We start from the raw sequence: 48,422 nt of genomic DNA, 5'->3' as shown, positions 1-48,422 counted from the left end.
CGCGCCTTGGTTCATCGTCACACATCGAGCAGGTAGCCAACGCCTTGATGGCCAGCGAGACCCTGATGCCTGAGGAGATCGACGCCATGCTTCCGCCCGGCTTCATGGCCCGCCCGAACGTCTGGAATGAGTTCATGGCGATCGAGGCCGAGGCGTCAGACTTCCCGTAGTCTGAGCACCTAAGGAAGGAGTAGGGCAGCCCTGTCGGACCGCTCGTTGTGCACCCTAAAAAGACCCGTTTTTTTATTCGGAATAGGGGCGCCCCCAGGGCAATCGCCTGAGGACTCGCGGCCCCTAAAAGCCCCTTTTCCGCGCATCGGTCGAGCGATGCGGTTTCAACCAACCGTTGATATCGCCCCGCCGTCTGCCGGCTGACGATCATGCACGGCAGGCTTGATCCAGCGGGCGCCGAGCAGCATGAACGACAACGATCCGAAGCAAGCCGCACAGGGGGCGGGCGCACAGAAGGTCGGCCACCGGTCCGAGCGGGAAAAGCGGGCCGCCAGTCTGCTCGTGCAGATCGGGAAACTGATCGGGTTGAGGTACGGCGGCCCCTGCAACGACGACGACGCCGAGAGCTACTACAACGCGGCCCTGCCGTACCTCGTGGAGATCGCGGCCGAGCGGCGGCGCCTTGATCGGCTCGACACGACATGGTGGCTTCGGTGGTGCACGCCCGTCTTGGTCCCGATCGCTCTCCCGGACCCGGACTGGCTTCGGCAGATCCAACCCGAGGCGCTGCGCAAGGTGCGGGCGTCCGAGCAATCCGCCATCAGCGATTGGCGCCGGCACGCTGCATCGCGGTTCTCCGACGAGATGTTTGGCCATAGCTCGCGCGCACTGTCCAAACTTCTCTGCCTGCGGGCCGACGAGATGCGGGCGGCCGATATCCGGTTCTTATCGCCGATTGACCGCGCCGCCGACGAGCTTGCTGCCGAGCGCCGTGCGCGGGATGCCGCCTACCGCAAGGCAAAGCGAGACCAGGAGGGCGTTCGGCCCCGATCCTCGTCCATGGAGGCGCTGAAGCCCTGGACCGTAATCGGGATCGGCCGCAGGACGTTCTACAAGCTTCTGAAAGCTGGGGATCTGCCTGCGCTACCGGATGTCCCGCGGGGTGCAGATCCGGCGCCCCATCTCGCAGCCTTCGCGGCGGCGTTCCGATCTCGGCAGGAGGCGCCGCCGGACGTGCTCAAGATCGCAGCCTGAGCCCCGTGCACCGATCCGTCGTCACCGTAGAGAAGACAGAGAAGAGGGGCCGACGCATCAGTGCACGCCCGCCTTTGGCCGTTGGCGTCGTCGTCACGAGCGAAGCGAAGTCACCGTTCCGCTTGCTCGTGTTGCGTGGGCTGGGCTCAGGATGATGCCGGGGCCAGGCGGATGCCGGCCCGACTCGGCTCGCTCATTGACCCGTTGGTAACTGATCGCGGGTACGGAGCGCTTAAGCCGGGCTCGGGACCGGTTCGCTGGTGAGATGCACGACGCACCCGTCACCCCGTGATCAGATCGGGGGACGGGCCTGCCTCTCTCAGGGTTCAGCCGCGTTCCATCTGATCCGTCAGCGCCCGCGCGGCGATCTTCGCAACCGCGACGCCATCCTCAGGGGACAGGCGGTTCGTGTTCCTCCGCCGCTCGGGCTCGGCGCAGGTGTAGACGTAGAACGCCCTGACGCCAGCAGCATCAACGACGGACACCGACTCCTCGGCGACCTCAATGCGCAGCGGCAGCACTAGCCCGAAGTTGCTCACAGCGTCGTCGCCCTCGCCTCCAAGTTCACACGCTCACGCATCTCCTTGCCGGCCTTAAAGACCAGCGCGCCCTTGGCCGAGACCGACACCGGCGCTCCGGTTTTTGGGTTGCGTCCGGCTCGCGCCTGGCGCTCCTTCACCGAGAACGAGCCGAACCCGCGGATCTCCACCCGATCGCCCGCCACCAGCGCGTCTGCGATGCGGTCGAGGATGGCATCGACCACCGCCTGGCAGTCCTTCTCGTAGAGATGCGGGTTCTGGGCAGCGAGGCGCAGGACGAGGTCGGACCGGATCATGGTGCCGGAATGCGGATGCCAGCGCCTCGTGGCAAGCCTCGGCTTGCCCCTTACCGTTGACTTAGCCGTGCCCGCTGGCCGACATGCCAAGTCCGGTTTCTGCGCGCCCTATGGCGAGTCGTGAGCCGGCATCAGGAGAGATCGCCGCGAGATAGACCCTGAAACGACAACGGCCCCCCAGGCGGGAACCTGAGAGGCCGTCAAAATCGAGTGGCTGTGAAAGCCGAGTGACTTCCTTTCACAAGCCATAAGCTCCCCTCGGGAGTCAAGCGGGAACACCAGTTCTCGCATCGAGAAGTCGTGCCTGGACCCTGGACCGCGGCCCGTGAGGGACCGTGAACGATGGATTACGCCTACGAGATCCGCCGGCAGGCGGAGGCGGCTCCGCGCGCCGCGTTGCCGGCCGTCGCATCCGCGCTGTGGAAAGCGTTCGGAGAGGGGCACTTGTCGGAAGCCGAGGCTGAGGCGCTGTCCGGGCTGATCGAGGCCCGGCAGGCCGAGGCCGGAACACACGCCCCAAAGCCCCTAGGAGCCCTTAGGAGCCGTGCCGGCTCCCGACCGCGCACGGATGCCTCGATGGCCCGCCGTCGCCGCTGGGCGGCCTCTGGTAGAATTCCACCGGCCATCGCGGCACGGTTCACGCTGGCGGAGCAGGCGGTGCTATCCCTCGTCGCGGCCGAGATCGTGCGGCGGAAGGATTGTCGTCTAGCGGTTGGACACTTGGCGGCGATCGTCGGCGTCGCTGAGACTACCGTGCGCAACGCCATCCGGGAGGCCCGCAAGCTCGGGATGGTCACGGTCGAGGAGCGGCGCGTGACGGGCTTCCGCAACGACACAAACGTGGTCCGCATCGTCTCGGCCGAGTGGACAGCTTGGCTGCGGCTGGCACGGAAGGATGGCCCATCTAGATTTGGATCGGCCGCGCCCATCCTCCCGCTTCGAGGGGGAGGGTGCAAATCCGCGAAGCGCACGCCTACTGATGTTCCATACCCTGTGAATTTGAGGCTTCAGAACCGTCAAAAGGGCTGCCGACAAGCAGCGGGCGACCCCACCGACATAGCCTCGTCTAGAATTCACGCGTCGGGTCGAAGCGTCCGAGTTATGCGGTAGCCGCAGGCAGGCGTTCGGCATGGCGGACGCAAGCCGGTTGGATCGTGGCGCAGAAGCCTGTCGGATGTCCGACTACGCCCTCACTTTGCCCGTGCTCATCATCTCGGTGAGCACACCGCTCAAGTATCTGCCCAAGCGGTTCAAGGCGCATCGATCCGGCGCATCAATCCAGAAGCCGATCAAAACGGGCTTGCCCCCGAAACGGCGCAGGACGGTCTCGCCCATCAAAGCCGCTTCCCGCTCGGTTCCGCGAACGTCGACGCACGGGCGCCAGGAGCCTCCCGAACGAGGTGAGAGTGATCGACCGGGAATGGCTGGCGTGGATGAAGCGGAGGGCCAAGGGTGGGGAAGTTCCCCACCGTGGCATAGGGGTCAGAAATCCGACCATCACGGATAAAAAGCTCATTCGAGAAGAGCGAACGGTCAGCTTCAGGGTCAATCCCAGCGTGTCATCATCGCATCACGGAATGCATATTCGCCATCGTGGAGTTCGCCGCCTGAACATTGCGGGAGGTGAGACCGTCACGTGGGCTTGAGCTAGGACGTTGTTTTACTGAGCGTTTCGGGCGGCTCATTAACTGACGCGCGGTCACCCTCCCAAGCCAGATGGGCAACTTGAGCGTGAGATGCCTGTTGTAGACGACAACGTTTTAACTCTAAATTGCCAACTATGACGGTCATCGTCTGATCGAGAAACCCAACATCATGGCGATACGCTTCTACCTCACGACGAACGCCGACACGGTGCTGCCAACCGACGACGATCTGACCGTATACGGCACCCAGCCGACACTGAACCTCAACGACTCGTTGGCAGGCGGGGGAGGCTTCGACACCCTCGCCCTCGGCGGGAGCGGCACGTTTGACCTGACCAGCCTTCCACGATTCGATGGCTTTGAGGCAGTGACGCTGACCAACGAGACGACCACTGCCGCTACCCTAAAGTTGAGGGACGGGACCAGTTCTGTTGTTACCCTTGACCGGGGCCAATCCACCGCGACGACTGACGCCAACGGTAGCGCGTTAATTAACGTCTATCTCGGCACAGGCACCAACACTATTATCGGGGGGGCCGAGAACGATGCATTCTATGTGCAATCTCCCTCAGACATCCATCCAGGAGATACGATCTCTGGGGGCGGTGGCGTAAATACGTTATATATCGGATCTAATGGTCCTTATAATTTTAGTGATGTATTCGATATATCTCAAGTTCAATTTTCTAATATATCGAGTCTCATTATAAATAGTCTAAATCCAACTAATTTTCGTATCAGCTCAAGTACCCTTGTAGACATTCCTACCATTTATAAAGGCGATCTAGCTCAGACAAGTTTCATCACTTCAGACTCTACACTATATCTTAATAATATAGTAATCCCTTATTCTCCCTCTTATTACGTTGGTCACGGCATTTACACTACCCCTTTTCCTCTTGTAGGGTTCACCAGCGATAATGCAGCCGGAACGACGTTCTACCTGAATGGCACCTCTCAGGCTTCCGTCGTAGCAGGCGGTCCTGGTTCGGACACCGTCGTTAGCCAAACTGTGATTTCCTTTAACGATCGAGAGAAGGTGCTGTCGCGCTCGATCGAAACGGTCACCGACCCAAGTGGCAGTTACCACCGCCTCGTGAGCATCACGACGCCAAACGAGACTGTGAACACTAGCCATCAGGTGATCTCCGGAACGGTAGACGCCAGCGCTACGGGCACGGTCAGCGTCTACAGTGGATCAAACCTCGTTGGTACAGCGGCGATCCAAGCCGACCATACTTGGGTCACCACCGTCAGCCTCGGCCCGGACGCATCCTACTCACTTCAGGCTCAGGTCGGCGATGCGGCCGGCGACGTCGGCCGCAGCAACTCTGTCGTAGTGACCGTCGACACATCGCCGCCCGTGGTGTCGATCAACAATTCGGGTGGTGACGTGACCGACCGCTACGTCAATCTCTCAGGCTCGGCCGTGACGCAGACGGCGAATGGGATCAACGCATCGGGAGAAGCCGGCGCCACGGTGAAGGTCTACGAGGGCTCGACACTCCTTGGTGGAGCGACGGTTGATAGTGGCGGCCATTGGTCTCTCGGCGTGGTGCTTGCCGGCGCGGGCGGCCACACGCTGGTTGCCAGCGAGACAGACGGCGCTGGAAACGTTGGGCGAAGCAACAGCGTCACCTTCAACGCACTAGACGCAAACCCCGGCAACGACACGCTTTTTGCCGGGGCGGGCACCAGTATCCTCGACGGAGGCGCCGGCGACGACACGGTAGTCTTGCCCTACACCCTAACGCAGGCCAGCCTCAGCTATGACGCGGCAGGGCGCACGATCCTCGATGGGCCAAACGGCGCGCACGACGTACTCTCCGGCTTCGAACATTATCGCTTCACCGACGGAACGGTGAATGAGCATGCGTCCTCGGCGCTGGTCGACGACCTGTTCTACTACGCCCATAACAACGACGTCTGGAACGTGCGTGTCGACGCCACAGCGCACTACAACGCCTCCGGCTGGCATGAGGGCCGCGATCCGAACGCGGACTTCTCGACCACCGGCTATCTCGCCGCCAACGCTGACGTTCGCGCAGCTGGGATCAATCCGCTTAGCCACTACGACGCCAACGGTTGGAAAGAAGGCCGCGATCCGTCGGCCAACTTCGACAACGAGCTTTACCTGTCGCACAACCCGGACGTGAAGGCGGCGGGGGTCGATCCGCTTGCCCATTACCTAACCAACGGACAAGCCGAAGGCCGTCAAGCCTACTCGGCCGTCGGCACGGCTGTGAACCTTGCCGTGCATCCGGGCTTTGACGCGGAATACTACCTCCTGTCGAACGCGGACGTGGCTAAGGCTGCCATCGTAGCCGGCGGCGACAGCTTCGCCTTCGCCTACAATCACTACGAGACGAGCGGTTGGCATGAGGGCCGCAACCCGAACGCGGTGTTCGACGTCAAGGGCTACCTCGCGGCCTACGGGGACGTGAAAGCGGCCAACATCGATCCGCTCGCGCACTACGAGGCGAACGGCTGGAAAGAGGGACGTGATCCATCTGCAAGCTTCGACGTGAAGGCTTACGAGAGCCACTACACGGACGTGGCCAACGCACACATTGATCCGATGCTGCACTACCTCCAGAGTGGTGCCCTGGAGGGCCGAACCGCCTTCAACGATGGGCATTTCGGTTAAGGCTGAGGGGCCGGGTCTTTGCCCCGGCCCACTCGCACCGTAAGGCGCCTACTGCGCGTCGTCTGCGCCAACCATCCGCACGGTTGCCCCGAGCCGGCTCCGGTCCAGCCCCTTCGCCACGTAGCGCTCATCCGCCCGGGCGATCCGCACCGGCACCGGGGCACGCCCCACGATGCTCAGATTGCCCCGCACAGCCTGTTCGAGCTGCGATCGCACCGCGCCATCCGCCAGTGCCGCGAGGCCGCCTACGGTCGCTACGGCGAGGACGCTGCGGGTGATGATCGACGTGAGGGTGAGCATGGGGTGTCCTGGGTCTGCCGGGACCGTAGCAGAGCAGTGAGGACCGGAATGCAGCGCGCCGGGCACAGAGCGGGGCCGAATCGGTCCGCAGGCCTCCGGGGGCAGCCTTCAGCCGCGAGATCGTGCTGTGACTCACGTTGTAACTCCGGCCGATCTCCGCGCAGCTCTCGCCGGCCTCGCGCCGTGCTAGGGCCTCGCGCTGCTGATGGAGGGTGAGCTTGTGTTTCGGGCCGGAGCGCACCCCGCATTCCCGCGCCCGCTTCAGCCCCTCCCCTGTCCGTGCCCGGATCAGCTCGCGCTCAAACTCGGCGAGGCGTGGGTTTGTGGATCGGTGACACAATGACGGGTTGTGGAGCGCTTGCCGGGCCTTGGTGGCAATTTGCTTCGCCTCCGTCACGCAATCGGACGTTTGTGTGACGGCAGTGCTGTCGCGGCAATCGCCCTGCGATATACGGATGCCTGCTTCAGTACGGGAACGATGCCGCCGGTCGTCCGCGCGCTCTTTGCCCCGCGTGTCGGTGGTCAAATGCGGTGTGATCTTCGCAAATTACTCGTCTGTCAGCCAAAACTAGTCCATCGGCCCCTCTCATAGGAGCCGTCGATCACATTCGCGCCATCCCAATCAGTGTTAAGGGTACGGATGCTGCTACCCGTACTCTACTTCGAATTTACCCAATCAAATAAAAGGTGAAAGCGGAATAGACGGTGTCATTCCACGTACCAGACCCCAGTTTGCGACACGCCTAGTTAAAATCAGCTTCCTCGATCATACATTCGTTCAACACTCCACACAGACTTAGAAAGCCTCAAACTCAATGGCTGTGGGTGGCCAATCAATGTAATTACAAATCCTTTGCGGTGGCGGCGCACAAACGCTCGCCAATGAAATCGCGCCATAAAATTAAAATATTTTTGATTGATTAAAAATTTGATAAATGCAAAACTATCGCTTGGGATTACGTAGAGGTGGAGCTATGCCAATAAAATACCTCTTATTAGAAAACCATTTCGATGTTTCTGATAAAGCAATCTCTCAAATGGGAAGAACTACTGAAACGATCGAAGGATATACCTTAGATTATTCAACCCCTGGGATGTATGTTCAAGTAGCTAGGGGTGTTGGAGCAACAATAACGCATTTTGATTATGACAGTCTGAATGGGAAGGCGCTTACATCCTACAGCGACAACCTTTCATACGGAAGCGTAAATGGATATAGCGCGGGAGCATTGAACGTTTTCTATGGTGGATCTGGTTATGTCATAAGAAACTCAGGAGGTTTTGTCGGTAACACTAATTACAATCAATCGTCTAAGTTTGTAGGTGTTTTCGATAAATTGCCAAGCTATGCAGATGATGCCAGCTATTACTCTCCGCCGGAGTATTCACAAGACACCGTCTATGCGAAATATCAGATTATACAAATAACCACTCCATCTACTATTACTTTGAAAAATGTAAATAGCACTGTGCCAGAAGGTAACATCGCAACATTTTCAGCCACATTAGATTCGGCTATACCAGCCGGAAATAGCGTTATCAAGGTTGAAATACTGCCTAATGCTATTGACACTAACATCACAGCCGACAATGCTTTGCGCAATGCACAACTAGACACGGACTGGCGCATAAAGCCTATAAATGATGTGACATACGAAGGTGGAAAATACTATGTTGCATTCCGGCCAGGCGACACCTCAAAAACTATACAAATCGAGACCATTGCGGACAAACAAATCGAACCAGTTGAAAAATATAGCCTGGGTTTAGGATATGTATACACTAATAACACTTCAATTTCGATCATAACTGATAGGCAGCCTATTTACGGATTTATCACGGATGATGATCAAGCAACACGAAAATTATCTTCTATATTTGCAGTAGATTCCGGTTTTGCGCCCAGCGATATGCGATATATCGATTTGATAAAAAATGATATAGATGCTGCGCTTAACAATATATCGCAACTACTTCCAGGCGGATTGCCTGATAAACCAAGAATATTTATTGTTAACAAGGCTGGTCTGCCTAGCAATACTCTTGCTGCCGCCACCGCTCAGGAAACTACAGTATATGACTCAGTAACATCAAATCCTATAAGTATTCCGAACTACCTTTATCAATATAAATTTGATAAATATGCTTCCAATTCAACAAATAGCGATATAATTATTTTCATTAATACAGTTGCATTTGAGAATTTTTATAATGGCGGGAAAGATAAAAAAGATGCTTCGGGACAATCATACGACGTGACATCTGTGATGTCACATGAGTTGTTGCATGCCTTAGGTCTAGGGAGCCAGACAGCTAATTCCATGTGGAGTTTGCGAACAAAAGAGGGCTTCTTCGAAGGACCTAGGTCTGGCGTAGTTGGTTTAGTCCCTTCTAAAGGCCATCTATCCGATATAAATGGAAAAAATGAACTAATGATACCTGAGTACAATGGACCTAACAATTTACCATCATCGACAGATATAAACATACTTCAAGATTTGGGATACACGAAAACGAATTTGCTACAAGATATTACTTATACCGATAAAAAGCAATTTTCGCTGATTGATGAAGATTATTATAGAACTCATTATGTAGATGTTGCGTCTGCTGGTATAAGTTCGGTGAAACACTACAACGATTATGGCTGGCATGAAGGCCGCGATCCTAATTCAAATTTTGCAACCAACGGTTATCTTGCAGTTAATGCAGATGTAGCCAAGACTGGTGTCAATCCACTGTCCCACTACGATCAGTACGGCTGGAAGGAAGGCCGAGACCCGGCAGCCAACTTCGACAATGAACTCTACCTCGCCCGTAACCCGGACGTAGCCATGGCCGGCCTCGACCCGCTCGCCCACTACATGACCAACGGACAAGCCGAAGGCCGGCAGGCTTACGCAGCCGTTGGCAAGGCTGCCGATCTCGCCATCCATCCGGGCTTCGACGCGGAGTACTACCTCCTATCGAATAAGGACGTGGCCAAGGCAGCCATCGCGGCTGGCAGCGATAGCTTCGCCTTCGCCTACAACCACTACGAGGCGAACGGCTGGCACGAGGGCCGCAACCCGAACAGCGTGTTCGACGTCAAGGGCTACCTCGCGGCCTACGGGGACGTGAAGGGAGCCAACATCGATCCACTGGCGCACTACGAGGTGAACGGCTGGAAAGAGGGACGTGATCCGTCTGCGAGCTTCGACACCAAGGCGTACGAGGCGGCCAACCTGGACGTCGCCAACGCTGACATCGATCCGATGCTGCACTTCCTCCAGAACGGCGCTTTGGAAGGCCGCAGCGCCTTCAACGACGGGCACTTTGGCTGAGACAGGCTGCACCGTGGCAGGACGATCGGGGACGGCCGGCGCAGCGATGCTCCGGCCGTTTTCTTTCGTCCTATGCGACTTCTATCTCTCTGTACTCACCATCGAGAAAACGACCGTTTTTCCGACAATAGGGTCGTCTGTACAACGCGAGAATATGGGACCAATCCGCGCTGGTTGTATCCAGGGCGCTCGCTGGTCCTTTAAACGATTCTGAGACCGCGGATGAGTAGTAGGCTGACAACGACCAGTACTACGAGGGACCCACTGACAGCGAGCGTCACCCGCCCGCCGACCCGGGCGAGCACGCGCACGTCGACGCCCAGGCCGAGGGCCGCCATCGAGAGAACGGTGAGGAAGCCGGCGAGGCGAGTGAGCGGCGCGACCGCCGCGTCGGGGATGAGGCCGAGGGAGCGAGCGGAGGCCAGCGCCAGGAAGCCAAGGATGAACCATGGCACCAGCTTGGTGAAGCCAGGCCGCCCGGCCTTCTTGGGTGCCGCGCCCGGCTCCGGCGACAGGCGGAGCGCGATCAAGGAGAAAAAGACCACCACCGGGCCGAGCATCAGCACGCGTACGAGCTTCACCAGGGTCCCGACCTGGGTGCTCAGGAGGCTCACCGGCACGGTGGCGGCGAGCACCTGCGGCACTGCGTAGACGGTGAGCCCGGCGAGCACGCCGTACTGGTTGTCGGAGAGGCCAGCGAGCGGCACGAACAGCGGCAAGCCGAGCACCATCAGCACGCCGAGCACCGCGGTGAAGGCGATCGAGGCGGCGATGTCCTTGGGCTCGGCGCCGATCACCGGGGCGACCGCGGCGATGGCCGAGTTGCCGCAGATCGCGTTGCCGCAGGCGACCAGGATCGCCATCCGGGCCGGCAGGCCAAGCACCCGGCAGATCAGAATGCTGGCGCCGATCCCGACGATCACGGTGGCGACGATGCCCACGAGCAGTGCCGTCCCGGAGGCGACGATCGCCCCGAGGCTCAGGGAAGCCCCGAGCAGCACGACGGCGACCTCCAGCAGCTGCTTTGCCGAGAACGCGATGCCGCTGCGGAAGCGCGCGTCCGGTGCCCACACGGTGCGTACGGCGATGCCCAGCAGGATCGCTACCACCAAGGCCTCGACGTAAGGGTGCTCCAGTGCCCGCTCCTCTACAGCTTGGGCCGCCACCGAGACGCCGGCGATGGCCAGGCACAAAACGATGCCCGGTAGCACCGTGGTCTTCGTCATGGCCGCAGGTTCTTCACGATGGCTCGCCGTCAGGGGCGGGGTGGCGGAAGTGGCGACGGCAACGGGAGCACCGCTAGCTGCGTCGGGCACGGAGCCGGGAGACGCGTGTGGGCTCACGGGGCGAAGTCTCGGCGCCATGGGAAGAAACCTTGCGCCATGACGGGCACCGATAGAAGGACGCTCTCCGCATGGGCGAAACTTCGGAAGACGCGTCCGTTGAACGGTGCGTCTTGAAGCGCGATTTTACCACTCATGCGTACGCTCTCCGACCCGCGGCTCGCCGTTACGTTCGAACCCTTTGGCGAACCCGTCGCTGACAGCGTCGCCCGCGCCTGCATGAGCGATGCCGGGGATCGGGCCGCCCGCCGGATTGGCGGCGCGGTGTTCTGGGGGCTAGCCCTGCTCATCGTCGCCGGCCGGATCTTTGTCTACGACGTGCCGTTGGTCTCGCAGGTCGCAAGTTACGCGACGCAGCTCGTGGCGATGCGATAGGCCGCGGTTCGCAGCAGCGGACACAGACCGGTCGCGCGGGCGCGCTCAATAGGTGGCGGCGAGGTAGGCGGCAATGGCCTTGCCATCGGCCTCGTCTATTGGTGCATGATAGACCTTGATCATCTTGGTTACTTCGGACTCCCAGAACGCCTTGCCCTTCCCCGGCGGCTGCATCGCGATGTAGTCGACGGAGTGGCACGTTTGGCAGGCGGCCTGCGCAGCTTCGAGGCCGGCCGTATGTCCCTCGGCTGGCTTGAGCTGCGCTGTCGGCTCGGGCAGCGTGTAGGTCTTCGGGGCCGCAAGGGCTCCCCCGGCCGTGAGGATCAGGGTGGTCGCGTAGATGAAACGCATCATGTCCGCCTCCCTCAAGCTGCCTGGATGCGAGTGGTCTCGACGACGTTGCGCATGTAGCCGGCTGGGTTCCAGCGCGGCTCCATGGGCTGGCTGGTGCCGTCGTTACCCGTAGCCTTGACCTTGATGGCATGCGCCCCGGCGGAGAGGTCCACAGCGAGCGTCCACGGCCGAAACGAATAGCGCCCGAGATCTTGCCCGAGCTTGGCCGGCATCCAGGTCTTGCCGTCGTCGGTAGAGACGTCCACGCCCTTGATGCCGGAGCCGCCGTCGAAGGCGATGCCGCGCAGGTCGGACTTGCCGGCCTTCACATTGGCGCCGTCAGTGAGATTGGTCACGAAGGAGCGGACATTGAAGCGTCCGATCGGGACCGTGCTTGTCGGCGCCCTGCCGGGCTCGGTGCAGGCGCACGGATTGTCCGGGATGCGATAGGCGGACTTCATCCAGAACCCCTCGAACGGCTTGTCGAGGACGGTGATCGCGTTGAGGTGCTTGACCCAATAGGTGCCGTAGAAGCCCGGCACAACGAGGCGAAGCGGATATCCGTTGAGCCAGGGCAGGTCCTCGCCGTTCATGGCGAACGCCAGCATCACCTCGCCATCGTTGGCGTGGTCGATCGGTAGCGCCTTGGCGAAATCCGGAGTCTCCGGCAGGATCGGTCCGTCGAGTCCTTCGAACGAGACCTGCACCGCTCCGGCCTTGACCCCGGCCTTGTCCAGCACGGCTTTGAGCGAGACACCTTTCCAGTGGGCGTTCCCCATGGCGCCGTTGGCGAGCTGTCCACCGGCCATGCGTGGCTCGAAGAACCCGCGTGAGTTACCCGAGCACTGGTTCACCGCGACCACTTCGGCCTGTGGCATCGCCTTGAGTTCGGCCAGCGAGAGTGACAGCGGCTTGTCGACGTGACCCTTGATCGTGACGCGGAAGGTCTCGGGATCGATCTCGGTCGGAATATCGGCGAGATGGTAACGCACGAAGAACGCATCATTCTTGGTGATCACGCCTTCGTCGAACACGGAAAACGGCGTTTCGAGCTGCGGCGGGCGGGCGGTCATCTGTAAGAGCGGGCGCTTGCCGGGATAGGCCACGAGCTTGCGGTCGCCGTTGCCGAAGGGGAGATCCGCTTCGCTCGCAAACGCAGGGCGTCCAGCGAGCGCCAGAGCGCCCGCACCCAGCAGGATATCGCGTCTCAGCATGTCTTTCGCAGCCTCCCGATATTTTATGTGTACCGACAGCCTTAGGCGGAAAGGCCAAGATTGAGCAGCCGATCGGCGTTACGCCACAATGCGGCGTCGAGCGCCGCGTCCGACAGCCCGAGAGCGCGGAAATCCTCGACGCCCTGACGCATCGGCCTGAAGGGGAAGGAGGAGCCGAACAAGAACTGATCCTTCATGAAGCCGTTGGCCGCCTCCACATAGAGCTTTCCGCCAACCGCGAAGGTGTACATGTCGGGCGAGACGAAGACGTTCTCGTTCCGGAATGCAACGGTGACCATCTCGGCGACGTTCGGGTAGAAGCCATGGCAACAGACCAATGGGAGCTTCGGAAACGTCTTGGCCACGCGATCGACCGCCAGCGGATCGTTGAGACGCAGGTCTGGTGTGGTCGGACCCGACATTACGAAGGCCGGCACGCGCAGGTCTTGAGCTAGCTCGTAGAGCGGCATCAAACGATCGTCGTCGGCCCGCATCCCCTCCGCGTAGAAGCCGGCATCGATGTTGATGGCCTTGAAGCCGAGCTCCGTCACGGCGCGCTTGGCCTCCGCCACCGCTGCGTCTCGGCCAAGTTCGATCGGATCGATGGAGGCGATACCGATGAGTCGCCGGGGCTCATGCCGGGCGACCTCGGCGAGAGCATCGTTGGGGATCCGGACGCCTGGTACCGACCGGGCCACCATGATTGCGACGTCGATACCGGCGTCGTCCATCTCGGAGCGAAACCCCTCGACGGTCATGCCGCGGGTGAAGTGATCGATCTCCTGCGTGCCGACGCGCTTGTTGAGCCAACGCACGACGCCGTAGGACGGTGTATCTGGCTCGGCGCCGAAGAAGGCGTGCAGGAAGGTGGGGCGGCTGCGCATATCGACGACAGGCATTTTCTGAACTTTCTAGCAGGTGCTAAAGGGACCGGCGCGCCAGGCCGCGCGCCGGCGAATTCGCTTTAGTGTGAGACAGCTTCGAGCACCTTGCCGCGGGTCTCAACGCCTAGCGTCAAGACGAGGATCGCGGCGATCACAAAACCGCCCGCGCCGACCTGGAAGGCGGTGGCTGGGCCGTAGTCCCGTACCAGAACCGGGACGATCATCGGCCCTAGGATCGCACCGATCCGCCCGAAGGCCGAGGCAAAGCCGGCCCCCGTCGCCCGTGCCCGGGTCGGGTATAGCTCCGGGGTGTAGGCGTAGAGGCAGCTCCACATGCCGAACATGAAGAACTGCATCACGAAGCCCGAGACAAACAGCCAGGTCTGGTCGACGGCGTTGCCGTAGACGTAGGCCGCCACGGCCGCGCAGATTAGGAACCCCGCCGTCGTAGCCTTACGTCCGACCTTCTCCAGCATCAGTGCCGCGGTGAAGAAGCCGGGGATGCCGCCGACGGTGATCAGCGTCACGAACCCGACAGAGCCAACGATGGAGAAGCCGCGCTCCTTCAGCAGCACCGCGATCCAGGAATTGAGGCCGAAGAAGCCGATCAGCGCGAAGAACCACATCCCAAAGGCCATCACGGTGCGCATCCGATACTCTGGCGAGAATAGTGTCTTGACTGGGTTCTGGTGCGGTACCGGAACAGAGGCCACGGCAGTGACGGAAGGAGCCACGGGAGGTAGCGGCCGGCCAGTGGCGCGCTCGACTTCGTGCTCCATCATGGACATCACTGCATCCGCCTCGGCGTGGCGACCGTTATCGGCGAGCCAGCGCGGCGACTCCGGCATAGAGCGTCGTACCAAGAGCACGACCATCGAAAGTAAACCGACGATTGCAAAGGCCCAGCGCCAGCCGAGATAGGGCAGCACGAAGAAGCTGATCGCTCCCGAAAGGACGTAGCCGATCGCCCAGAACCCCTCCATGAAGGCGATGTACTTGCCGCGTACGTTCGCGGGTACGATCTCCGAGACCATCGCCTGCGCCACCGGGGCCTCGCCGCCGACCCCGACCCCGATCAGGAAGCGGCAGACCATCAGAGCGGGCAGGCTCCACGCAGCGGCGGCTGCGAGACTGGCAAAGCCCCAGATGACCATCGTCACCTGGAACACCGTTTTGCGTCCGAAGCGGTCCGAGGCCATTCCAGCGATCACATTGCCTACGAGCTGGCCGGCGAAGGTCATTGCCGCGAGCTGTCCCGCCTCGGTCGGCGTCAATCCGAAGGCGACGACAATGGAGCCAAGGAGGAAGGTCAGGAGAGCAACGTCGACCTGATCAACGAGCCACGCAGAGGCAATGATCGCGAATATCTTGCGCTGGTAGGCCGACATCGGCAGCCTCTCCAGGCGTCCGGCAATGTCAGTCGTGACTGCAGCAACCGCCCTATCAGAAGCGGTAAGTTCGACTCTTAGTCCGATAGGTGGATCGGTGGCGAGTTGCATGGCGTGTCTCCCAGACGGTACCTGATCGATGCCCCGGGGCGTGCGCCGCAAGCGCCATCCGGACCGTCATGAGCCTCGGAACTCTCTCCTTCCCTCGTCCGATCAACGGGGGAGGCGGCATCATTTTTCTATCCGAGGCCCATATCGCGCCATAACTCTCCTCTTTTTGATATGATTCATGCAAATATAATTCAATTTTAGGGCTATAAACTGAGGTTATGGCACTCAATCTCCACCTTCTGCGGCTGTTCGCGACCGTGGCTCAGACCGGGAGTTTCTCCCGAGCCGCTGACGAGTTACGCATCAGTCAGCCCGCAATCTCGAAGGGGGTACGCGACTTTGAACTTCAGGTAGGGTGTAGATTGCTCGATCGAGGCGCACGAGGTGTCCGTCCGACTCGCGAGGGCGAAGCTCTCATGCAGCATGCTAAAGTTCTCTTCGCCATAGAGCGGAATGCTGAAGAAGAATTGCATGCAATGCGAGCCCTCGGCGGCGGTACATTACGGATCGGAGCGAGCACAACGATCGCAACTTATATAATACCGCCCTATCTTGGTATATTTCATCGTGCGTATTCCGGTATTAAGCTCAGTATTATAAGCGCGAACACACGGTCAATAACCCAATTGCTGATTTCCCATGAAATCGATGTGGCCTTGGTTGAAGGTCCCGTCCAAGAAATTGGCATTGTGAGCGAATATTGGCGTAAAGATGAGATGGTGCTTATAGCTTCGCCGGAGCATAGTTTTGCAAACACGACAGAACCAATTGATCCGCATCGTATGACGGACGAAATATTTATTGTAAGAGAACCGGGCTCCGGATCTCGCGAGGTGGTCGCGGATGCCTTGAACGCAAAGCAGGTCTACCCAGTTCGACAGCTTGAAGTCGGTAGTACGGAGGTGACTAAACAGCTCGTTGCAGGCGGCCTTGGCATTGCGATGATTTCAGTTGCTACGATACGCGACCAGATCAGCCTAGGCACGCTAGTTGTAGTTCCTGTTAAAGGCCTACATGTCGAACGCGTCTTATGGCGCTTAAGCGTCGCAGGCCGTTTAGCTAATCCGGCGACAATCGCGTTTAACAAGCTGATTCAAGTTGGATAAATAATTTTCAGCTACAGGAAATAAATTTGGTAGTAAAATCAAATACCAATATAGATTGTAATATAAGCAAGTCACTAGCTGTCAAGCACATGCCTTTCGTATGTCTAAAAAACGACGGTTTTTCGGCCATCCGACTGTGCCGGGTTTAATGTCAGAAATTTGAAAGGACGGGCGATACTGCTGGGCCGATGCGCCCGTCACTTTCCCGGATCTTGCTTTTCGGTATTCATGGCCGCTACCATACAATGGCCTTCCAGTTCGATTAGTCCAAAATACCGGTTAGGGTATCAGCTATATCTATATATGGAATAAGGATGGAAAATGGCAGAGCATACTCAGTTACAGATATTAATAAAAATATATTAATCTAAAGACTGAATAATTCACCTTCTACTCTATGTCTCCATCCAACAAACATTGGAAAATGAGAAAAAAGTTCTGCTTTTGACCTAACAATGTTTCTGATATCCGGATCGGGATCGCTACAGCCGTATGAGTCACCATTGTACGCTGAAATTATATTCACATGCCCACTTCCGTTCGCTCTTCGGTAAGCAACATAAATATAACCTTTGGTCACAAGGAGATTTTTCACGTTAGGAAGTTGATTTGCTTTTTCAATAAGTTTGTAATCCATAGAAATTGTTAAAGAAGATACGGCCTTATCGACCATATCACCAATAGCTGTCGTGTCGATACCTCGCCCAGGTGTAAATGAAAAATCCCCAACGCAACCGTTGAGTTGATCTTGACTTGGACTAACTCCAATTTCAGCTCTTAGCCACATCTGTAAGCACGCTGACCAGCAATTATCAGGCCTTTGCTGGAACTCATAGGGAGGTCTAGCTCTACTAAAAGCGTTTTTCTTGCCGGACATCTTAGTATCCCTAATAAATTAGATAAATATCGCGCCAATCAAGTCATAGAATTATTAACTTAATTTCTGAGTGAATTCAATCAATATTCTCTAATGCATCCTACCTCACGGGTTGTGATAGATCCCTGGCGGGATGCGCCGGTCATTCGCATAAATTCCCATTCTGAATCCAAAAAAGCGACCAATTCCCACCCAATACAGTCAATAATCCTATAAATCAACATATCAGCAATTCAACCGTTTTGCCGACACCCAAGGCTGCTTGCGGCAAAGTCCCAGAAGGGTGGCAAGCGGACCTGAACCTTTTACCCCGGAGCAGACGTTGCGCCGTCGATCCACCTTGCCGCTGTTGCTCATCCAAGCTGACCTCGAAACAGCGAACGGGACCATGTTTCACCGTGTGTACCGCCGCTAGGTCGACATCGCGTCGACGATCTCGAACCATTCCGTCGCGGCGTGATATGAGCTCAGCCCTGAGAAGTGTGTCTTCGGCGGTCCAACTCTGTCATGCGTGTTTTGCTCATCGCGAGCCTAATGCTGTTCGGTTTCGTCCAGGCTGTCCTCGCCGGCGCCGAACGGGTCGCGCTCGTTGTCGGAGTGGCGAGCTATCAGCACGCGGCGCCGCTCGCGAACACGCGCAACGATGCGAATGACGTGGGCGCGGCGCTTCAGCGGCTCGGCTTCACGGTTCAGACGGTTCTCGATCCGGATCGGTCTGCATTCGAGAGAGCGATTAGGCAATTCGGTGAGGCGGCCCGAGGCGCAGAAGCGGCAGTGTTTTTCTATGCCGGCCATGCCCTAGAGGTAGGTGGGCATAATTGGCTGCTGCCGACCAGCGTTGAACTTAAGGCCCCGCGCGATCTGAGGTTCGAGGCGTTGGATGTCGAGAGCTTGCTGGAGCAAACTGAGGGCATGGCCCGGGTCACGCTGCTGTTCCTTGATGCCTGCCGCGACAATCCTTTCCAGAAGCGCTTGGTCACCGGCTCGCGCGACATCCCTCGCGGTGGCCTCAGCCAAGTCTCGGCAGGGACCGGAACCTTAGTGGCCTTCGCCACTGCGCCTGGTACGGTGGCGCGGGATGGCGCAGGCCGCAATAGCCCGTTCACGACCGCGCTACTCCATCACATCGAGACGCCTGGTCTGGAGGTCCGGCAGCTGCTTGGACTGGTCCGCCGCGACGTCCGCGAGGCGTCGAACGGCACACAGCTACCATGGGAAAACACTGCGCTCGAAGGCGAATTCTACTTCAAGCCCCCGAAGCCGCCACCGACTCGCGTCGCCGAGCAAACCCTGCGCGATGGGACGGTGGAGGCCGAGCTTCTGTTCTGGCGGAGCATCCAAAACAGCAAGGACCCACTCGACTTCCAGGCCTATCTGGCTCGTTTCCCGAACGGGGTCTTCGCCGATCTCGCACGACGCCGCGCCGTGACTGCTGCCCCCGCCTCACCACCAGTCTTGCCACCCGCGGCGGTGACCACCCAGCCAGCCGCGCGATCAGCGAGCTTCGAGGGCCGCCTCGTCGAGGCGCTCGATCGAACCGGCGATCTGACGAAGGCGCCATGGCTTCGTGACGAGCATCGCAGGACTGTCGAGCGATACCTGACCCTGAAGTCGCCGAAGGCCATCGCTGTCGAGCCAAAATCAGGCCGCCCGTTCTGGTGGAACTCAGTCAGCTCGATCGCGGTCGCGGAGCAGCTTGCGCTTGAAGGCTGCCAGCAAAGCTACGTGAGTCCCTGCACCCTTGTCGCCTCGGACGAGGCGTTGCTGGCGTCCGACCCGCGCCAAGCGTCTTTGCGGCCTATGGAGCGGCTGTCCTACGCAGGGCGCTTTCAGGCCGATCGGGTCCCGCTCTTCGATCCCAATGGCGCGCACGACGTCGTGCAGAGATATGGTGGTATGAGCGAGCCCAAGGCGATGGCAGTCCGGCCTAACGGCGCCATCTTCACTGCGCGTAACGGCGCTAGCGTCGCGGAGGCTGAGGCAGCGGCCCTCACTGCTTGCAACGCCAAGACCTCGCCGTTTCCCTGTTTCCTCTACGCGGTGAACAACCAGGTCGTCCTGCCGCAGCGCCGCACAGAGCCAACACGGTGATGTCGCGCTGGATCGTCGGGCTGGTCGTCCCCATGGCGCTGTGGCTGCTTCCACCACACGCCGGACACGCACAAGGCTGGGACCCCGATAATGAAACATCAAGCGTGAAACTCATTCGGGAGGCTCCAGGTCGGGGCGTGCTGCCGCCGCGTTTCGACCTGTCCCCGAGAATGCCGCCTCCACGATCGCAGGGCCCCAGCAATACCTGTGTCTCCTGGGCCGTCACCTATGCGGCCGCATCTCAGCTCCGTCGACGCCTCAAAAACCCGCGCCAGCAGGACCTGACGTTCAGCCCGAGCTTCAGCTATAACTTGGTCTCCAATGAAGCTCACTGCATGGGGTTGTCATCGATAAGCGACACGTTGAACCTACTGCGAGACGTCGGCGCTTTACCGATCGAACAATATGCGTTCGATCCCGGATGGTGTGGTCGCAAACCCACAGCCGATGAACTCGCTAAGGCTGCTCGATATCGTATCAAGAGCTGGGCTGCCGTCGATGCGGCCAATCTCGATGTCGTGAAATCCTTGATCGCCAATGACACACCCGTAATCTACGGCATGTCCGTTGGATCGCGGTTCGCGCATCAACGCACGAGTGACACCTTCAATGTGGTCGAGAATGGACCAGACACGCTGGGCCACGTAATGGTCGTGATCGGCTACGACGACGAGCGACAGGCATTCCGGGTTCAAAATTCTGCCGGTACGATATGGGGTGACAGCGGTCGCTTTTGGCTATCGTACCAAATTTGGACGCGGCAGGTCCGCCACGCCTACATCATTGAGGACTGACCTGTTTTTTCAGCCGTTCGCCGTTGTTCCAGAGAGTAGCCTGTAAGCAGTCGTTCCCAAAGCCTCCTTTCGGTCGACAGTAACCTGAACGATTTGTCGGGTATCCGACCGTTTTTTGGGCGTCTCGACAGGCCCTCGGATTTTGTGGCCCGGAACGGCTTAATCCTGTCGGGAAAACGTGTCGGTAAATCTATGGTCCGAAAATGGGTATTTCGGTTCCCGACAGTCGGAGCCGGCGATGGGTCTTCGAGTTCAGCCCTCCAGAGCACCCTCACGGGCGGAGGCGGACAGCCTGTACGTTCGGGGTCGGACGCGGTAGCCGAAGCCGCTCACAGGAACGGAGAAGGCTCAGTGTTCAGCCATATCACGATCGGCAGCAACGACATGGCCCGGACGAAGGCGTTCTACGACGCCTTGTTCGCCGCGACGGGTGGGCCTTCCGGCATCACGGATGCGAATGGCCGGCTGATTTATGATCACCGAGGTGGTCGCCTCCTCATCACCAGGCCTGTTGACGGTAAGGCTGCAACCGGAGCGAACGGTGGCACCATCGGCTTCACCATGGAAAGCGCGAAGGAGGCCAAGGCTTGGCATGAGGCCGGCGTCGCGAACGGCGGCACCTCGGTCGAAGATCCGCCGGGTGAGCGCACGGGCTCCGCTGGAAAGATGTATCTCGCATACCTGCGCGACCCGGACGGTAACAAGCTCTGCGCCCTTCATCGCATCGAGAGCTGAACCACCGACCCTTCTTCGCCGCGTGGCACGAGCGCGGCGAAGAGGACCCGGACGCACCTCGACACTCGCGCTCGGGCTAGCCATCTTGCCGTGATGCCTCCCGCCTTCACGCTCGGCCACATCCTCGGCCCCGTCGCCGTCGCGACCGTGTTGAACGTGCTCGCGTTCGCAATGCTGTGGCAGGACAACCGAACCGAGATGCAGACCGGCAAGACGCCGGTGCGGTTCTGGGTTGTGTTGCTAGGCTACGGCGTGCCGTTGCTGATTTTCGCCCTGTCGATGGGAGGGCGCCCGATCACGACCACGATGCAGCTATTTGGTGCCGCCATGGGCGGCGAGGCTATGGGCGCGGGCCTCGTTTATGGCCTGTTGAACGCCTTCGTATGGTCTCGGGGGCAGCCGATGCGCGACCGGCTCGCCCCGATGATTGGTTGCTCGGCGTTCTTCGCCGGCATGGCGTGGACGCTGTTCGGCTAGCGCCCCGACGGAACTCCATCCGCCGTAAGCAGTCCCGCAGCTCGGCCGGCGCCCTGCCCGAGGCGCTGGAAATGCTCCGGTGTGTCCGGCACGACCTGAGGCGCACCGCCCCCGAACGACCGCGACGCGCCGAAGGCCCCAGGACCGCCGATCACGATGCGTTGCCCCGCCTTCGCCGTGAACGGCGCCGCGGCTGCCGTTGGAAGACCGGACTTGAACGCGATGGCGCCAAGGAGACCGTTCAAGAGGTTGGCCGCTAGGGTCCGCCCCTGCCCCGCCGTCGGCGAGCCGATGCCGCTCGGCAGCACCGTGGAGCGCAGCGCGGCGGCGTACCGCGTGAGCCGGGCCAGCTCCTCGCCCCCGAACATCTCGCGGGCCAGCCCCGCCCCCTTGCCGCTCACGAAGTCGGCCACGCGGTCGGCCTCCTGTGTCGCCGTCAGGGTCCGGCCGCTCGGCTGGGTAAGGTTCTGGATCGCGGCTTGCCGCAGGCCGGACCATTCCTCGCTGCCCTCGCCGAGGAAGCCTTTCAGCCCCCGCGCGAAGTTGGCAGAGCCGACCCGAGACCCCGGCACGCCCGAGCCGAACAGACCCGTCGCAACCGCGTTTGGATCGAAGCCCGAGCGAGAAAGGTCGGAGATCCAGGAGGGCAACGCCTGGTGCGCCTGCTCGGCCTGGTGCAGCGCCGCCCGGAACGCCCCGAGGCCGCGCCGCTGTTCCTGCGTAAGGATGGCGTTCGCCGCCCCTCGCCCGTTGCCCCGTAGCAGCGTGTCGAGGCGCCTGCCGACATCGCCGGCCCCGTTGCCGTCGATCGCGCGGGCAATGAGCCCTTGCCGCACGGCATCGAGGACCGGGCTGTCATCCCCCAGCGCTTCCCGTAGGCGGGTCGCGAACCGTACCGACAAGCCGGTCTCACCGGGCCGGGTCATCGACCCGAACAGGGCCGTCGCAACCTCCGTTGGCGTCGCGTCTTGCTCCACGATCTTGCGCATCAGCCGGCCGGCATCGTCACCGGGTCCGCGCGGGCTGAAAGCCTGCTTGTGCTCGCGAAACAGGCCCCGAGCCTCACGCAACGCCGTGGCGGGCGCCGTGTCGCCGATCGGCAGCGCGTCCGAGGTCGCAACGCTGGTGCCCTGTCCAATCTCGGGGAAGGGCGCATCATCGAAGGCACGGGCGGGAGGTGCGCCAGGCTGAGGCGCCTCGCCGTGCCGGGCGACCGCCTGTTCGTAGGCCGTCACAGGGTCGTCGGTATGGCCCAGGACCATGCGCTCGGCCGCATCCCGCAACGTAGCGCGGTCGAGGTCGCGCGGCGCGAGCCCCATACCCTCGAAATCGATTTCCATTCGCCGCGCCTGGCGATCCACTGCGGCCGCGTGCTCGGCGTTGTCGTCGGCGATGCGGGCCGCCTCACGGTTCGGAGCCGCAGCACGCCCCTCGTCGGCGTATCGATAGGTCGGCCGCCCCTGGCGCTCGGCCCGGAGCGCTTCCATCACCTCGCCGCGGATGTCGCGGGCGATGGCGCCGTTCGCATCGTCGGGTCGGATGAAACCCGCGACCACGAGCTTGTCGCGCATGGCGTCGATCGGCGTTCCGCCCTCGCGCGCGAGCGGTTGCAGGCCACCGACCCGCCACTTGTGCAGATCGTTGGCGCGGGCGTCGCCCGATAGCTCCATCCCGCCATTTCGGGCGATGAACTGGCCCATCGTCTCGGGATTACCGCGAGGCGCCGCCGGAGATGGCAGGGCGCCCGCAGACGGCCCGTTGAGGGCGGCACTGCCGGGGAAGTCATCGACGGCGCCAGCGGCCTCCCCTGTGGCTCTGGACGGCGTTCCGAACCGGCCGACCGCCAACAGATCCTCCGCCCGCTGGTCGAAGCCTTCCATGACGGCCCGGAGCGCTCGCCGATCCGTCGGGTTTTGCGCCGTGCTGCCGTAGTACGACACGAGGCGCTTTCGGACCTGTTCGAGCTGCTGAAGGGTCGCCCCTTCGCCCTCGCGCAGGCCGAGGATGCCGGGCAGGTTGTCGAGGTCCGCAAGGGCGCGGTTCGCTGCCGGGGTTAGAACCGGATCAATCGGCACTTCCGGCCCGAGCGAGCGCCGAACCGCCGTGCCGACATCATCGAGCGCACCGGGGGCGAAGTTGCCGGGGATGCGGCCGACCTCGCCATAAGCCTCGCGATAGGCTCCACGGCTGCGCTCTGCGGCGCTACGGATACCCTGTGCGGCTGTCGTGGCCGCGTCGAGGGCGTCGCCGCTGCCAAGTGGCCGAACCGCCTGCAAAGCGGCTTCGTGTGCCGCCTCTGCCCGCGCAATCTGGTCGGCGTTCGAGGCCGCAGCCTGTCGAGCCCGATCCGCGACCGCCTCCGCCGCCGAGGCCGGATTGTCTATGATCGGACCGCCACGGGCCGCCATACCCTGAAACCCGGTTCGGGCCGTATCGACCGCCGCGGACTGCCGAGCCGCGAAGTCGTTGCCGATGGTCTGAGCCCGACCGCCGCGACCGCCGGCCAGGGCGTCGGCTTCCATCGAGACCGCCCGCGGATCTTGCGTGGCCTGCCCGCGCGACAAAGGAATACCGAACTCGGCCGCGGCGCCTTCGCGTGCGACGGCCGGCGACACGCCCTTGGCGGCGAAAGCGCGTTCAAGGTGCCCCGCGAGGTCCGGGGGGAGTTGCTTCGGGTCGAGACCGATTTGCCGTAGGGCGGCCTCGGCCGCAGGCGTGAACCCGCCGGCCGCCTTGGCGATCGGGAAGCCCATGCGCTCGCGGATCGGGGCGAGCGCCCGCATCGCCGCGTTGAGGACAGGCGGCCCCAGCTTCTCGATAGCCGGAGAGAGAGCGCCGCCGGCACCAAAACCAACGAGCCCAGCAACACCGGCCTTAGCCAGGTCGCGGCTGTCGATAGCTTCACCCGCGAGCCCATAGGCGCCGCCATTAACTGCCGCCTGGACGGCTCGCCCACCGATGCCAGCCGCCCGCGCGCCGGTCACACTCGGCAGCATCGGAGCCGTGATAAGCGATCCGCCGATCACGCCAGCGAGGGCCGATTTCGGGCTCTGCCGCCCGTGCGCGTCGAGCATGTCGTGGAACCGCTCGTAATACTCGCCGAACGAGTGATCGCCGTAGCCCGGCACGCCCAGCTTACCCGCAACGGTGGCGAGACCGGCCGCTGCGTTGCCGCCGATGTTGAGCGTGGCACCCTGCATCGCGTTCAGGGCCGCTGCTGTGAGGTCGTTGCCGCCCGACGGCTTACCGATCACCGCCTCGTCGGCCTTGGCCCGCAGGCCAGCCCCAAGCGGCGAGGACGTGTCCGCCTGGCTCGCCATCGTCGTCGGCGCGGACAGGTCGCCCATGAAGCGGTCGTTGAAATCAGCCGCCGTGATCGAGGGCGGAGCCGCTTCGGCCGGAGCGGGCGCCGGGGCCGCCTGTGCCTGCCGCGAAGCCTGTAGCTGCCGCATCAGGTCGTCGTCCGAGATGTGCGACAGGTCCACGGCCTGCGGTCCCGTCGAGCCCTCGAACGCCTGGCCCTTGCCCGAGCGAACGCGGATTGACAGTGCGCCGGGATCGGCACCCGGAACAGGCGGAGATGGCGCGGCGGATGGAGGAAGCGGGGGAGCCCCGCCCCCAGCCGAGCGCGATTGCCCCAGCATCCGCATCAGGTCGGCGTCGGAGACTTCGGACAGACCCGCGCTCATCGAATGAGCCCCCTGCGGCGTGCTTCGGCTTCAAGATCGGACGGCGCGGGCTGGCCCTGCGGCATGGCCGGCGCCCGCGGCGGGGCGGCCTGCGCAGGGACGGGAGCAGCCTGCGACTGAGGTGCGGCCTGCCGAGGCTGTCCGGCTTGAGGCTGCCCGCCCTGCGCACGCGGTGCCCCGCCAGGCGTCAGGGGATTGGCCGCGGCCCATTCCGACAGGCGTTCGTCAAAGCCCATGTCGAGACGGCCGCCGTTCGCCTTCGCGTAATCGCGGGCGAGCTGCGCAACGTCCTTTTGGCGCTGTGCCATGGAGCGAGCGAGACCGAGAAGCTGGCGGTTGCCCTCCGGCGTCTTCGCGAGATCCGGGGCGGTGCGCTGGATGAAGTCGCGGTCGCCGTTCGAGATGCCGGCCCCGAGCGAGCCGCCCAGGCCGTCGAGGATGACGCGGTTCGAGAGCGCGTCGAACACCTCGGCCGGCGCTGCCGAGCCCTTGTCCTTCACGCCGAGGCTTTCCAGCCCGCGATTGAAGGCGAGACGCGCCGGACCGCCCGTGCCCGAGTAGAAGCCTGGCGTGTTCATCGCCCGCTCCATAGTCGTGATCGTCGCCAAGGTGCTGCCCGCGGCACCGGCCCCGCGCTGGTACTCGACAAATCGCTTGCCGTAGTCGGCGCCGATTGCGGCGTCCTGCGCCCGCTCACCGGGGTTCACGTTGATGGTCTGCCCGCCAAGGCTCTGCGGCTTGCCGTCCGGTCCGATCGCGAGCGGCGTCGTCTCGTTGACGCCGTAGGACTTGCGCTCGGCTGGGGTCGCCGGGCGGTAGCCCTGCGGAAGGTCGGCCGGTGTCACGTCGCGGGCCTGCCCGCTGTCCGGGTCCGTCAGCAGAAGCCGGCCGTTCATCTGGACGAACGAAGGCGTCGCCGACTTCTCCGGCGCGGCGTAGACCTCGCGACCGTCATTCGGATTGACCAGGCGGGCACCCGGCGCGACCGAGACCGGCTTGTCAGGGGCGGAGTAGACTTCCCGCCCCGTGTTCGGATCGACCAGACGGCTACCCGCCGCGACGCTCTCGGGCTTGGCTGCCGCGGAATAGAGCGGCCTGCCCGTGACCTGATCCACGAGCGTGGAGCCGGGCGCCACGACGGTGGTCTGCGGCTTCGAGACCCCCGGCACCAACTCCACCGAGCCGGTGCGCTTGTTGGTCCGGTAGAACTGATCCCCCACCGCCGTGAAGGCGTAATCCTCGCCGGTCTTGAACTGGCTAGCGATGATCTGGTTCGCGATCGGCGCGGTGAATTGGTTGTCGAGCATCCGAGACAGCAGGGCCGGATCAATCTGGCGAGCTTGACCCCCCGCACCCGGCAGACCGACGGCGCGAGCCGCTGAGGCTGGGATGCCCGACGATCCCGCAACCGGCGCCTGAGCGGCGTCCTGCCCCAGAATGCGAAACTCGGCCTCCTGCGCACCCACCGCCGGCATGTCGGCCGCGTTCGGATCGGCGCTCGCCACCTGTTGCGGGGCTCGGGTGCCGCCATAACGACTGGTCCGCTCGGCATAGACCTCGCCAGCCGTCTTCGGCGAGCCGTCCTTGTTGAGGAAGATCGAGCGGTTGGCCGCGACCGCCTTCGGATCAACGAAGGCCGAGGCCGGCGCATCCGGGTTCGACATCGCGCCCGCAATGAACCGCGGCCCGCCTGCCTCGCCGAGGAAGTGCGAGACGTAGAGGTTGCCGGGCGTGATCGGGATGCCCTTGGACGTGAGGACGCGGGCGTTATCGTTCGTGAACGCCTGCATCGCCTTTTCCTGCTGCGCAGGGTCGGTGCGGCCATCTGCGGTCAACCCGAGTTCCGGGTATTTTCGAGCGAGCCCGGCCCAGGTCTGACCCGTGAACTGGTAGCGCCCCGTCGCCGTCGAGGTCGGGTTTTTGGCCGTATCGTTGCCCCCGCTCTCCGTCGCACGCGTCGTCGCGAGATAATCGCCGGCCGGGCCGGTGTTTGAGGCGAAGGAGATCGGGCGAGCCTGCGGCTGCTCGCCGAGCGCGCTCAAGGCCGGCTGCTGCGGAGCGCCATAGGGCGATCCCAGCGCGCCTAGAGTGCCAGGAGCGGCCTGTCCGCCGCCTTGCGCCTGTAGCGCAGCGCGCAGGAGTTCGGGCGCCTGTGCCCGATCGTAGCCCTGGCCAAATGACTTCCCGAGTTCCGCGAGCGGACCGGCGATGTTGACGATGGGGAGTCCGAAGCCGCCGCTCATGGTGCTCTCACTTGAAAAGGCTGCTGAAGGCCGAGAGGATGTTGCCGCCGGCCGAGCCGCCGCCCGCAGCCGCGCCCGCGGGGCTGGCGAACAGGTTGGCGACCCCGAGAGCGCCGTTCAGGATGTTGGCGCCGGCTGCGTTCTGGCTCTGGGCAAGGTTGTTGTTGTTCGACACGTAGGCGTTGGTCGCATTGCCGATCACGCCGGCCTGCGCGTTGCCGAGATTGGTCAGGTTGTTCGCCTGCTGCCCGTAGATGCCGGCCTGTCCGGTTCCGAGCCCGGTGCCGAGCGCCCCAAGCTGCGCCCCGTAATTCTGGCTCGCATTGGCTTGGGCGCCGAGGCTCTGAGACTGCCCTGCCAAAGCGGTTCCGTAGCTATTGGCCGCGTTCCCGAGGTTCGAGACGTATGTCTGATACGACTGATCCGCTAATCCAGTAGCGGTCTTCAATATATCAGCCGTCGCATTGCCGCCCGCCAGACCGCCACGAGCGGCAGCACTACGCTGAACGGCATCCAGGGCCTGATCTTGCTGGTACTGGTAGCCCGGTGCCGCGTGAAAGTCGGCCGTCGCGGCAGCCGATCCAGCAGCACCGTTCGCGCCCGTCGCGTTCAAATATCGATCGTATGCACCCTGCCCCCCTTGGGCCAAGTGGCCGTACAAATCGCCCTGCTGCCCGAGGTAGCCTTGGGTTTGACCGTATTGGTTCCCGACATCTGTCCGAGCCTGCGCATATCCGGCGCCAAGGGCCGGCAGCGCGTTGCTGGTCAGAATGTTGTTGGCGCTGGTGTAGTTGTCGCCGAGCGCGGTCGAAGCCTGGTTGAGACCGGTGGCGATCGTGCTCCGGTTATTCTTGGCGGCACGCTCGGACGCGGCCCCCGTGAAAAGATCGAGGAGGCCCATCAGTGCACCTGTTCGCTGGATCGGGGGGAAGTGTCGGCCGCAGGGATCGCGAGTGGCTGACGAGGGAGCCAGGGACAGTCCGCCCCGTTCATGGCCCAGACCTGAGCATCACCGCCGCCGACGACGCCGCCGAAGAAGCCGCGGCTCACGCCCTCGAACCGGAAGCCGGCGCGGCGGGCGAGGTCTTGCAGGTCGGACCGATGGGCCGGGATGCGGGCGACGAGGCGCCAGAGCCCGACGCCCCAAAACGCCCACCGGCAGACATCGCGGATGATCGAGCGGCAGAGCACGCCCGGCTCGCCGACAACGATTAGATCGGCCTCGCCGCAGGGGTGCGGGGCGTTGACGACGAGGACGAGGCCGCGTTGCCGGTCAGCATGGATGTAGCGGAGCCACATCGGCTGCCCGCCGAGCGGGCGCCCGGTGCCGATCTTCACCCAATTCGCAATCACGTCCTCGGTGTCGCCGAGTTCGAGACGGATCGGCCGGTTGGACGGATCGGCAACGCCCGGCAGCTCGGCGACGGCAGCAGCAACATCGGCCTGCGTTGCGTCGGAGCGACCGCCCGTCAGCTCGCCGGCCGGACGCGCAGTCCAATCAGGAACGCCCAGGATCTCGCCGAGGGTGCGGGAGTCGTCCGACATCACGCCGCCGCCCGGATATTGGCGCTCGGAATTTGCGGGCGACAGGGATGATCTGAGCGCGCTACATCGGCAATGTCAGTGTGAGCAGCAGCGACGCCAACGCCCGCATCGCCAACCTGCCGAACCATCTGTGCGAGGTTATTGCCATGACGGACGACGCCGAGAACGCCCAGTCGATGGTCATACCTCTGCGAGATCCCGACAACGTGCCGGTTCGCATCATAAACCAGACGCTCAACCTCGGCTTTGTTGGAAGCCTCTTCGAAGTCACCCTTGCGACGAGCGGGGCCGGCGTCGGCCCTGACAACCAACTGCAAGCTCAAAACATCATCGCCGCGCGACTGCGCTTCGATATCGACTTCGCACGAGCCTTCCACGCGCAGCTTGGCCAAGCGATTGAGGCCGTCACATCCCCGCCGAAAGACAAGGTGAACTGAACGACGGCCACCCATCACGCAGCCGCCCGCATCGAGGCAGCAGGGGAACCCGGCGACGGATCGCGCGGGTCGGGCGAAGGATGGGAGCGGATCGAGGCGAGGCCGACCGCGAGCGCGTTGCGCGTCGCAACAGAGACCTTCACGCCAGCGGCGCGGGCCTCGCCGTCGAGAGCGGCCCGCAGATCGCGCGGAAGGCGGAGGGTCAGGAACTCGTCGTAGGTCGAGCGCACGTTGGAACTCCCCGAAAAGCATTCGAGGAGTAATGCACATTCAGGTCTGACGTGTCACAAGTCTATCTGTCTACTCAGTTGCCTGCGTTGCTGTCGTATTCCCCGCGCTTGATTTAAGCTAAGGTGCGTCAAGCCGCCGCATGTCCAGAAGGGATGGTAATCATTCCGGCGGGGGCTGTTCCTTTCGGTCTTTCGCATTGTCCTCGTTCAAGTAAAAGAATTTCAGACGTTCCTCTTCCGACATAAAACGAAGCCCCTCGGGGGGGGCTGGTTTCGGATAGACACGATCCACCTTCGGGACGAGATTGGCGATTTCAAAAAATCGGCCCATTGCATCCTTACGAAGCTCACCCGATCGATCAGACCTAATCAAGGTCGGCAATACAGCCTCTAAAACTCTGTAAAGGCTAGATTTGCCTTCGGCCTTGCTGTGCCATGGGCCTCCAAGGTCCGTCTCTACAGCGCAGACAACGTCCCTAAGGTCGCACAACAAGCTATAAGTCTGCGGGCCGCCAAACATCTCAATTATGTTCAATTCGCTTCGGGAGGCAATTTCCGAAACGATGTCGTCGCTAATCAGCGATTGATCCAAACGGAACTCAAGTTCCTGGGACAGGGACCGGCCGGATTTCTTTGCCGCCTGCTCCAACCGCTCCCGCGTCTGAGCAGTGGTCCTCGCTTGAACGGTAATCCGCTCGGCAGCCCCTTTTGGGGTGGCGGTCTTTGGCATGGTCTTGCCTCTCTCGTCTCTCTCGTTCCCTGAGTTATCATCAGCGGTTTGGACAGGCAACATGAAACCGCGTTGCCGTCATCACCTATGTTGACATCGAGCGGCGCAGGCGCATTATGCCTCCCAGGACGCGCAGTCGCGCGGAAGCATAGGAGGTCGGCACGTGACTGATCGCGAGCCCATCGTTCGACAGACGGAAGTCGAAAAGCGCGCCCGAGAGGGAATTCAGTCGGCGGTGAAAGACATCGCAGGCGTCACGAACCGCTCGCCGGCTGCCCTCTACAAGGCGATCCACCGCAAGGAGATCAAAGCCGTCTGGGTCGGGCGCACGCCCATGATCCCGCCCGTCGAGACGCTTCGTCTCCTCGGGATCGAAGTGGCGGAGCCTGTCGCCGCCTAACCCCGCCCGTCGGCGGGCAATGGCCTGCCGGCTCTCCGAAGCCGCCCAGCGCAAAAAAACGGCCCCGACACGAGGGCTGCTCGCGCGGGGCCGAAAAGGCTAAATCTGCATGTCAGCTAATACCCGAAACCGCCCAAGGCGGCAATCCGTCCCGACCCCTCAATTCGATACCCCTGCCGTCGAGGATCTGCGCACCCGCGCCGTTCTTACCCGCGTGCAAAGCCCGGCACTCGCCGCCGTGATTGCATCACTGGCCTACGCCACGCCCGAGAATATGCGAGGCGCGCGATGACCAGTGCCCCCGCGATCCCTGAAAAGGTGCGCCGGATAGTCCCCACGCTCGGGAGCCCGGTAGACGGCGAGGCGCTTGGCGCCTGTCGCGCCATCGGCCGCGTGCTGCAAGGCGAGGGTCTGTCCTACCATGACCTTGCCGCCGCGATCCCGGTTCGGACCGAGATCCCCGTTCTGTCCCGGACCCCGCCGGAATGGGACACGGCACGGTGGCGTTCAGCCTCGACAAGGCCGGCGCCCGACTATCGCCCGAGCCGGCGCAAGGCATCGGTGTTCACGCCCACGCAATCGGCGATCCACCGCCGGATGGCTTTGTTCTGCCGCAACGCGGATCGGGGGCGCCTCTCCGATCGCGAGCGCGCCTTCGTCTCCGAAATTTCCGCATCCCGGCGCGAGCTGACTGTGCGCCAGTACGACTGGCTCAGCACGATCACCGATCGCCTCGACATGGAGGACCGGCGCCAATGACGGCAACCCTCGCCGAGATCGCCAGGGCGTTGAGAGGGCAGGTCCACGGCGGCCAAGTGCTTGCCCCTGGACCGAACCACAGCGCCAAAGACCGCAGCTTATCGATCCGCCTCAGCGACGCGTCGCCGGACGGCTTCATCGTCTACTCGCACGCGGGTGACGATTTCCGCGCCTGCCGCGATTACGTGGCGGACGCCCTCGGCCTCCCGGTCGATCGGTGGCGTCAGTCCCACGAACCCGACCCGGTCGAGGTCGAGCGGCGCCGTGCCGCCCGCCAGCGTGCCGAGGAGGTCGAACGCGCCGCGTTGCTGCGCCGACAGCGGCAAGCCCGCGGGATCTGGGCGACGGCGCGCGATCCGAAGAGCACCATCGTAGAAGACTATCTGCGGTCGCGCTGCTTGGACCTCCCGTCCGAGGTCGCAGGAGATGTCATCCGGTTTCACCCGGCCTGCGCATGGGGCGAGAATACCGTGCCGGCCATGGTCGCCGCGCTCCGTTGCGTGCGAACGGGCGAGATCGTCGGCGTCCACCGGACGGCGCTGACGCCGGAGGGCGTGAAGGTCGGGCGTCGGATGCTCGGGGTCGCAGCCGGCGCCGCTGTGATGCTCGACGCTGAGGACACCGTGACCACCGGCCTGACGATTGGCGAAGGCATCGAAAGCTGCCTAGCCGCCCGTCAGATCGGCCTGCGCCCCGTCTGGGCGCTGGGCTCCACGGCGGGGATCGCCGCCTTCCCCCTGCTACCCGGCATCGACGCCTTGAGCCTGCTCGGCGAGCGCGACGCAGGCGCTAGCGATCAGGCATGCCGCGAGGTCGGCACCCGCTGGCACCGTGCGGGCCGGGCCGTCGATATCGTTCTCCCGAAGGTCGGGAAGGACATGAACGACCAAATCCGGGAGGGCACCCCCGCGTGGCATTGAACGGCAGCCCATTCCCCGAGCACGCGATTGAGCGGCAACCCTTCGTCCAGTCTTTCAACGACGACGACCGGTTCGCGCCGCCCGAGATGGACACGGACGAGGCCCCGCGGCCGATCCGAGCAACCCCGTTCGTCTGGATCGATCCGAAGACCATCCCGCGCAGGCGCTGGCTGTACGGGCGGCACTACATCCGTCGCTATCCAACCGCGACGGTGGCGCCCGGCGGCCTCGGCAAGACCAGCCTCGTGTTGGTCGAGGCCCTAGCGATGGTGACGGGCAAGCCGCTCCTCGGCGTGGCGGTGCCCGACAAGCTGCGGGTCTGGATCTGGAACGGGGAAGACCCCCGCGAGGAGATTGAGCGCAGGCTTGCCGCGGCCTGCCTCCACTATGGCATCGAGGCCGAGGACATCGGCGACCGCCTTTTCATCGACAGCGGCCGGGATACCCCCATCATCATCGCCCAGAAGCTCGGGGATGGCGTGACGGTCATGCGCCCCGTCGTGGACGCCGTGACGGCCGAGATCCGCGAGCGCCAGATCGACGTGATGACCGTCGATCCGTTCGTGTCCTGCCACGCGGTGCCGGAGAACGACAACGGGTCGATCGACCGGGTGACGAAGACCTGGGGCGGCATCAGCGAGGCGGGCAACTGCTGCGTCGAGCTGGTGCACCACGTCCGCAAGGCCGGCGCCGGGCAAACCACCTACACCGTCGAGGACGCCCGCGGCGGGTCGGCGCTGATCGGTGCCGTCCGCTCGGCTCGCGTCCTCAACGTGATGTCGCCGGAGGAGGCTGAGAAGGCCGAGGTCACATCCTCCGACCGCCGCCGGTATTTCCGGGTCGATGACGGCAAGTCGAACATGGCCCCGCCGCTGGAAAAGGCCGATTGGCGCGAGCTGGTCGGCGTAGGGCTCGGGAACGACGATCAGGACGGCCCCGAGGACTTCGTCGGCGTCGTGACGCCCTGGACCATGCCGGGCCTGTTCGATGCGGTTGAGGTCGGCGACCTGCGCAGGGTTCAGGACGCCATCAAAGCCGGCTCCTGGGCCGAGAACGCACAGGCCGCGAATTGGGCCGGGTTCGCTGTCGCCGACGTGCTCGGGATCGATGCCGAGACCGGCGGCGGCAAGACCCGGATCAAGGCCATGCTCAAGACCTGGATCGGCAACAAGGCCCTCAAGATCGACCGGCAGCACGACCCTCGAAACGGTCGCGACAAGCCGATGATCGTCGCCGGGGAGCGGGTCTGATGTGGCTGCCCTCAACCCAGTACCGCACCTCGAAATCCCAGGTGCGGAAAGGTGCGGAAGTGCGGAGGAAAGGGGTCCGCACCTCACTCCGCACCCTGCCCCCCCCCTTTAGGGGGGGGGGTCAGGTGCGGAAGTGCGGAGGCCCGTCCCGTTCCCTTTTTCGAGGTGCGGAAAATTCTGAGGTGCGGAAGGTGATCGCCCCCGCCAATCGCTTCGGCCCCTGGCGCAACGGCATTGACCCGGCCAAGCGCCTAGGCCCGCCCCCCTCAGATGCCGATGCTCGCGGCCCCTGCTTCAGCTGCCTCCCTCACCCCCGCGCCCTTTCGCAACGCCGCTGCAACGGCGGCAGAAGCTGTGTCGATAGCTGCGGCTCTGTCATCCCCGTAGTCACGGCTGTAATCTCGGTTAGCGTTGGAGCCTGCCTCGTAATTATCCGGAAATCTGCTGTTTATCCGCTGATTTAGCACCATCATGGCCTTGTTAAAGTTAGACGAAAAATCACCGCTTTCGCCGAGATCTGTTTCCAGAATTCGTCTATTATGTGTTGAGCTATTTCTCGATTGCGAGCGGCCAAAAAAATCTTTGAGCGATTTCAAAAAACCCATGGGGTTCACCAACTGAAGTTGAGAGAGGGGAGAAATTGAGCATCACAGTAGCAGTCAAACAGCGGAAATCGCCATGAAGCGCCCTCTGACGACCAACTTCACCGCACCGCCCCTTAAACCGGCTGACGTACCCGAGCCTGAGGTGCCTCTTCCGGCGACCTGGCGCGAGACCGCGGCCATTGTGGTCGCCTTAGGAGCCATCCTGAGCGCGATGGAGAGCGGGCCGAAGGTCGGCCCTGCCGTTAAGGCGTACCGCTCGGCTATTCGTCGCCACGGCCAGGAGGCCGCTGCGATCGGCGGGTCCGACGCGATGGAGGCGGTGCTTCGTCAGGTCGTAGACGCGGCCCCGGATCAGATTGGGCGCGAGGCTGTCCTTACAGAGGCATGGGCCGGCCTGCCGGGATGGCGGACATGAGGCCCACCATCCCAAGCCTACTCGCTGCATCGTCGGGCCCTTCAGCCCATCGGCAGCCAGCCGGTGTGTCAGGTCATTTCGTCCGACGCATTGGCTCGCGAGCCCGGCGCGGCGAAATCCTCGTCGGTCATCCGCAGATGCTCGGTGGGTTCCGAAAGCCGCTCATAGGTCTGCTTTGCCGTCCCCTCAATCACATCACGATGCGACTCGAAGAACTCGACAGGTCCAAGCCTGGTCGCGCCAAATTCGGCATGCATCACATCGACTGGGATCTCGACATGGATCACCTTCCCGCCCTCGATCATCTCGAACGCTACAATGTTCGGATCAGCGTCCGAGATGCGAGCGTTCTGCTCGGTGTGCTTTTCGAGGGCCATGGAACGGTGTCCGGCTGGCGACGACTGATCGCCGTCGCGCAGAGCCTTGAACTAGCGTTTCATGACGCCGCTGACAGACGGTGCAAGACAGCCCACCGGCAACGTTCGCGTCACCATCCCAGCCCAAGCGCCCGGGTATCCTCGCTTGGCTCGGCTGACTGTAGGTTCTCGATCAACACCGCCAAGGCTGCGAGCGCTGCCGCGCGCTGGTCGGCCACCCGGCCATTTTTCGTGTCGAGAGCTGCTGCAAAGAGGTTGGACGCTGCAACAGCCACTTCGAGCGCCGAGCCGAGCGCTGGCAAGACAACGATGCGGCGTTTCAAGCTCGCGGCTGTGCTGGACGTGGCAGATGCCATCATTCCATGCATGCCAGGCGAGGCTGTTTCGACTGCGCTCACCCACGGCCTCATGACCGTCGCGAGCAACGGCTGCAGGCCGGCTCCCTCCAGAATACCAGCCATTCAGCGCCTCTACCTCTCGGCGGTCGCGATTGTTTCTGCGCCCGAGCGCCGGACACTGACACGCTTGAGGCCGCGAGCACCATGGAGAGCCTGCCGATGACGCCCCACGAGAAAGCTGCCTACGATGCTGGGCTCCGTGCCGCCCTGGACATGGCCCGCACGGTAGCCGCCAAGATGGAGGCAGCACCCGGCGCGGCCGATCTCCGCAAGCAGGTTGCCGCCACCGCACTCCACACTTTCGCAGACGCCGCGACGGCACTTGCCCTTACGCCGAAGCCCAGCCCAGGCGTTGCCGCCTTGGCGGCCATCTCCGAGTTGCCCGGCGCCTCGGGCGAGATCTTGTGCCCTCAATGCTCCGGCCGGTTTCGATGGAGCAGGGACAGCACCAACGGTCACGTCCATGGCGGATGCGATGCCGGCTGCCTAGCGCTGATGCAGTGATAGTCGGCGACGAGGCTATCGTCGGGGGAAGGCATCAGCCCCGCCGCCTTCCGCCAAATCTACGGAGGCCCCCTCCAGATCTGGCAGCCATCTCGGCAGGAGGAGTTCCGAGAAAACCGAAGCCCCTATGCGGAGCAGCGTCGGTGACGGTCAACCATAGCTGGTGTCGCAACATCACTCCGACATCCATCACTGTTTCGCCCGCTGATCTGAACGATGATATAGCTCATGCTATATCTTATTCTGATCCAACCGACCCGTGATCCGCCGATGTCCAAGAACCTGAAGCCATTCCCCGCCGGTCAGTCCGGCAACCCCGGCGGTCGCCCTCGCCTGCCCGAGGACGCCAAGCAACTCGCTCGCGGCTACACGCGCGTCGCGATCGAGACCCTGGCGACCGTGATGCAGAGCGACGAGGCCCCGGCCGCCGCTCGTGTCACTGCCGCCTCGACCCTGCTGGACCGCGCATGGGGCAAGGCCCCCCAGCACATCACCACCGACAATCTGGGGAGCATGTCCGATGCCGAGCTTCGAGCCGAACTCGCCGCCGCCGCCGCAGAGCTTCGACGTTACGGCGTCGATGGCGAGGGTGAAGGCCCTTCGGCAGGAGGCGGAGAGCCGCCGACTGCGCACTGAGGTCCGGCAGTCCATGGTCGCGTGGTCGGTGGCCGCCGGCTACAACCCGGCCCCGCACCACGAACTGCTGATCTCCGAGCTTGAACTTTTGGAGAGCGACGACGGGCCGGACACGCTGCTCGTGTTCATGCCTCCTGGCTCGGCCAAGAGCACCTACGTGAACAACCTGTTCCCGGCCTGGTTCATCGCCCGGAACCCGGACAGGAACGTCATCACGGCCTCGCACGGCGCCGAACTCGCCGAGCGCTGGGGCCGCAAGACCCGCAACCTCGTGATCGCGCACGGCAACGAACTCGGCATCGCCCTGTCCGAGGACAGTTCCGCTGCCTACCGCTGGGCGACTACCCAAGGCGGCGAGTATTATGCTGTTGGCGTTGGCGTCGGCATCGCCGGCTTTCGTGCCGACCTCGGCATCATCGATGACCCGTTCGGCAGCCGTGAGGACGCCGAGAGCCGCCGATCCCGTGACCGGGTATGGGACTGGTACTCGGACGACTTCTCGACCCGCCTTAAGCCCGGCTCGAAGCGCGTCATCATGCACACGCGCTGGCACGACGACGACCTCGCCGGCCGGATCGTCCGGCAACTCGATGCGATCCGCCGCCCCTACCGCATCCTGTCCCTGCCGGCGCAGGCTGGCCTGGGTGATCCGCTCGGCCGTAGCCCCGGCGACTTCCTCTGGGATGACGGCGCCTACGGCTACGGCTCGCAGCTTCGCCAGCGGAAGGAGGAATGCGACGCCCGAACCTGGGCGAGCCTCTACCAGCAGAACCCTGTCCCGGACGGCGGCAGCTACTTCGAGAAGACGTGGCTCACCCCCGTGGCGACGGTCCCGCCCCGCGAGACCCTGAGCGTCTACGGCGCGTCCGACTATGCCGTGACCCGCGATGGCGGCGACTACACCGTGCACATCGTTGTCGGCGTCGATCCGGCCGGCAACATGTACGTCCTCGACCTCTGGCGCCGGCAGGCCGACAGCGCCGAGTGGATCGCCGCCTGGTGCGATCTCGTGAAGAAGTGGAAGCCGTTCGAGTGGGCGGAGGAGACAGGGCAGATCAAGGCGGCTCTCGGTCCCTTCATCGAGTCCGCCGCCCGTGCTGCGCAAGCCTACACTCGCCGCCGCCAGTTCCCGACGCGCGGCGACAAGGCGGTCCGCGCGCAATCCATCCGTGCCCGCATGTCGATGCGCGGCCTGTTCATCCCGCAGGAAGCCCCGTGGCGGCTCGATTTCGAGAGCGAGCTTCTACGCTTCCCCGCGGGTGTCCATGACGACCAGGCGGACGCCCTCGGCCTGATCGGCCAGCTTCTCGACACGGTTCGACCGGGCCACGTCGCGAAGACGGCCGCGGCTCCGAAGCCTGCGGGAGGCGGCTACAGCGCTGTCCGAAGCGGGTCGCAATCGTGGCGGGTGTAGGGGCTCGCTAACTTCGCATCGTGACCGACCCGTCGCCGAGATCGATCGCAGCAACCCTCGGACCGGGCATGCCCATCGCCGCCGTGGTGTCGTCCAGTGCCCGGTTGCAGGCCGCGACGAGGATGTTGGGCGAGGTCGTCGGCATGACCGCCAACAGGTCCCGCATGAGGGCCGCCATCACCGTTGAGCGGCCCGTCTCATGAAATCCTGCGCCCTCCCGCTCACGCTCGAAGGCCGCAACGACGTTCTCGGCGATCACCTGCGCCGAGCGCTCATTGCCGGGACTCTGCATCATCCGTTGCCCTTGTACCGGGCCGCCTCCGCCCAGCGCTTGATGGCCGTTCGCTCGCTCGCGTCCTGCGTCTGAAGGCTCTCGCCCATGTACCTCCCGGAGGCGACCCAGACGCTTTTCGACTTCTGATGCACGGTGACTTCGTGTGGCCTGTCCCACACCAGAATGGTTGTTTTCCTCAAATTCAACTCCCGTTCTACTTATAGGCACCCTTCATCACGGCGTGGTTCCCGTTTCACAGGGCTTTGAAGCCAATGCTTTTGCCGCTCCAGTTGTCTTGAACTTGGAGCTTCGCCCGTCCGATAGTTGAACGACCATAACGCTCGATTTGCGAAGTTTGGTCCAAAGGGCCATGAAGCTGCCTGCACATACTCTGCAATCTGTACCGATCACGCCCTTTTCGTCCACCGGTAAGCGGAAAACTTCGTCAATTACAAAGACATCCGCCAGCGACTTAGGGGCGGGGGGCTTGCCAACGATTTCGATAAATATACTGGTGCGCTTTGGCTCCCCGTCGCCTGCGGCACCGATATCGCAGGTGATATTAAAGCTATTGCCAGGCCCATTGCTCACAATGTGCTCTTGGTATCCCTGCCTCGCCGAGACGCCCCATTCTCCGAACGATTGCGCAGAAGCGGCTGATGGTAGATGAGCAGCGAAAAGACAAGCTAAGAGCCCCAAAGCATACTTCATCATAGAAACCCGCTCCCCGCATAATCCTTGAAGGCGTTCACTCTCCGAACATACCCGAGCACGGTCCGCTGGTCTCGGGCCTGACACCTCCATGATGCGGGCGAGGCGACCCCGGCGCACCTGCTCAACCTGGCTATCCTGACGTAGGGCCTTGCGCCCTTATCGTCGGCATCTATGCCCGCTCGGCCAGGGCTCTGAGAGACACCATCGCTCTCAATGCTCAACCGGAACCCTTCTCCTCCTAAGACACTTGCCTGCGAGCAAAATCAGGAGACCGGCATGGCTGACGAATATAAAATCAAACAATCGAACAACCGCTACCCCGTCGTGAAAGGCGACGGGGAAAATTGGGCGGTTGCGATCACGGACGTAGATGGCAACGTCAAATCACTCCTCGTCCCGAACGGGCGGACCCAGGAAGCGGCACAAAAGCTTGCAGACCACTTGGAACGAGAAACAGAGATGAAGATTGCCCCATCAGGGACATGGAAGTTTAACCCCTGATTTTGATTACAAGAACCCGCTTCCCGAGTGCCCTTTGAAGGCGTTCGCCCGGCGGATGTAGCCGACGACGGTGCGCGGATCGCGGTGCCCTGACTGATCCATGATCCGGGCGAGGTCCGCGCCTCGCTCGGCCGCCGACGTGATGTAGCCGGCTCGCAGCGAGTGCGCCCCGAAGGTCGAGGCATCGAGCCCGGCGGCGGTGCAGTACCGCTTGATGATGTCGGCGACGGCCTGCGTCGTGAGGCGAGGTGAGGAATATTCCTCACCTTTGGGCGGAAGGTGGGTCACGCGTCCCCCACCTTTGTCATCCTGAGCCGAAGGCTGCGCAACTTGCGCACCCCTTACCCGCCCCGACCGCGACACCGGTCTGAACAGCGGCCCTTCCGTGATCCCCGCGGCTTCCAGCCATTCCCGCACCAGAGCAACCGGCCGGATGAAGCGGCCATGCGGGATCGCTTTCTCGAACCCCTGCCCTTCCTGATCCACCTTGGACCGGCGAACCATGACGCGCAGGCCCTCCGGATGGTCGCGGAGATCGGCCACGTCGAGCGCCACCAGTTCGGACCGCCGGAAGGCGCCTGCGAACCCGAGCGCCAGCAGCGCCCGATCGCGCTTGCCCGTCATGGTATCCGGCGTCCGCATCAGGATCGCGGCCATGATGTCGGCGGTAGCGGCGGCCTTCTGCGTGGGAGCCGTGCCGACCCGGCGCCGAATGCCCTTGCTCGCGGCGCGCACGCCCTCGTCGTCGGTTGGGTCCGGCTGGCCGGCGAGCTTGTGAGCGTACCGGATCGCGGCGCATCGCCGGCCGATGGTTGAGGTAGACCGTCCGGCTTCGGCTTCCGCGACGAGGAACCCTGCCACCGCCTCGGGCGTCGCCGGCAGGGACCGGAACCCATACTGAGCGCACCAGTCCTGAAACACCCGCGCGTCGGCCGTGTAGGCCCGCACCGTCGCGTCAGCCTTGCTCGCGCGCTGGTACGCCTGGACGATCGCCGCGGCCTCGGCCGGCAAGCGTTCAACCGGTTGGACGATCTCGAGTGGCAGGAAATCAGGAGGCAACGACATCACGGCTTGCAGCAGCGACATCGAAGCGGCCCATCTGATCGGCCAGCTCGTCGCGCCAGTCTTCTGGCATCTTGATCCCGCGTAGCCTCATTCGGTCTTCGACGGCGGCAAGCACGCGCTGCCAGTGCTCGGGCGAGATCTGCTGCACGTCGGCGGCGAGCCCGAAGTTCCGTGCAACGGCCGAGGCGGCATCACGGAGCGGCGCGAACGCATCGTCGGGAGAAGATAGCTCTGGCTTCATTTCTTCACCTACCTTTCGCCCACGCTTATCTCAAACTTTCGAGAAGAACCCTTATCGAAAGTTACAGAGAATGCGGGCTTGCAGCAAGGCCCACGGGCGGGATTGTTGGCCTGCCCACAAGACGGCATGCGAACGACCGCGCGAGGCTTTCACTTCTTTGGGCAGTGCCAGCTAACTGCCTCAATCTGGCATGACCACTGATGCGCGGCAGCCCAGCCCTGCGCAACAGCGCCGGCCCCGCCGAGGATCGTGAAGAAGCCGACGACAATAGCGAACCACTTTTCGCTGCGGCTGAGATCCAAGCGGCGCCGGACTTCGACGGGGCGCCCATCCCAATACAGCAGCCCCGCGTCATCGACGCCGATCAGAGCAATTCCATCGAGTGAGATGGGATGCACCCCCTTCGGCCAGTCAGGAGCACCTGGGACTTTCGATCGCCCGCGCTTCCGCTTGTGCTCCCAGTCAACGGGGGCGAACTCCTCGGGTGTCTCAGGCTCCGCCATCATGCAATCCGCGACAGGCCATGCTTCTCGAACAGCAGATTGATCCCCTCTAGAAGGAGGTCCTGTTGCTGAGCGTCGGTGTCGGCCGCGAGCCGTTTCAACTGGCGGAACGCCTCCGGCGAGACATAGGCCGTCACCACGCGCTTGCCCTCGCGCGTCGTCGCCTTCGGGTAGCGGCTGCCGGGTGCGGCCTCCCGAGCCATGGCCGGGCGAGCCGCAGGCACAGGCGCCTCGACAACGGCTTCCGGCTCTACCGCAGCCGGCTTCGCCCCGAACAGACTTGGCCGCTTCGTCATCCCTGCCCCCCTGCCGTCTTGTTGTCAGGCCCGCCCGCAGGCAATCCCACTTGCTCGCATGCCCACGTGAAAAGGGCCGCCACTTCCTCGGCAGCCTTCCCGTCCGGCTCATACTCGGAGGCCGAACGCCCGTCGATCACCGCATAGGAGTAGGCGACACGCTGATGGATTACCTGCGGCGCGACACGCGAGCCGTCAGCTTCCAGGCCGCGCCGAGCTTCCTCTACGATCGCGCTGCGGGTCGGAGCCGACGACAGAACGACCCAAGCCGGTTTCTTGGCGATGGTCGCGAGATCCCGTGTCGCCTCGATCGCTTCGAGGTCGAACGCAGCCGGCCGGCATGGGATCAAAATAAGGTCGGCCGCCCGTGCAGCCGCGAGGGATGCGCGATCCGCGTTCGGGGCTGTATCGATCACGAGGAGGTCGGCACCGTTCGCGCGAGCGGCCTCTACGAGCTGCGGCAGCCGCTCGGCATGGTCGCCGATGACCTCGGGTTCGGGAGCCTCGCGCTTGTCGCCCCACTTCCGGGCCGTGGCTTGGGGGTCCAGATCGACCAGCGCCGTGCGGTAGCCGGCGAGCGTGCCAGCTACGGCAAGGTGGACGGCAACGGTCGATTTGCCGACGCCGCCCTTCTGACTGATGATTGCTATTGTCCGCACGCCCGCTTCCCTGCCTGCCATCGCGCCCGCTTGCCCACAGGCAGGCGACTCATTCAGCCACTATCCCCGTTTCAGCACGTCACGGGCCGACCTGTCGCGGACTATGATTGCCGCCCTGACCACAAGCCTGCTTGCCTTCGATGAGGCTTGCCTGCATTTCAGGCCGAACCAGCCGCGCCGTGGCCGAGTGTGCAAGCCGGGCGAGCTGCGATGGTGTGGCCGCCCGGCGAACGCTCGATTTCAACGATGGCGGGCTTGGATAACTCGACTTAGGATTGGAGACACAACCCTCTGACCCGAAGGCCCCTAGATATGCGGAATGCCGTCTGGGCCGGCCTCGCGATCATCGCCGGCTTATTCCTCGTAGCCCTGTTAGGCCCTGGGCCTGGTCCAGATCCTACAAGGCAGGCGACGGCCCCTGAGCCCCTGCCCACGGGGAAGCCTACCGTCATTCCTGATGACATGCGCGCTCGCCTTCGTGCCCGTGAACAAGTCATCATCGAAAGCTTTCGTCCTGCCAGCAAGGGAGGCGGGCAGATCAGCGAATTCAATGGCACCCTTAAAAATCTAGGCAATCGTGACGTAAAGGACGTTGAGATCACATGCGAGTATCAGGGCGGGAGTGGAACCGTCTTAGATCGAAAGGTGCAAACGGTTTACGAAAATATCGCCGCTGGCAAATCAATCCCCGTGCGGGGGCTGATTATGGGTCTAGTTGCTGATCAGTCCAAGACGGTCAGTTGCGTGGTATCTGATGTAAAACTGCGCTGACACCCCCGAGTGGATCAGCGCCTCCCGACCATGTTGAACAGCGCTACTCCGGCAGCCGCCACGACATTCCCTCGGCCGCCCCAAGGCAGAGCCGCGAGCGGGATCACAGCGCGCTCGGCTGCCACGACCGGCAACACGACCTCAAGCGCCTCGGCCTCCCGGTCCCCATCGTTCCCGCGCAGCCAGACAACCTGACTGACGTGGTGGTTCTCAGGGGCGGCGAGCGAGGGTTCCGCATCCGCGCCGTCCTCGGCATCGGTGTCGCCGTCCATGCGGTCGAGAACGGCGATGATGTGGTCTGCGGTATCCAGGGCGGTTTGCAGGGCTTCGCCAAGGCGAGTGCGAACCTCCGCCTCCGCCATCGGCGCCAAATCGACAGGAACGGCCACCTTGGGCCGCGGGGCGAAGCTGAGCACGTCGCCCATCGTCAGACCTCCCCGCCCTTACCGGACAGTCGCTCCTCCTCCGCGAGGATCGCCATCCCGATCATGATCCGCTCAAGCGCCTCCCCCGCGAGGCGAGCCATCTGGGCGAGGTTGCGTTGCGCGACGCCAAGCCCGCCGATGAGGTCGCTGAACTCGTCCTCGGGCTGGTCGCGCAGGAAGCTCGTCAGTTGCTCCCGGCTAGAGCAGACCATGACGAACCCATGCCGGAGCCACGGCAGCGTCACGCCTGCGTCCCTGATCCAATCGGCATTGGAAGGCACCGGGCAGGGGCCGTGAAGGTCGGACGGCGTGAACGGCGTGGCCGCAAGCCGGATCTGTGCCGCTTCGTCGGACTCCGCAGGATCGGCGTTCGGCGTGAACAGCGCCAGGTTTGCCGCGCTCGAAGCGATGGACCCGAGAATACCGCCAAGGGTCATTGTGCCCGTCACTCCCAGGTTTTCAGGCGCCCAGCGTTGAGCGTGGCAGATCACAGCGACAAGGCCCGCCAACGTCGTTGGAGGCGTCTCAAAAACCGCGTTCCATGCCTCGACTTCGGCCCGTTCGGCGTTCTCCCAAACTGCTTGAGCGAGCGCGACCGCGGGCTCCGAGGTGTCTAGGCCTTGTTCCCTGCGCCAAGCCTCGTCAGCGGGGTTGCAGGTTTCGTTGAAGGCGACGCGAGCCTCGCTGTGCGCCTGGATTGCCGCGAGCACGGGGTCGGCAGCGCCGTCCACCGGAAGGGGCGCCGATCGGCACAGCCGGTCCGCATCGTCCCGGATCGCGTTCAGGTGCTCAGTGTGCATCTGGTCGCCGATCGTGTCCGCCATGAGCGGCAGCAGATACGTCAGCTTGGCGCGGAGATCGGCCAGGGTCTGAGCGGGCGCATCGGCGATAGCGTGCTCAGCCTCGATCTGCATCGCCGCGTCGCGGTCGAACTCCTCGTCGGTCTCGCCGGCGCGAAGCTGGGTCGCCTGCATGACCTCGCCGTGCCGCACGATCGCGGCCCGGACATCTGGTGACACTGCGCTCGTCAGGTCCGCGTCGTGTAGAGCGGCCAGTGCCGCCGCTTCGCGCTCGCGCTCTCTAGCCGCATGGATCTCGTCTGCCGGGTTGGACTGTGCCGGCTCTGATGCCGCGTCACCCTCGGCCTCTGGCACCGGCTCACCCCCACGCTGCGGCACCAGCACGCCGACGACAGTGCCGACGAGCTTCTGGCGCAGATGGTCGGCATCGTAGGGGCCGTCGCTCGCGTAGACCGTCCCCGCACCGACGCGGTTGACCGGATCGACCCACCACTGCGGTTCGCCCTGGCCGCCGATCTTGCGGAAATGGGTCAGCACCACGTCACGGGTGCCGCCGTGCCACTCGATCACGCACAGGGCGCCGTGGACCAAGTCGCGGCGGGACGGATCGAAGATGACGGTCTCGCCCTTCCGAACTAGCGGATAGGCGCCCGCATCCTTCACGTACTGCTCGCCCATGTCCTCGGGGCACTCGCTCATCACCGGCAGCTTGGGCGGGCGAGGGCCGTACTTCGAGGGTAGATCGACATCGCTGTAGGTCCCGAGAACGCGATGGATCTGCTCGACGCGATCGGTGCTTAGGTGCCCGAAACGCCCCGTGCTGGGCTCCACCACCTCGATCAGAGGCATCACCTCAGACCCGGCTTTGAACGGCTTCGCGAACTCGGGCTGAAAATGGTGGGTCAGGTCGAACACGACCGGGCCGGGCTTGCCCTGGAGGTAGAACACCGCGAGGCCGGCGCTGGTCGGCATCTCGGGCGCTACGATAAGCGCGGCTCCAGGATCGGCATGCAGGCCAAGGCCCTCGCCCGTGACTTCGAGGGCGTAGGTTCCTTCGGGTGCGTCGGCCGACACCGGCACGGTGCCCCGCGACGGGGCTTCCTGCGGGGCAGGCAAGGCGGCAGGCTCAGGCGCCGATGGAGCACCGTTTTGGCTTTTCGTGAACCGTCCAGCGGTGTCGCGCAGGCGGGCGGCGCGGTCGCGCTGGCCGGCGTGTGCGTCTGTCGGATCATCTTGCGGGCGTACAATGCTGCGCATGTTAGGAACTCCGTGGGCTTGATGACTTGAAGGCGTGTGGGCAAGTGGGCCGTAGGTCAGGCCGACAGGCGGGCAGAGTTCACAGCAGCGAAGCAAAGCCCGTGAGGACGGCGCCGCCGCCGATGATGACGAGGGCGGCCAGCATTTCGCCGGCCATGCCGATGAAGCGGCGACCGTGGACAAAGGCGGTATCGGGGCGGATCGCGGCGACGGCCTGCCAGGGCTCGTCCTCGCCGGGCAGCGCTTCGTTTACCGGGGCGAGCGTCGCGTGCTGGCTGTAGCGATCGACGCCCGGCAGCAGGCGGGCCGAAGCGAGCGGCAGGCGGCCCGAGGGGAAGGCATAGGGGGTCGCGACCGGCGGCAGGTTGCTGCCAAGGAACAGCGTCAGGTCGGCGACGCGGGCCTGCGCGATGCCGTACCCCGGCTGATGGCCTGCCGAAAACTCGGCTTCCTCGCCGAGCCACCAGCGCAGGTGCCCGAGCAGGGCGAGCGCGCCGAACCGGGAGGCGCAAGGCGTCGTCGTCAGGGCGTCCGTTGCGGCGTCGTAGTCGTCGCTGGCGACCATAGACGCCTCGCCCTCGGGGGCGACCTGATAGGCGTCGTAGGCGGTGCGGTGGCGGAGGATCGCGGCGTGGATCGGGTCGGCGGCGGTGTCGAGGGCAAGGATACGGGCGTGCGTCATCGGTCGGGCTCCAAGGGGCTCGTGATTTCAGGGATTGAGGAAGACGGGCGTTCGGGTAGTCGCGCGTTCAGGTCGGCCGAGGCGGCAGCACGGCACCGGGTCGAGCGAACACCTTGCGCAGTCGGCGGCGCGCAGCACGTCGGGCGCCGGAGGTCCCGGCACGCTCGCCGCGGGTGGTGTGGTAGGCGGCCAGCGCCGCGGCGGTCTCGGGCGTGGTCGGCGTCAGGGCGTAGAGGTCGAGGCGAGCCAGCCGGCGCACGCGAGCCAGCGAGGCGCGGTAGGCGGACCAGCCGGCAGGCTGCGGCAGGCCAGCCTTCGCCCGGTCGTCAGCGATGCGGCCCGAACCGAGATAGGCAGCGTCGGCAGCCTCGGCCCAACGGATCGCAGGCAGGATGCCGTCAGAGGCGATGGCAGGCACCCGTGCGGCCACGACGACGAGGAAGGCGCCGAGGACGGTGCGGCGGGACAGGGCGGCCATCAGTTCGCCCCGCTCAGTTCGGCCGCGACGAGCCGCCAGCGGCGGGCGTTGCCGAGCGCCCAGGCATGGGCCTCGCGCTGGTCGGTCTCGCCGGCCGCGATCCGGTGCCGGTAGGAAGCCGCGAGGCGCAGGCAGATCGCGTGATCCTGCCGGGCGTGCAGCAGGCGGACGGCTGGGGAGCGGATGAGTTCGGCGGCCATGTCAGGCCGCCTTCGCGGAGGCAAGCACCACGACCGGGGCGCCGTGTTGCTTGGCTTGGCTCGATGCGAACTCGCTGGCATCGGCGACGCTGCGGAAGTTCATGCCGAGGTCGCTGCCGGCGCGCTTGCCGTCCGCGTACTCGTGGAACAGCGTCACAGCGAAATTGCCGTTGCCCTGACGGCGGATGCCGAGGACCGACTTGACCGGCAACAGGCTGACGCTGCGGCCGAGGACGTTGGCGAGGAAGGAGGCGGTGCGGGTCATCGGTCCGGCCTCAGTGCGCGCGGACGAGGCGGGAGGACTTCGCGGCAGCCCAGGCGCCCTTGAGGGCGTAGGACATGCACACGCCCCAGGCGTCGCCGGTCACTTCCATGCGGGCCTGAGCGGCGCGGGTCGCAGCGCGCATGATGGCGGAGCGGTCGAAGGTGCCGTCACGGCGGGTCAGCGGGGCAACGGTGCGGGAGAAGTGCTTGGCGCTCTCGGTGCAGACGTTCACGGCGGCCTTGGCGCGGGTGAAAACGCGGCGGGCGTCGGCGGTCAGCCGCGGGTCGGCGCTGCGGGCGATGTGCGAGTGGGGGATGAGGTTGGCGTAGCGCATCGGGGCGGGCCTTGCGTTTCGTCTGATGTCAGCTATTTAGTATGGCATCCCTCTCGAAGTCAATATTAAAAGACTGATGTCTGGCGAAAAAGTCTTAAGTTCGGCTCAGTGCCGTGCCGCCCGCGCCATGCTCGGGTGGAGCCGGGAGGATCTGGCTGAGAAAAGCGGGGTGTCTCGGCCGACGCTGGCGGATTTCGAGACGGACAAGCGCAAGCCCTACGACCGGACGCTGGCGGATATTCAGCGCACGCTTGAGACCGCCGGCCTCGAATTCATCCCCGAGAACGGGGGAGGGGCCGGCATCCGGTTCCGCGAGCGCAAAGCGCCTGCCGGTGAATGACCGCCGGCACACCGCCATTCACGAGGCGGGGCACGCTGTCATCGGCCGCGCGCTGACGATGGCCTGCGGCTGGGCGACGATCACAGCCGACGACGACAGCGCCGGGCACAGCATCACGGCCGATCCCAACTTGATCCTGTTCGAGTGGGACCGGCGCGGAAAATGGCGAGGCACTGCCGGCGGCGGAATGCGCTCGGTGTTCCTTGGCCGCATCCTGACGTTCATGGCTGGCGCCGAGGCGGAGACCGCGATCCTCGGCTCGTGCCTTGAAGGCGGCGACGCCGAGGACCGCTACCAGATCACGCTCATGCTCTACGAGATCGAAGAAGAGGACCGACACGAGGCCCGAGAGGCGCGTCTACGGCGTGCAGCTCGCGCCT

Annotated in this window: 54 protein-coding genes and 4 pseudogenes; 23 read left to right on the top strand and 35 right to left on the bottom strand. The window is 63.5% G+C overall.

The annotated features are described in order from the left end of the window. The first annotated feature begins 417 nt into the window (after window positions 1-417). The gene (locus MFF13_RS09400) at window positions 418-1,206 is read left to right on the top strand and encodes a hypothetical protein (RefSeq protein ID WP_238272059.1); all 789 of its coding nucleotides are present in this window, start codon (window positions 418-420) and stop codon (window positions 1,204-1,206) included. A 326-nt stretch (window positions 1,207-1,532) separates the two neighbouring features. On the opposite strand, the gene MFF13_RS09395 is transcribed toward MFF13_RS09400, so the two are convergent. Both MFF13_RS09395 and MFF13_RS09390 read right to left on the bottom strand, forming a co-directional pair. Next, a complete protein-coding gene (locus tag MFF13_RS09395) occupies window positions 1,533-1,745 on the bottom strand; it encodes a hypothetical protein (protein ID WP_238272058.1) in 213 nt (70 codons plus the stop codon). Further along, on the bottom strand, window positions 1,742-2,041 hold the full coding sequence (locus tag MFF13_RS09390; RefSeq protein WP_238272057.1) for an integration host factor subunit beta: 300 nt from the start codon (window positions 2,039-2,041) through the stop codon (window positions 1,742-1,744). The genes MFF13_RS09395 and MFF13_RS09390 overlap by 4 nt, the downstream gene beginning before the upstream one ends. A gap of 342 nt (window positions 2,042-2,383) precedes the next feature. Here MFF13_RS09390 and MFF13_RS09385 point away from each other — a divergent pair, with 342 nt between their 5' ends. Then, window positions 2,384-3,151 carry a helix-turn-helix domain-containing protein gene (locus MFF13_RS09385; protein ID WP_238272056.1) on the top strand — a complete coding sequence of 256 codons (768 nt, stop codon included), beginning with the start codon at window positions 2,384-2,386 and terminating at the stop codon, window positions 3,149-3,151. A gap of 72 nt (window positions 3,152-3,223) precedes the next feature. Here the strand turns inward: MFF13_RS09385 and MFF13_RS09380 are convergent, their stop codons facing one another. After that, window positions 3,224-3,376: a hypothetical protein gene (locus MFF13_RS09380; RefSeq protein ID WP_238272055.1), complete on the bottom strand. Its 153-nt coding sequence runs from the start codon at window positions 3,374-3,376 to the stop codon at window positions 3,224-3,226. Window positions 3,377-3,856: 480 nt separating this feature from the next. Between MFF13_RS09380 and MFF13_RS09375 the strand changes: the two genes are divergently transcribed. After that, window positions 3,857-6,334, top strand: a complete 2,478-nt coding sequence (locus tag MFF13_RS09375; protein WP_238272054.1) for an Ig-like domain-containing protein — start codon at window positions 3,857-3,859, stop codon at window positions 6,332-6,334. A gap of 48 nt (window positions 6,335-6,382) precedes the next feature. On the opposite strand, the gene MFF13_RS09370 is transcribed toward MFF13_RS09375, so the two are convergent. The 3 genes and pseudogenes from MFF13_RS09370 to MFF13_RS26490 all read right to left on the bottom strand — a co-directional run. Next, on the bottom strand, window positions 6,383-6,634 hold the full coding sequence (locus MFF13_RS09370; protein WP_238272061.1) for a hypothetical protein: 252 nt from the start codon (window positions 6,632-6,634) through the stop codon (window positions 6,383-6,385). A 112-nt stretch (window positions 6,635-6,746) separates the two neighbouring features. Beyond that, window positions 6,747-6,875: pseudogene (locus tag MFF13_RS26365) on the bottom strand (helix-turn-helix domain-containing protein); the annotation flags it as partial. Between the two features lie 240 nt (window positions 6,876-7,115). Further along, a pseudogene (locus tag MFF13_RS26490) lies at window positions 7,116-7,196 on the bottom strand (IS5/IS1182 family transposase); the annotation flags it as partial. 373 nt (window positions 7,197-7,569) lie between these two features. Here MFF13_RS26490 and MFF13_RS09360 point away from each other — a divergent pair. Further along, window positions 7,570-9,957: a hypothetical protein gene (locus MFF13_RS09360; RefSeq protein ID WP_238272053.1), complete on the top strand. Its 2,388-nt coding sequence runs from the start codon at window positions 7,570-7,572 to the stop codon at window positions 9,955-9,957. 200 nt (window positions 9,958-10,157) lie between these two features. On the opposite strand, the gene MFF13_RS09355 is transcribed toward MFF13_RS09360, so the two are convergent. After that, complete coding sequence (locus MFF13_RS09355) at window positions 10,158-11,183, bottom strand: YeiH family protein (protein ID WP_238272052.1); 1,026 nt, start codon at window positions 11,181-11,183, stop codon at window positions 10,158-10,160. Window positions 11,184-11,435: 252 nt separating this feature from the next. Between MFF13_RS09355 and MFF13_RS09350 the strand changes: the two genes are divergently transcribed. Next, window positions 11,436-11,675, top strand: a complete 240-nt coding sequence (locus MFF13_RS09350) for a hypothetical protein (RefSeq protein WP_147831850.1) — start codon at window positions 11,436-11,438, stop codon at window positions 11,673-11,675. A gap of 45 nt (window positions 11,676-11,720) precedes the next feature. Here MFF13_RS09350 and sorB read toward each other — a convergent pair whose 3' ends face one another. The 4 genes from sorB to MFF13_RS09330 form a co-directional block, all read right to left on the bottom strand. Then, the gene (gene sorB / locus MFF13_RS09345) at window positions 11,721-12,029 is read right to left on the bottom strand and encodes a SorB family sulfite dehydrogenase c-type cytochrome subunit (RefSeq protein WP_147831848.1); all 309 of its coding nucleotides are present in this window, start codon (window positions 12,027-12,029) and stop codon (window positions 11,721-11,723) included. 11 nt (window positions 12,030-12,040) lie between these two features. Beyond that, window positions 12,041-13,222 (bottom strand): SorA family sulfite dehydrogenase catalytic subunit, encoded by a 1,182-nt coding sequence (gene sorA / locus MFF13_RS09340; protein WP_147831846.1) that lies wholly within the window; start codon window positions 13,220-13,222, stop codon window positions 12,041-12,043. Window positions 13,223-13,263: 41 nt separating this feature from the next. Further along, a complete protein-coding gene (locus MFF13_RS09335; RefSeq protein WP_147831844.1) occupies window positions 13,264-14,121 on the bottom strand; it encodes an amidohydrolase family protein in 858 nt (285 codons plus the stop codon). A gap of 65 nt (window positions 14,122-14,186) precedes the next feature. Then, window positions 14,187-15,494, bottom strand: a complete 1,308-nt coding sequence (locus tag MFF13_RS09330) for an MFS transporter (protein WP_238272051.1) — start codon at window positions 15,492-15,494, stop codon at window positions 14,187-14,189. Window positions 15,495-15,823: 329 nt separating this feature from the next. On the opposite strand from MFF13_RS09330, the pseudogene MFF13_RS09325 reads away from it, so the two are divergent. Together MFF13_RS09325 and MFF13_RS09320 are read left to right on the top strand one after the other, a co-directional pair. Beyond that, window positions 15,824-16,003: pseudogene (locus MFF13_RS09325) on the top strand (helix-turn-helix domain-containing protein); the annotation flags it as partial. Between the two features lie 18 nt (window positions 16,004-16,021). Further along, window positions 16,022-16,711, top strand: a complete 690-nt coding sequence (locus tag MFF13_RS09320; RefSeq protein WP_238272060.1) for a LysR substrate-binding domain-containing protein — start codon at window positions 16,022-16,024, stop codon at window positions 16,709-16,711. Window positions 16,712-17,078: 367 nt separating this feature from the next. Here MFF13_RS09320 and MFF13_RS09315 read toward each other — a convergent pair whose 3' ends face one another. Beyond that, window positions 17,079-17,588: a papain-like cysteine protease family protein gene (locus MFF13_RS09315; protein ID WP_238272050.1), complete on the bottom strand. Its 510-nt coding sequence runs from the start codon at window positions 17,586-17,588 to the stop codon at window positions 17,079-17,081. 534 nt (window positions 17,589-18,122) lie between these two features. On the opposite strand from MFF13_RS09315, the gene MFF13_RS09310 reads away from it, so the two are divergent. From MFF13_RS09310 to MFF13_RS09295, 4 genes are all read left to right on the top strand, one after another. Continuing rightward, a complete protein-coding gene (locus MFF13_RS09310; RefSeq protein WP_238272049.1) occupies window positions 18,123-19,679 on the top strand; it encodes a caspase family protein in 1,557 nt (518 codons plus the stop codon). After that, the gene (locus MFF13_RS09305; RefSeq protein ID WP_238272048.1) at window positions 19,679-20,473 is read left to right on the top strand and encodes a C1 family peptidase; all 795 of its coding nucleotides are present in this window, start codon (window positions 19,679-19,681) and stop codon (window positions 20,471-20,473) included. Before MFF13_RS09310 ends, MFF13_RS09305 begins: the two co-directional genes overlap by 1 nt. Window positions 20,474-20,824: 351 nt before the next feature. Next, window positions 20,825-21,208 carry a VOC family protein gene (locus tag MFF13_RS09300; protein WP_238272047.1) on the top strand — a complete coding sequence of 128 codons (384 nt, stop codon included), beginning with the start codon at window positions 20,825-20,827 and terminating at the stop codon, window positions 21,206-21,208. Between the two features lie 90 nt (window positions 21,209-21,298). Continuing rightward, window positions 21,299-21,685: a hypothetical protein gene (locus MFF13_RS09295; protein ID WP_238272046.1), complete on the top strand. Its 387-nt coding sequence runs from the start codon at window positions 21,299-21,301 to the stop codon at window positions 21,683-21,685. Here the strand turns inward: MFF13_RS09295 and MFF13_RS09290 are convergent. From MFF13_RS09290 to MFF13_RS09275, 4 genes are read right to left on the bottom strand one after another with little or no spacing between them, the layout of a single operon-like run. Next, window positions 21,682-25,374 (bottom strand): hypothetical protein, encoded by a 3,693-nt coding sequence (locus tag MFF13_RS09290; RefSeq protein WP_238272045.1) that lies wholly within the window; start codon window positions 25,372-25,374, stop codon window positions 21,682-21,684. The two genes, MFF13_RS09295 and MFF13_RS09290, sit on opposite strands and share 4 nt — an antisense overlap. Beyond that, a complete protein-coding gene (locus MFF13_RS09285) occupies window positions 25,371-27,617 on the bottom strand; it encodes a hypothetical protein (RefSeq protein WP_238272044.1) in 2,247 nt (748 codons plus the stop codon). Before MFF13_RS09285 ends, MFF13_RS09290 begins: the two co-directional genes overlap by 4 nt. Before the next feature lie 7 nt (window positions 27,618-27,624). Continuing rightward, a complete protein-coding gene (locus tag MFF13_RS09280) occupies window positions 27,625-28,518 on the bottom strand; it encodes a hypothetical protein (protein WP_238272043.1) in 894 nt (297 codons plus the stop codon). After that, the gene (locus MFF13_RS09275) at window positions 28,518-29,165 is read right to left on the bottom strand and encodes a GNAT family N-acetyltransferase (protein ID WP_238272042.1); all 648 of its coding nucleotides are present in this window, start codon (window positions 29,163-29,165) and stop codon (window positions 28,518-28,520) included. The genes MFF13_RS09280 and MFF13_RS09275 overlap by 1 nt, the downstream gene beginning before the upstream one ends. A gap of 77 nt (window positions 29,166-29,242) precedes the next feature. Here MFF13_RS09275 and MFF13_RS09270 point away from each other — a divergent pair, with 77 nt between their 5' ends. Beyond that, window positions 29,243-29,599, top strand: a complete 357-nt coding sequence (locus MFF13_RS09270; protein WP_238272041.1) for a hypothetical protein — start codon at window positions 29,243-29,245, stop codon at window positions 29,597-29,599. 14 nt (window positions 29,600-29,613) lie between these two features. Here the strand turns inward: MFF13_RS09270 and MFF13_RS09265 are convergent, their stop codons facing one another. Next, window positions 29,614-29,829 carry a hypothetical protein gene (locus MFF13_RS09265; protein WP_238272040.1) on the bottom strand — a complete coding sequence of 72 codons (216 nt, stop codon included), beginning with the start codon at window positions 29,827-29,829 and terminating at the stop codon, window positions 29,614-29,616. Window positions 29,830-29,989: 160 nt separating this feature from the next. Next, the gene (locus MFF13_RS09260; protein ID WP_238272039.1) at window positions 29,990-30,559 is read right to left on the bottom strand and encodes a TraY domain-containing protein; all 570 of its coding nucleotides are present in this window, start codon (window positions 30,557-30,559) and stop codon (window positions 29,990-29,992) included. 163 nt (window positions 30,560-30,722) lie between these two features. Here MFF13_RS09260 and MFF13_RS09255 point away from each other — a divergent pair, with 163 nt between their 5' ends. The 4 genes from MFF13_RS09255 to MFF13_RS09240 all read left to right on the top strand — a co-directional run bounded on the left by MFF13_RS09255 (window position 30,723) and on the right by MFF13_RS09240 (window position 33,888). Beyond that, window positions 30,723-30,959 (top strand): hypothetical protein, encoded by a 237-nt coding sequence (locus MFF13_RS09255; RefSeq protein ID WP_238272038.1) that lies wholly within the window; start codon window positions 30,723-30,725, stop codon window positions 30,957-30,959. Between the two features lie 288 nt (window positions 30,960-31,247). Next, window positions 31,248-31,718 carry a hypothetical protein gene (locus tag MFF13_RS09250; RefSeq protein ID WP_238272037.1) on the top strand — a complete coding sequence of 157 codons (471 nt, stop codon included), beginning with the start codon at window positions 31,248-31,250 and terminating at the stop codon, window positions 31,716-31,718. Then, window positions 31,715-32,638 (top strand): DUF7146 domain-containing protein, encoded by a 924-nt coding sequence (locus tag MFF13_RS09245; RefSeq protein ID WP_238272036.1) that lies wholly within the window; start codon window positions 31,715-31,717, stop codon window positions 32,636-32,638. The genes MFF13_RS09250 and MFF13_RS09245 overlap by 4 nt, the downstream gene beginning before the upstream one ends. Further along, window positions 32,629-33,888 (top strand): AAA family ATPase, encoded by a 1,260-nt coding sequence (locus MFF13_RS09240; protein ID WP_238272035.1) that lies wholly within the window; start codon window positions 32,629-32,631, stop codon window positions 33,886-33,888. Before MFF13_RS09245 ends, MFF13_RS09240 begins: the two co-directional genes overlap by 10 nt. 266 nt (window positions 33,889-34,154) lie before the next feature. Here MFF13_RS09240 and MFF13_RS09235 read toward each other — a convergent pair whose 3' ends face one another. Next, window positions 34,155-34,493 (bottom strand): hypothetical protein, encoded by a 339-nt coding sequence (locus MFF13_RS09235; protein WP_238272034.1) that lies wholly within the window; start codon window positions 34,491-34,493, stop codon window positions 34,155-34,157. A gap of 73 nt (window positions 34,494-34,566) precedes the next feature. Between MFF13_RS09235 and MFF13_RS09230 the strand changes: the two genes are divergently transcribed. Further along, entirely contained in the window at window positions 34,567-34,908 is a 342-nt protein-coding gene (locus tag MFF13_RS09230) for a hypothetical protein (protein WP_238272033.1), read from the top strand. Between the two features lie 68 nt (window positions 34,909-34,976). Here MFF13_RS09230 and MFF13_RS09225 read toward each other — a convergent pair whose 3' ends face one another. Beyond that, complete coding sequence (locus MFF13_RS09225; RefSeq protein ID WP_238272032.1) at window positions 34,977-35,285, bottom strand: DUF1488 family protein; 309 nt, start codon at window positions 35,283-35,285, stop codon at window positions 34,977-34,979. 110 nt (window positions 35,286-35,395) lie between these two features. Next, entirely contained in the window at window positions 35,396-35,746 is a 351-nt protein-coding gene (locus MFF13_RS09220) for a hypothetical protein (protein WP_238272031.1), read from the bottom strand. A gap of 711 nt (window positions 35,747-36,457) precedes the next feature. On the opposite strand from MFF13_RS09220, the gene MFF13_RS09215 reads away from it, so the two are divergent. Beyond that, the gene (locus MFF13_RS09215) at window positions 36,458-36,823 is read left to right on the top strand and encodes a hypothetical protein (RefSeq protein ID WP_238272030.1); all 366 of its coding nucleotides are present in this window, start codon (window positions 36,458-36,460) and stop codon (window positions 36,821-36,823) included. Beyond that, complete coding sequence (gene terL / locus MFF13_RS09210; protein ID WP_238272029.1) at window positions 36,777-38,237, top strand: phage terminase large subunit; 1,461 nt, start codon at window positions 36,777-36,779, stop codon at window positions 38,235-38,237. Before MFF13_RS09215 ends, terL begins: the two co-directional genes overlap by 47 nt. Before the next feature lie 7 nt (window positions 38,238-38,244). Here the strand turns inward: terL and MFF13_RS09205 are convergent, their stop codons facing one another. Both MFF13_RS09205 and MFF13_RS09200 read right to left on the bottom strand, forming a co-directional pair. Next, the gene (locus MFF13_RS09205; RefSeq protein WP_238272028.1) at window positions 38,245-38,496 is read right to left on the bottom strand and encodes a hypothetical protein; all 252 of its coding nucleotides are present in this window, start codon (window positions 38,494-38,496) and stop codon (window positions 38,245-38,247) included. Between the two features lie 249 nt (window positions 38,497-38,745). Continuing rightward, on the bottom strand, window positions 38,746-39,225 hold the full coding sequence (locus MFF13_RS09200) for a YfjT/YkfB family phage-associated protein (RefSeq protein WP_238272027.1): 480 nt from the start codon (window positions 39,223-39,225) through the stop codon (window positions 38,746-38,748). Window positions 39,226-39,501: 276 nt separating this feature from the next. On the opposite strand from MFF13_RS09200, the gene MFF13_RS09195 reads away from it, so the two are divergent. Beyond that, window positions 39,502-39,726 (top strand): hypothetical protein, encoded by a 225-nt coding sequence (locus MFF13_RS09195; protein WP_238272026.1) that lies wholly within the window; start codon window positions 39,502-39,504, stop codon window positions 39,724-39,726. A 6-nt stretch (window positions 39,727-39,732) separates the two neighbouring features. On the opposite strand, the gene MFF13_RS09190 is transcribed toward MFF13_RS09195, so the two are convergent. The 5 genes from MFF13_RS09190 to parA form a co-directional block, all read right to left on the bottom strand. Beyond that, window positions 39,733-40,812, bottom strand: coding sequence for a site-specific integrase (locus MFF13_RS09190; protein WP_238272025.1), 1,080 nt, complete (start codon window positions 40,810-40,812; stop codon window positions 39,733-39,735). Further along, the gene (locus MFF13_RS09185) at window positions 40,775-41,032 is read right to left on the bottom strand and encodes a hypothetical protein (RefSeq protein WP_238272019.1); all 258 of its coding nucleotides are present in this window, start codon (window positions 41,030-41,032) and stop codon (window positions 40,775-40,777) included. Before MFF13_RS09185 ends, MFF13_RS09190 begins: the two co-directional genes overlap by 38 nt. A 149-nt stretch (window positions 41,033-41,181) precedes the next feature. After that, complete coding sequence (locus tag MFF13_RS09180; RefSeq protein WP_238272017.1) at window positions 41,182-41,538, bottom strand: hypothetical protein; 357 nt, start codon at window positions 41,536-41,538, stop codon at window positions 41,182-41,184. Then, window positions 41,535-41,831: a ribbon-helix-helix domain-containing protein gene (locus MFF13_RS09175; RefSeq protein WP_238272016.1), complete on the bottom strand. Its 297-nt coding sequence runs from the start codon at window positions 41,829-41,831 to the stop codon at window positions 41,535-41,537. The genes MFF13_RS09180 and MFF13_RS09175 overlap by 4 nt, the downstream gene beginning before the upstream one ends. Further along, window positions 41,828-42,511: a ParA family partition ATPase gene (parA, locus tag MFF13_RS09170; protein WP_238272014.1), complete on the bottom strand. Its 684-nt coding sequence runs from the start codon at window positions 42,509-42,511 to the stop codon at window positions 41,828-41,830. The genes MFF13_RS09175 and parA overlap by 4 nt, the downstream gene beginning before the upstream one ends. Window positions 42,512-42,952: 441 nt before the next feature. Here parA and MFF13_RS09165 point away from each other — a divergent pair, with 441 nt between their 5' ends. Further along, window positions 42,953-43,261 (top strand): FxLYD domain-containing protein, encoded by a 309-nt coding sequence (locus tag MFF13_RS09165; protein WP_238272012.1) that lies wholly within the window; start codon window positions 42,953-42,955, stop codon window positions 43,259-43,261. Window positions 43,262-43,275: 14 nt separating this feature from the next. Here MFF13_RS09165 and MFF13_RS09160 read toward each other — a convergent pair whose 3' ends face one another. The 7 genes from MFF13_RS09160 to MFF13_RS09130 all read right to left on the bottom strand — a co-directional run bounded on the left by MFF13_RS09160 (window position 43,276) and on the right by MFF13_RS09130 (window position 47,702). After that, on the bottom strand, window positions 43,276-43,686 hold the full coding sequence (locus MFF13_RS09160; RefSeq protein WP_238272010.1) for a hypothetical protein: 411 nt from the start codon (window positions 43,684-43,686) through the stop codon (window positions 43,276-43,278). A 2-nt stretch (window positions 43,687-43,688) separates the two neighbouring features. Continuing rightward, on the bottom strand, window positions 43,689-45,743 hold the full coding sequence (locus MFF13_RS09155; RefSeq protein ID WP_238272008.1) for a hypothetical protein: 2,055 nt from the start codon (window positions 45,741-45,743) through the stop codon (window positions 43,689-43,691). A 79-nt stretch (window positions 45,744-45,822) separates the two neighbouring features. Further along, a complete protein-coding gene (locus tag MFF13_RS09150; protein ID WP_238272006.1) occupies window positions 45,823-46,425 on the bottom strand; it encodes a hypothetical protein in 603 nt (200 codons plus the stop codon). A gap of 67 nt (window positions 46,426-46,492) precedes the next feature. Next, entirely contained in the window at window positions 46,493-46,903 is a 411-nt protein-coding gene (locus MFF13_RS09145) for a penicillin-binding protein (protein WP_238272004.1), read from the bottom strand. After that, the gene (locus MFF13_RS09140; RefSeq protein WP_238272002.1) at window positions 46,903-47,103 is read right to left on the bottom strand and encodes a hypothetical protein; all 201 of its coding nucleotides are present in this window, start codon (window positions 47,101-47,103) and stop codon (window positions 46,903-46,905) included. Before MFF13_RS09140 ends, MFF13_RS09145 begins: the two co-directional genes overlap by 1 nt. Window position 47,104: 1 nt before the next feature. Then, window positions 47,105-47,368, bottom strand: a complete 264-nt coding sequence (locus tag MFF13_RS09135) for a hypothetical protein (RefSeq protein WP_238272000.1) — start codon at window positions 47,366-47,368, stop codon at window positions 47,105-47,107. Window positions 47,369-47,378: 10 nt separating this feature from the next. Next, window positions 47,379-47,702: a hypothetical protein gene (locus MFF13_RS09130; RefSeq protein WP_238271999.1), complete on the bottom strand. Its 324-nt coding sequence runs from the start codon at window positions 47,700-47,702 to the stop codon at window positions 47,379-47,381. A 76-nt stretch (window positions 47,703-47,778) separates the two neighbouring features. Between MFF13_RS09130 and MFF13_RS09125 the strand changes: the two genes are divergently transcribed. Both MFF13_RS09125 and MFF13_RS09120 read left to right on the top strand, forming a co-directional pair. Continuing rightward, window positions 47,779-48,042, top strand: coding sequence for a helix-turn-helix domain-containing protein (locus tag MFF13_RS09125; RefSeq protein WP_238271990.1), 264 nt, complete (start codon window positions 47,779-47,781; stop codon window positions 48,040-48,042). Continuing rightward, a pseudogene (locus MFF13_RS09120) lies at window positions 48,035-48,422 on the top strand (hypothetical protein); the annotation flags it as partial. The gene MFF13_RS09125 and the pseudogene MFF13_RS09120, both read left to right, overlap by 8 nt.

This window comes from Methylobacterium cerastii, from assembly GCF_022179125.1.
Classification (GTDB): Bacteria; Pseudomonadota; Alphaproteobacteria; order Rhizobiales; family Beijerinckiaceae; genus Methylobacterium; species Methylobacterium cerastii.
The sequence above is the reverse complement of the archived record's forward strand: the minus strand, read 5'-3'. Positions and strand labels throughout refer to the sequence as shown.

What these genes read in the sequence shown, in the direction of transcription:
- sorB (WP_147831848.1), bottom strand. Translation starts at nt 12,029, where the DNA reads ATGATGCGTTTCATCTACGCGACCACCCTGATCCTCACGGCCGGGGGA.
- sorA (WP_147831846.1), bottom strand. Translation starts at nt 13,222, where the DNA reads ATGCTGAGACGCGATATCCTGCTGGGTGCGGGCGCTCTGGCGCTCGCT.
- MFF13_RS09355 (WP_238272052.1), bottom strand. Translation starts at nt 11,183, where the DNA reads ATGACGAAGACCACGGTGCTACCGGGCATCGTTTTGTGCCTGGCCATC.
- MFF13_RS09245 (WP_238272036.1), top strand. Translation starts at nt 31,715, where the DNA reads ATGACGGCAACCCTCGCCGAGATCGCCAGGGCGTTGAGAGGGCAGGTC.
- MFF13_RS09320 (WP_238272060.1), top strand. Translation starts at nt 16,022, where the DNA reads ATGCAGCATGCTAAAGTTCTCTTCGCCATAGAGCGGAATGCTGAAGAA.
- MFF13_RS09200 (WP_238272027.1), bottom strand. Translation starts at nt 39,225, where the DNA reads ATGATGAAGTATGCTTTGGGGCTCTTAGCTTGTCTTTTCGCTGCTCAT.
- parA (WP_238272014.1), bottom strand. Translation starts at nt 42,511, where the DNA reads ATGGCAGGCAGGGAAGCGGGCGTGCGGACAATAGCAATCATCAGTCAG.
- MFF13_RS09135 (WP_238272000.1), bottom strand. Translation starts at nt 47,368, where the DNA reads ATGACCCGCACCGCCTCCTTCCTCGCCAACGTCCTCGGCCGCAGCGTC.
- MFF13_RS09390 (WP_238272057.1), bottom strand. Translation starts at nt 2,041, where the DNA reads ATGATCCGGTCCGACCTCGTCCTGCGCCTCGCTGCCCAGAACCCGCAT.
- MFF13_RS09235 (WP_238272034.1), bottom strand. Translation starts at nt 34,493, where the DNA reads ATGGGTTTTTTGAAATCGCTCAAAGATTTTTTTGGCCGCTCGCAATCG.
- MFF13_RS09305 (WP_238272048.1), top strand. Translation starts at nt 19,679, where the DNA reads ATGTCGCGCTGGATCGTCGGGCTGGTCGTCCCCATGGCGCTGTGGCTG.
- MFF13_RS09215 (WP_238272030.1), top strand. Translation starts at nt 36,458, where the DNA reads ATGTCCAAGAACCTGAAGCCATTCCCCGCCGGTCAGTCCGGCAACCCC.
- MFF13_RS09165 (WP_238272012.1), top strand. Translation starts at nt 42,953, where the DNA reads ATGCGCGCTCGCCTTCGTGCCCGTGAACAAGTCATCATCGAAAGCTTT.
- MFF13_RS09280 (WP_238272043.1), bottom strand. Translation starts at nt 28,518, where the DNA reads ATGGGCCTCCTCGATCTTTTCACGGGGGCCGCGTCCGAGCGTGCCGCC.
- MFF13_RS09185 (WP_238272019.1), bottom strand. Translation starts at nt 41,032, where the DNA reads ATGAAGCCAGAGCTATCTTCTCCCGACGATGCGTTCGCGCCGCTCCGT.
- MFF13_RS09145 (WP_238272004.1), bottom strand. Translation starts at nt 46,903, where the DNA reads ATGGCCGCCCTGTCCCGCCGCACCGTCCTCGGCGCCTTCCTCGTCGTC.
- MFF13_RS09180 (WP_238272017.1), bottom strand. Translation starts at nt 41,538, where the DNA reads ATGATGGCGGAGCCTGAGACACCCGAGGAGTTCGCCCCCGTTGACTGG.
- MFF13_RS09330 (WP_238272051.1), bottom strand. Translation starts at nt 15,494, where the DNA reads ATGTCGGCCTACCAGCGCAAGATATTCGCGATCATTGCCTCTGCGTGG.
- MFF13_RS09375 (WP_238272054.1), top strand. Translation starts at nt 3,857, where the DNA reads ATGGCGATACGCTTCTACCTCACGACGAACGCCGACACGGTGCTGCCA.
- MFF13_RS09175 (WP_238272016.1), bottom strand. Translation starts at nt 41,831, where the DNA reads ATGACGAAGCGGCCAAGTCTGTTCGGGGCGAAGCCGGCTGCGGTAGAG.
- MFF13_RS09155 (WP_238272008.1), bottom strand. Translation starts at nt 45,743, where the DNA reads ATGCGCAGCATTGTACGCCCGCAAGATGATCCGACAGACGCACACGCC.
- MFF13_RS09230 (WP_238272033.1), top strand. Translation starts at nt 34,567, where the DNA reads ATGAAGCGCCCTCTGACGACCAACTTCACCGCACCGCCCCTTAAACCG.
- MFF13_RS09190 (WP_238272025.1), bottom strand. Translation starts at nt 40,812, where the DNA reads ATGTCGCTGCTGCAAGCCGTGATGTCGTTGCCTCCTGATTTCCTGCCA.
- MFF13_RS09385 (WP_238272056.1), top strand. Translation starts at nt 2,384, where the DNA reads ATGGATTACGCCTACGAGATCCGCCGGCAGGCGGAGGCGGCTCCGCGC.
- MFF13_RS09140 (WP_238272002.1), bottom strand. Translation starts at nt 47,103, where the DNA reads ATGGCCGCCGAACTCATCCGCTCCCCAGCCGTCCGCCTGCTGCACGCC.
- MFF13_RS09130 (WP_238271999.1), bottom strand. Translation starts at nt 47,702, where the DNA reads ATGCGCTACGCCAACCTCATCCCCCACTCGCACATCGCCCGCAGCGCC.
- MFF13_RS09380 (WP_238272055.1), bottom strand. Translation starts at nt 3,376, where the DNA reads ATGGGCGAGACCGTCCTGCGCCGTTTCGGGGGCAAGCCCGTTTTGATC.
- MFF13_RS09285 (WP_238272044.1), bottom strand. Translation starts at nt 27,617, where the DNA reads ATGAGCGGCGGCTTCGGACTCCCCATCGTCAACATCGCCGGTCCGCTC.
- MFF13_RS09350 (WP_147831850.1), top strand. Translation starts at nt 11,436, where the DNA reads ATGCGTACGCTCTCCGACCCGCGGCTCGCCGTTACGTTCGAACCCTTT.
- MFF13_RS09125 (WP_238271990.1), top strand. Translation starts at nt 47,779, where the DNA reads ATGTCTGGCGAAAAAGTCTTAAGTTCGGCTCAGTGCCGTGCCGCCCGC.
- MFF13_RS09315 (WP_238272050.1), bottom strand. Translation starts at nt 17,588, where the DNA reads ATGTCCGGCAAGAAAAACGCTTTTAGTAGAGCTAGACCTCCCTATGAG.
- MFF13_RS09250 (WP_238272037.1), top strand. Translation starts at nt 31,248, where the DNA reads ATGACCAGTGCCCCCGCGATCCCTGAAAAGGTGCGCCGGATAGTCCCC.
- MFF13_RS09290 (WP_238272045.1), bottom strand. Translation starts at nt 25,374, where the DNA reads ATGAGCGCGGGTCTGTCCGAAGTCTCCGACGCCGACCTGATGCGGATG.
- MFF13_RS09150 (WP_238272006.1), bottom strand. Translation starts at nt 46,425, where the DNA reads ATGACGCACGCCCGTATCCTTGCCCTCGACACCGCCGCCGACCCGATC.
- MFF13_RS09400 (WP_238272059.1), top strand. Translation starts at nt 418, where the DNA reads ATGAACGACAACGATCCGAAGCAAGCCGCACAGGGGGCGGGCGCACAG.
- MFF13_RS09310 (WP_238272049.1), top strand. Translation starts at nt 18,123, where the DNA reads ATGCTGTTCGGTTTCGTCCAGGCTGTCCTCGCCGGCGCCGAACGGGTC.
- MFF13_RS09360 (WP_238272053.1), top strand. Translation starts at nt 7,570, where the DNA reads ATGCAAAACTATCGCTTGGGATTACGTAGAGGTGGAGCTATGCCAATA.
- MFF13_RS09195 (WP_238272026.1), top strand. Translation starts at nt 39,502, where the DNA reads ATGGCTGACGAATATAAAATCAAACAATCGAACAACCGCTACCCCGTC.
- MFF13_RS09335 (WP_147831844.1), bottom strand. Translation starts at nt 14,121, where the DNA reads ATGCCTGTCGTCGATATGCGCAGCCGCCCCACCTTCCTGCACGCCTTC.
- MFF13_RS09260 (WP_238272039.1), bottom strand. Translation starts at nt 30,559, where the DNA reads ATGCCAAAGACCGCCACCCCAAAAGGGGCTGCCGAGCGGATTACCGTT.
- MFF13_RS09225 (WP_238272032.1), bottom strand. Translation starts at nt 35,285, where the DNA reads ATGGCCCTCGAAAAGCACACCGAGCAGAACGCTCGCATCTCGGACGCT.
- MFF13_RS09160 (WP_238272010.1), bottom strand. Translation starts at nt 43,686, where the DNA reads ATGGGCGACGTGCTCAGCTTCGCCCCGCGGCCCAAGGTGGCCGTTCCT.
- MFF13_RS09370 (WP_238272061.1), bottom strand. Translation starts at nt 6,634, where the DNA reads ATGCTCACCCTCACGTCGATCATCACCCGCAGCGTCCTCGCCGTAGCG.
- MFF13_RS09220 (WP_238272031.1), bottom strand. Translation starts at nt 35,746, where the DNA reads ATGGCTGGTATTCTGGAGGGAGCCGGCCTGCAGCCGTTGCTCGCGACG.